The 53,261-nt window shown below is 35.4% G+C and carries 45 protein-coding genes and 4 pseudogenes; 17 read left to right on the forward strand and 32 right to left on the reverse strand.

What is annotated here, in order from left to right:
• Positions 1-173: 173 nt before the first annotated feature.
• Positions 174-644, forward strand: a complete 471-nt coding sequence (locus tag SAGCYANO_RS29820) for an RES family NAD+ phosphorylase (protein WP_202223415.1) — start codon at positions 174-176, stop codon at positions 642-644.
• 173 nt (positions 645-817) lie between these two features.
• Here SAGCYANO_RS29820 and SAGCYANO_RS29825 read toward each other — a convergent pair whose 3' ends face one another.
• The 3 genes from SAGCYANO_RS29825 to SAGCYANO_RS29835 form a co-directional block, all read right to left on the reverse strand.
• Positions 818-1,945 (reverse strand): sensor histidine kinase, encoded by a 1,128-nt coding sequence (locus SAGCYANO_RS29825; protein WP_237396843.1) that lies wholly within the window; start codon positions 1,943-1,945, stop codon positions 818-820.
• Between the two features lie 166 nt (positions 1,946-2,111).
• Complete coding sequence (locus SAGCYANO_RS29830) at positions 2,112-2,693, reverse strand: cache domain-containing protein (RefSeq protein ID WP_202223381.1); 582 nt, start codon at positions 2,691-2,693, stop codon at positions 2,112-2,114.
• A gap of 2,590 nt (positions 2,694-5,283) precedes the next feature.
• Positions 5,284-5,865, reverse strand: coding sequence for a thioredoxin family protein (locus tag SAGCYANO_RS29835; RefSeq protein WP_202223382.1), 582 nt, complete (start codon positions 5,863-5,865; stop codon positions 5,284-5,286).
• 413 nt (positions 5,866-6,278) lie between these two features.
• On the opposite strand from SAGCYANO_RS29835, the gene SAGCYANO_RS45960 reads away from it, so the two are divergent.
• The 4 genes from SAGCYANO_RS45960 (at position 6,279) to SAGCYANO_RS29845 (ending at position 8,069) form a co-directional block, all read left to right on the forward strand.
• Complete coding sequence (locus tag SAGCYANO_RS45960) at positions 6,279-6,578, forward strand: hypothetical protein (protein ID WP_237396844.1); 300 nt, start codon at positions 6,279-6,281, stop codon at positions 6,576-6,578.
• 288 nt (positions 6,579-6,866) lie between these two features.
• The gene (locus SAGCYANO_RS48200; protein WP_255502755.1) at positions 6,867-6,989 is read left to right on the forward strand and encodes a hypothetical protein; all 123 of its coding nucleotides are present in this window, start codon (positions 6,867-6,869) and stop codon (positions 6,987-6,989) included.
• Entirely contained in the window at positions 6,976-7,410 is a 435-nt protein-coding gene (locus SAGCYANO_RS45965) for an IS200/IS605 family accessory protein TnpB-related protein (RefSeq protein ID WP_237396845.1), read from the forward strand. Before SAGCYANO_RS48200 ends, SAGCYANO_RS45965 begins: the two co-directional genes overlap by 14 nt.
• A gap of 254 nt (positions 7,411-7,664) precedes the next feature.
• On the forward strand, positions 7,665-8,069 hold the full coding sequence (locus tag SAGCYANO_RS29845) for an NIL domain-containing protein (protein ID WP_202223383.1): 405 nt from the start codon (positions 7,665-7,667) through the stop codon (positions 8,067-8,069).
• 892 nt (positions 8,070-8,961) lie between these two features.
• On the opposite strand, the gene SAGCYANO_RS29855 is transcribed toward SAGCYANO_RS29845, so the two are convergent.
• From SAGCYANO_RS29855 to SAGCYANO_RS29875, 5 genes are all read right to left on the reverse strand, one after another.
• Positions 8,962-9,465, reverse strand: a complete 504-nt coding sequence (locus SAGCYANO_RS29855) for an IS200/IS605 family accessory protein TnpB-related protein (protein ID WP_202223385.1) — start codon at positions 9,463-9,465, stop codon at positions 8,962-8,964.
• Between the two features lie 378 nt (positions 9,466-9,843).
• A complete protein-coding gene (locus SAGCYANO_RS45970; protein WP_237396846.1) occupies positions 9,844-10,104 on the reverse strand; it encodes a hypothetical protein in 261 nt (86 codons plus the stop codon).
• Between the two features lie 572 nt (positions 10,105-10,676).
• On the reverse strand, positions 10,677-11,237 hold the full coding sequence (locus SAGCYANO_RS29865; protein WP_202223386.1) for a shikimate kinase: 561 nt from the start codon (positions 11,235-11,237) through the stop codon (positions 10,677-10,679).
• Positions 11,238-11,442: 205 nt separating this feature from the next.
• On the reverse strand, positions 11,443-12,165 hold the full coding sequence (locus SAGCYANO_RS29870; RefSeq protein ID WP_202223387.1) for a LapA family protein: 723 nt from the start codon (positions 12,163-12,165) through the stop codon (positions 11,443-11,445).
• Positions 12,158-12,790 (reverse strand): flavin prenyltransferase UbiX, encoded by a 633-nt coding sequence (locus SAGCYANO_RS29875; protein ID WP_202223388.1) that lies wholly within the window; start codon positions 12,788-12,790, stop codon positions 12,158-12,160. Before SAGCYANO_RS29875 ends, SAGCYANO_RS29870 begins: the two co-directional genes overlap by 8 nt.
• A 377-nt stretch (positions 12,791-13,167) precedes the next feature.
• On the opposite strand from SAGCYANO_RS29875, the gene SAGCYANO_RS45975 reads away from it, so the two are divergent.
• The 4 genes from SAGCYANO_RS45975 (at position 13,168) to SAGCYANO_RS29890 (ending at position 15,041) form a co-directional block, all read left to right on the forward strand.
• Positions 13,168-13,311: a hypothetical protein gene (locus SAGCYANO_RS45975; protein ID WP_237396847.1), complete on the forward strand. Its 144-nt coding sequence runs from the start codon at positions 13,168-13,170 to the stop codon at positions 13,309-13,311.
• 239 nt (positions 13,312-13,550) lie between these two features.
• On the forward strand, positions 13,551-14,312 hold the full coding sequence (locus SAGCYANO_RS29885) for an RNA-guided endonuclease InsQ/TnpB family protein (RefSeq protein ID WP_375340018.1): 762 nt from the start codon (positions 13,551-13,553) through the stop codon (positions 14,310-14,312).
• Between the two features lie 94 nt (positions 14,313-14,406).
• Positions 14,407-14,673 (forward strand): RNA-guided endonuclease InsQ/TnpB family protein, encoded by a 267-nt coding sequence (locus tag SAGCYANO_RS50795; protein WP_375340019.1) that lies wholly within the window; start codon positions 14,407-14,409, stop codon positions 14,671-14,673.
• A 116-nt stretch (positions 14,674-14,789) separates the two neighbouring features.
• Positions 14,790-15,041, forward strand: coding sequence for a hypothetical protein (locus SAGCYANO_RS29890; RefSeq protein ID WP_237396848.1), 252 nt, complete (start codon positions 14,790-14,792; stop codon positions 15,039-15,041).
• Between the two features lie 145 nt (positions 15,042-15,186).
• Here the strand turns inward: SAGCYANO_RS29890 and SAGCYANO_RS29895 are convergent.
• Positions 15,187-15,369, reverse strand: a pseudogene (locus SAGCYANO_RS29895) (four helix bundle protein); the annotation flags it as partial.
• Positions 15,370-15,388: 19 nt separating this feature from the next.
• A pseudogene (locus SAGCYANO_RS45980) lies at positions 15,389-15,620 on the reverse strand (formylglycine-generating enzyme family protein); the annotation flags it as partial.
• A gap of 302 nt (positions 15,621-15,922) precedes the next feature.
• Here SAGCYANO_RS45980 and SAGCYANO_RS48205 point away from each other — a divergent pair.
• Entirely contained in the window at positions 15,923-16,054 is a 132-nt protein-coding gene (locus tag SAGCYANO_RS48205; protein ID WP_255502554.1) for a hypothetical protein, read from the forward strand.
• 125 nt (positions 16,055-16,179) lie between these two features.
• Here SAGCYANO_RS48205 and SAGCYANO_RS29905 read toward each other — a convergent pair whose 3' ends face one another.
• Entirely contained in the window at positions 16,180-16,941 is a 762-nt protein-coding gene (locus SAGCYANO_RS29905) for an IS4 family transposase (protein ID WP_202223390.1), read from the reverse strand.
• On the reverse strand, positions 16,889-17,281 hold the full coding sequence (locus SAGCYANO_RS29910; RefSeq protein ID WP_237396849.1) for a hypothetical protein: 393 nt from the start codon (positions 17,279-17,281) through the stop codon (positions 16,889-16,891). Before SAGCYANO_RS29910 ends, SAGCYANO_RS29905 begins: the two co-directional genes overlap by 53 nt.
• A 69-nt stretch (positions 17,282-17,350) precedes the next feature.
• Here SAGCYANO_RS29910 and SAGCYANO_RS29915 point away from each other — a divergent pair, with 69 nt between their 5' ends.
• Positions 17,351-17,491, forward strand: coding sequence for a hypothetical protein (locus SAGCYANO_RS29915; RefSeq protein ID WP_202220409.1), 141 nt, complete (start codon positions 17,351-17,353; stop codon positions 17,489-17,491).
• A gap of 4 nt (positions 17,492-17,495) precedes the next feature.
• Here the strand turns inward: SAGCYANO_RS29915 and SAGCYANO_RS49555 are convergent, their stop codons facing one another.
• The 4 genes and pseudogenes from SAGCYANO_RS49555 to SAGCYANO_RS29930 all read right to left on the reverse strand — a co-directional run bounded on the left by SAGCYANO_RS49555 (position 17,496) and on the right by SAGCYANO_RS29930 (position 23,514).
• Positions 17,496-18,326 carry a reverse transcriptase domain-containing protein gene (locus tag SAGCYANO_RS49555; RefSeq protein WP_307786000.1) on the reverse strand — a complete coding sequence of 277 codons (831 nt, stop codon included), beginning with the start codon at positions 18,324-18,326 and terminating at the stop codon, positions 17,496-17,498.
• A gap of 25 nt (positions 18,327-18,351) precedes the next feature.
• Entirely contained in the window at positions 18,352-18,825 is a 474-nt protein-coding gene (locus SAGCYANO_RS49560) for a reverse transcriptase N-terminal domain-containing protein (protein WP_307785999.1), read from the reverse strand.
• 618 nt (positions 18,826-19,443) lie between these two features.
• Positions 19,444-20,631, reverse strand: a pseudogene (locus SAGCYANO_RS29925) (protein kinase); the annotation flags it as partial.
• 575 nt (positions 20,632-21,206) lie between these two features.
• Positions 21,207-23,514, reverse strand: a pseudogene (locus SAGCYANO_RS29930) (ribonuclease R family protein).
• A 1,062-nt stretch (positions 23,515-24,576) separates the two neighbouring features.
• Between SAGCYANO_RS29930 and SAGCYANO_RS29940 the strand changes: the two are divergent.
• Positions 24,577-25,809, forward strand: a complete 1,233-nt coding sequence (locus SAGCYANO_RS29940; RefSeq protein WP_202223393.1) for a hypothetical protein — start codon at positions 24,577-24,579, stop codon at positions 25,807-25,809.
• A gap of 435 nt (positions 25,810-26,244) precedes the next feature.
• Here SAGCYANO_RS29940 and clpP read toward each other — a convergent pair whose 3' ends face one another.
• The 5 genes from clpP to SAGCYANO_RS29970 all read right to left on the reverse strand — a co-directional run bounded on the left by clpP (position 26,245) and on the right by SAGCYANO_RS29970 (position 33,889).
• On the reverse strand, positions 26,245-26,829 hold the full coding sequence (clpP, locus tag SAGCYANO_RS29945; RefSeq protein WP_202223394.1) for an ATP-dependent Clp endopeptidase proteolytic subunit ClpP: 585 nt from the start codon (positions 26,827-26,829) through the stop codon (positions 26,245-26,247).
• 469 nt (positions 26,830-27,298) lie between these two features.
• A complete protein-coding gene (locus tag SAGCYANO_RS29955) occupies positions 27,299-28,219 on the reverse strand; it encodes an ATP-grasp domain-containing protein (RefSeq protein WP_202223396.1) in 921 nt (306 codons plus the stop codon).
• A gap of 172 nt (positions 28,220-28,391) precedes the next feature.
• Positions 28,392-29,564, reverse strand: coding sequence for an ATP-grasp domain-containing protein (locus SAGCYANO_RS29960; RefSeq protein WP_202223397.1), 1,173 nt, complete (start codon positions 29,562-29,564; stop codon positions 28,392-28,394).
• A 2,679-nt stretch (positions 29,565-32,243) separates the two neighbouring features.
• The gene (locus SAGCYANO_RS29965; protein WP_202223398.1) at positions 32,244-33,344 is read right to left on the reverse strand and encodes an acyltransferase family protein; all 1,101 of its coding nucleotides are present in this window, start codon (positions 33,342-33,344) and stop codon (positions 32,244-32,246) included.
• 206 nt (positions 33,345-33,550) lie between these two features.
• Positions 33,551-33,889, reverse strand: a complete 339-nt coding sequence (locus tag SAGCYANO_RS29970; protein WP_202223399.1) for a hypothetical protein — start codon at positions 33,887-33,889, stop codon at positions 33,551-33,553.
• A 509-nt stretch (positions 33,890-34,398) separates the two neighbouring features.
• Between SAGCYANO_RS29970 and SAGCYANO_RS29975 the strand changes: the two genes are divergently transcribed.
• Positions 34,399-35,190 carry a DUF5131 family protein gene (locus SAGCYANO_RS29975; RefSeq protein ID WP_202223400.1) on the forward strand — a complete coding sequence of 264 codons (792 nt, stop codon included), beginning with the start codon at positions 34,399-34,401 and terminating at the stop codon, positions 35,188-35,190.
• On the opposite strand, the gene SAGCYANO_RS29980 is transcribed toward SAGCYANO_RS29975, so the two are convergent.
• The gene (locus SAGCYANO_RS29980) at positions 35,165-36,289 is read right to left on the reverse strand and encodes a three-Cys-motif partner protein TcmP (protein ID WP_202223401.1); all 1,125 of its coding nucleotides are present in this window, start codon (positions 36,287-36,289) and stop codon (positions 35,165-35,167) included. The two genes, SAGCYANO_RS29975 and SAGCYANO_RS29980, sit on opposite strands and share 26 nt — an antisense overlap.
• Positions 36,290-36,499: 210 nt before the next feature.
• Between SAGCYANO_RS29980 and SAGCYANO_RS29985 the strand changes: the two genes are divergently transcribed.
• Complete coding sequence (locus SAGCYANO_RS29985; RefSeq protein ID WP_202223402.1) at positions 36,500-37,012, forward strand: inorganic diphosphatase; 513 nt, start codon at positions 36,500-36,502, stop codon at positions 37,010-37,012.
• Between the two features lie 856 nt (positions 37,013-37,868).
• Here the strand turns inward: SAGCYANO_RS29985 and SAGCYANO_RS29990 are convergent.
• From SAGCYANO_RS29990 to SAGCYANO_RS30015, 6 genes are all read right to left on the reverse strand, one after another.
• Entirely contained in the window at positions 37,869-38,024 is a 156-nt protein-coding gene (locus SAGCYANO_RS29990) for a hypothetical protein (protein WP_202223403.1), read from the reverse strand.
• 37 nt (positions 38,025-38,061) lie between these two features.
• On the reverse strand, positions 38,062-38,379 hold the full coding sequence (locus SAGCYANO_RS29995; RefSeq protein WP_202223404.1) for a sulfotransferase family 2 domain-containing protein: 318 nt from the start codon (positions 38,377-38,379) through the stop codon (positions 38,062-38,064).
• 117 nt (positions 38,380-38,496) lie between these two features.
• Positions 38,497-39,762, reverse strand: a complete 1,266-nt coding sequence (locus SAGCYANO_RS30000; RefSeq protein WP_202223405.1) for a glycosyltransferase family 4 protein — start codon at positions 39,760-39,762, stop codon at positions 38,497-38,499.
• Between the two features lie 1,291 nt (positions 39,763-41,053).
• Positions 41,054-41,203 (reverse strand): hypothetical protein, encoded by a 150-nt coding sequence (locus tag SAGCYANO_RS30005; protein WP_202223406.1) that lies wholly within the window; start codon positions 41,201-41,203, stop codon positions 41,054-41,056.
• A 92-nt stretch (positions 41,204-41,295) separates the two neighbouring features.
• Positions 41,296-42,300 carry a sugar transferase gene (locus SAGCYANO_RS30010; protein WP_202223407.1) on the reverse strand — a complete coding sequence of 335 codons (1,005 nt, stop codon included), beginning with the start codon at positions 42,298-42,300 and terminating at the stop codon, positions 41,296-41,298.
• A 382-nt stretch (positions 42,301-42,682) separates the two neighbouring features.
• Positions 42,683-43,345, reverse strand: a complete 663-nt coding sequence (locus SAGCYANO_RS30015; RefSeq protein WP_202223408.1) for a DUF3318 domain-containing protein — start codon at positions 43,343-43,345, stop codon at positions 42,683-42,685.
• A gap of 845 nt (positions 43,346-44,190) precedes the next feature.
• Between SAGCYANO_RS30015 and SAGCYANO_RS48210 the strand changes: the two genes are divergently transcribed.
• Together SAGCYANO_RS48210 and SAGCYANO_RS48215 are read left to right on the forward strand one after the other, a co-directional pair.
• Complete coding sequence (locus tag SAGCYANO_RS48210; protein ID WP_202223409.1) at positions 44,191-44,667, forward strand: Cfr10I/Bse634I family restriction endonuclease; 477 nt, start codon at positions 44,191-44,193, stop codon at positions 44,665-44,667.
• Positions 44,667-45,074, forward strand: coding sequence for a Cfr10I/Bse634I family restriction endonuclease (locus SAGCYANO_RS48215; protein ID WP_255502757.1), 408 nt, complete (start codon positions 44,667-44,669; stop codon positions 45,072-45,074). The genes SAGCYANO_RS48210 and SAGCYANO_RS48215 overlap by 1 nt, the downstream gene beginning before the upstream one ends.
• 555 nt (positions 45,075-45,629) lie before the next feature.
• Here the strand turns inward: SAGCYANO_RS48215 and SAGCYANO_RS30030 are convergent.
• Together SAGCYANO_RS30030 and SAGCYANO_RS30035 are read right to left on the reverse strand one after the other, a co-directional pair.
• Positions 45,630-46,838 carry a DNA cytosine methyltransferase gene (locus SAGCYANO_RS30030; RefSeq protein ID WP_202223410.1) on the reverse strand — a complete coding sequence of 403 codons (1,209 nt, stop codon included), beginning with the start codon at positions 46,836-46,838 and terminating at the stop codon, positions 45,630-45,632.
• A gap of 1,049 nt (positions 46,839-47,887) precedes the next feature.
• Positions 47,888-49,285 (reverse strand): ferredoxin:protochlorophyllide reductase (ATP-dependent) subunit N, encoded by a 1,398-nt coding sequence (locus SAGCYANO_RS30035; protein ID WP_202223411.1) that lies wholly within the window; start codon positions 49,283-49,285, stop codon positions 47,888-47,890.
• A 394-nt stretch (positions 49,286-49,679) separates the two neighbouring features.
• Between SAGCYANO_RS30035 and SAGCYANO_RS30040 the strand changes: the two genes are divergently transcribed.
• On the forward strand, positions 49,680-49,838 hold the full coding sequence (locus tag SAGCYANO_RS30040; RefSeq protein WP_202223412.1) for a hypothetical protein: 159 nt from the start codon (positions 49,680-49,682) through the stop codon (positions 49,836-49,838).
• 236 nt (positions 49,839-50,074) lie between these two features.
• On the opposite strand, the gene SAGCYANO_RS30045 is transcribed toward SAGCYANO_RS30040, so the two are convergent.
• Together SAGCYANO_RS30045 and bchL are read right to left on the reverse strand one after the other, a co-directional pair.
• The gene (locus SAGCYANO_RS30045) at positions 50,075-51,466 is read right to left on the reverse strand and encodes a DUF5331 domain-containing protein (protein ID WP_202223413.1); all 1,392 of its coding nucleotides are present in this window, start codon (positions 51,464-51,466) and stop codon (positions 50,075-50,077) included.
• 39 nt (positions 51,467-51,505) lie between these two features.
• Entirely contained in the window at positions 51,506-52,372 is an 867-nt protein-coding gene (bchL, locus tag SAGCYANO_RS30050; RefSeq protein ID WP_202223414.1) for a ferredoxin:protochlorophyllide reductase (ATP-dependent) iron-sulfur ATP-binding protein, read from the reverse strand.
• Positions 52,373-53,261: the final 889 nt, after the last annotated feature.

The following is a 53,261-nucleotide window of genomic DNA, read 5'->3' on the forward strand; positions in this document are numbered from 1 at the left end:
GATAAACCGAGCTTATATTAATATTGAACGATGAGTCAGGAAACAAAATTAATTAGTAGTTAGTCTGAATATTTGGAATCATTTATTCCAAACCCTAAATTTTATTCAATTTTAGTAGTTTACAAGATAATAATTATGAGTTTAATAGTATGGCGAATCTCTCATAAAAACATATTGATAGTGCTTTTAAAGCTGAAGCTTCTAATTGTAGCAGAGGGCGTTGGAATTCTAAGGGTACATCCTTGATTTATACTTCAGCCACATTATCTCTAGCAACATTAGAAACTTTAGTCAGTATGGAAATAGAAAATTTTGGCAATATATTTGTATCTATTGGTGTAAAAATTCCTGATAATTTACCGATTAAACAAGTAGATGAAAATTTATTACCCCATAACTGGCGCGATACTTCTCCACCTAATGTTTTAGCCTCGATTGGAGATAAATGGTTAACGGCTAAAACAACAGCAGTTTTAAAGGTTCCTTCTGCTATTATTCCTCAAGAATATAATTATTTGATTAATCCTTTACATCCTGATTTTGAGAGAATTTCAATTTATCCACCTCAATCTTTTACCTTAGACCGCAATCTAAAAAGTTTTGTCAAAAATCTAGAAAAATTTAGTTTGTTGAGTATTATCTGATACCAATTATCCACAATAGAACTAAAAATTTATGCCGCTCGGGAATGGGAGGAAATTTTTAACTCAAATTTATCGGGATGGTAATGATAAATTCTGTATATTTTCCTTTTGAGAATGACATTCTAGTTTTCCTTTATGTTTTTCAACAATAATTTGATAACTAATCGAAAGTCCTAACCCAGTCCCTTTACCAACTGGTTTTGTTGTAAAAAAGGATCGAATAAACGAGAGAGAACTTCTTCACTAATTCCTCCTCCATTATCAGTAATACAAATTTGTACTAAATTGTCCAATATTCTTTGAGTTTTAATCCGAATCAAGCCAGAATTAAATTCAAATTTTTGAGAATTTTGAGCATCTTGAATCGCATAAATTGCATTGCTAAGAATATTCATAAATACTTGATTAAGTTGTCCAGGATAACAGTCGATCAAAGGTAGTTGACCATATTCTTTGATGATTTGAATATCTGAATATTCAGATTGAGATTTAGCTTTGAAGTGACTCTGTAAAATCATTAAAGTACTCTCAATTCCTTCATGTACATCGACTTTTTTAATTTCGGTTTCATCACAACGAGAAAAGATGCGTAGTGATTTGACAATCTCCTGAATGCGGTCTGTTCCCACTTCCATAGACTTCAGGATTTTTTTGAGGTCTTCTTGAAGAAAATTGAATTCGATCGCTTCAATTTCTGCCTCAATTTCTTGATGAGGATGAGGATAATAATTTTGATAGAGTTGAACTAAATTTAGCAAATCTTGAATATAATCTTTTGCATAAACAATATTTCCATGAATAAAGTTCACCGGATTATTAATTTCATGGGCAACTCCGGCAAGCATTTGACCTAAACTAGACATTTTTTCACTTTGAATCATCTGAGCTTGAGTCTGCTGAAGTTCTTTTAATGTTTCCTGAAGTTCTTGTTTCTGTTCTTTTAATTTAGCTTCTGATTCTCGTAGCAAATTTTCGGCTTGTTTACGTTCTGTAATTTCTAAAAGGAGTTTTTCTTGAGCATTATTTAACTCGTGTAGAGTACGATTTTTTTCCTGAAGTTGTTCTTCAAGTTCGTCGGTTTGAATAATTACTTGACCTGCTAATGGACGCAATAGTAAAACCATGCCACCTGCTCCCAGAAAACTTAAAATAACTATTAGAATTGCAATGGTAGCTAACTGGCGATTAACAGAAGCATACAATTCCTGACGATCGATTTTAATCACAAGTCCCCATTTTACTTTTGAGAGGGGTTCAAAGGCAATTATTTGACCATAAGTCCAGAATTTAGGTTCGATCAACGTCAGTCCTGATTCTTGAAGAACTACTGTTTTTTCCAGTGCTTTAATAATAGGTTCTGATAAAGTTTGAGCTTCATTTCTAGAGGATAAAAATAATTTTACTTGTTGGTTTTGAAAGGTTCCTAAAAAATTTCTCCTGTTTGACCTAGTCCAGTATAATCTGTGATTATTTTTCTAAATCCTCCGTTTTAAATAAAACTAAATCTGTTCCCTGTTGTTCTTGATTAGAGTTAAAAATTGCTTGGCTAACAATTATATAAGATTGATTATTGAGGCGAATTGGATTGCTAATTTGAGAATTTTGAGAGTTCTGAGTGGAAAAATCCCAAAATTTTTGAGGGATAGGTAAACCAAGTTGAACTACCAATTGATTATCTCGATCAAAGCGACTAATACCGACTACATCTTCGCTTCTATTTAGAGCATCGCTCAGATAACGTGTAATGTTAGAAACAGTAGAAGCACGATTATTTAAACTGCGGTTATAAGCTTCTAATTCTAGTCTTGCTTGGGTACGACTAGCAATTTGTGTTGCAATACCTTTGGCTTTTGAGAGAAATTCTTCTACTGCTAAAGTTCGAGTTCTTAAAGCTGACTGTAAATTGCTTTCTTCGTTTCTTTTGAGTTGCTTATAAAGAGGAGCTATACTGACTATTGCGACCAGAACACTAATAGTAAATATTCCTGCTGCAGAATAAAATATTAAAAGTCTTTGTAATTCTTTAGAATTGATAGATGATTTATTCATAAGTGATTTATTTGACAAATTAGGTGAGTTTTATCATATAGTAATTCCCAAGAAGCGTGAGGTAGGCAAATTCGTTGGTTTTAGGGAACACTTAACTAGGAATAGAAGAGAAATAAAGATAGGTGTACCTCATTAGGTTGAGAAACGCTATAATATATAAATTATATTTTAGTTGTGCAAAAATATGTGATAAAACTAGAAAAAATTGGTTATTTTCTAGGGTTATTATTTGTTTTTTCAATAAATTCTTGAGGATGGCTATGACAGATATACAAGTTCACCTATTTTATGAAATTGTATTTTATTTGATATGATATTATCTGCTTTTTTTCCTTTTCTATAGCTATCTAAGTAAGTCGGTGTTGAAAATTATCGTTATGAAAAGGCAGGAGGCAGAGGGCAGAAGGCAGAATGGAAGAGAGTTTTTGGCAAATTTACTTTTCGTTACTAACTTGCTGTTTTTGCAACGTTCTACTTAATTCAGAATTTATTTATCTATATTTTTACAAAAAATTGTGATTTAAAGCCTCCCATTTTAAGGGGATAAAAATATTTTTTTGATTCAATCCTCTTATTTTAAAGGAAAGGTAATTATTAATTATCAATTGTTTAAATTAGGTTGATAGCGGTTTTCACTCATGTTGACTTGCATTGCTTCTGCCTTCTGCCTTTAAGCCGAAATCTCTGTATTCTATATTAATAAAAACTGCTATAAGACCTCCACACTTATTTGAAGAATTAGTTGTAGTGGACTGACACAGCTAAAACTGTACACTCTTATTTTTGTTTATAGATGTCTTTTTCTCCCCACACTCCCCACATTCCCCTCCCAGGAGGGGTTAGGGGTGGGGACCCACACTCCCCATACTCCCCACACTCCTCATCTAACGCACTATTTTAGATGAAACAGTCCAGTAGGTGTTGATAGTGGTTCTGTAGACGTGGAGGGACAACACTCAGAATATCTAATCATCAGGACTTACCCAAATTGACTGTAAAACCACCATCTGTAGGGGCGAATGGTATTCGCCCTCCCCATAAATAGAGTCTCTGTGTAAGTCCCGATCATAAACCTGATCGTTGATACAGCCTATTTCAGGTTTATCTCAACGTTGCTTGAAGACCCGCGCTCTCCCGAAAGGGAGCGTCGGGATGTTTGCGCAGCATGACCTAGGAAAAACCAATCAATTTTGCGGTTTTGGCAATAGTGTGTGATACTTACAGTCTGGCTGCTGGGCTAGCAGTGTCAGTCTGTTGAGCGCGCCTTTAGACCGAAAAGAGGCTCGACCTTGGAGGCTGGTGCATTGTTAGCGCAGCTCCTCTGCAAGAGGCAGCAGAAAGACCTAAGAGCGCGATGGTTAGGAATCCCGCGCTGTCTCGTAGAGCAGCGTCGGGAGGATGTCAACAGATACAGTAACTACAATTTCAGGACTTACGCAAAAGATCAATTTATACGCCACCTGTAGCGGCGGTTTCCTACGGAATACTTCCCTACGGGATGCTACGCAAACGTAAACGCGTTTGCGGAGCATTCCGTGAAGAAACCGCCCCTACTAGATATGGTGGTTCTGCGTAAGTCCTGAATTTATAAAGCAGTTTTAAAAATACTGACAGTTAATCAGATTAAGGAGTTAACTTCATTTACTTGCAATCTGCTGTAACTGATTCAATTTGCATTATTTGCGGTTGATATTAACAGTATTGATGAGTAAATTATCAGATAAAAATTAACATCATACCTCTGTTACTTGTATAAAAAAAGACAGCTTATTAAAAAATTGACTAAATTATATCTCCTAAGAAATAAACTATGGTATTTTTTAGCTGAGTAAGGTACATTTGTTGTAGTGATACCATTTCATTTTAAATATGTCACAAACAGTTTCATACCTTAATATATGAAATAATAGTTTGAAATTATTGTCAGTACAAAGTATTCAGCTTGTACAATCTAACTTTTAAGGGGTCATTTCAGTTATCAGTACCTCCGACTAAAGCCGGAGGCTTAAAAATACTGAATTAAATATTCTCTTGGTCTCATGGATATGGCGAGAAAACCTCGCCATCCCACCCTCCGGGAAACTGCGCTTTTCGGTGCGGAATGCTACGCTTGCCATGTCGGCGACAGCCGTTAACGTAGTTATGCTTCGCATAACTACCGCTTTTCATCCCCTTAAAAGGGGAAGCTTTGGACCTCATTTTTTGGTAAAAAGAAAATTCTGCACTTCTTACCGAATAATTAATAATTAATAATTATTAATTAAATAATTCAGCTAATTCCGCCTCCTGCCCTTTCAAGGGAAAAAAGTGCTAGGATATTTCCTTATATTCAATTCCGTAACAGTTTTAACCAGAGGTAATTATCCATTATCCATTATCCATTATCCATTAATGAACTCCCTATTGTAGGAGGTACTGATAACACAGTTCCTATCTCAAGAGGTTAACTGAATTAACTTCCGTGAAATGGTATTATTTGCTCTTACCTAAACTTTGTACCTCACCAGCATTAGAATAGAATTGCTATATACTTAATTACTAAGTAACTAAAAAGCAAGTAACTCTATATATACACAAGCTTAATCGACAACTATTGCACTTGACTACCGTGAACTCTCGGATCGGCTTGACTTGCTTTAATTGGTGCTACTGATGTTTCAAACTTAGACTCTTGACCAACAGTACCATCGTATGGTAGTAAATTCCCAGCAATTAAAGCTTCTATATTTGCAGTCATCACAGATTTTGGTATTTCTCCAATAGTCTGGCCAACTTCAGACCCCTCTCGATCCAAAAATACAAAGTGGGGAATACCATCTACTCGATATTTTACCAACTCTGGTAACCACTTACTGTTATCCACATTCAACATCACAAAGTTGGCATTTTCAGCATACTGTTGTTTAACTTCCTCCAATTCAGGAGCCATAGCTTGACAAGAAGTACACCAATTAGCATAAAATTCAACTAGACTCGGTTTACCATTTGTTAAGGCCACATTCAGAGGTGTTGCAGCTTCAGCCATTTCACCTAAAGAAATCGAAGCAGTTTCCGTTCGTAATCCGATAAAAATGGTGACTGATAAAGCGATCGCGACCAACGCCACAATGAAATTTCTCAGGCGGGTTGCGAAAGGGAAAGTATTTGTAGACTTAGATGGGTTTACACTCATTGTCAAAAAGTTAAAGAATTTTTACAATTAAAAACTATAGCTATTAGTTTAGCAATTGCCATCTTAAACAAGGGACAGAAAAATTAATTACCTAAATAGGGAGCATGAAAGCCATCGTCTTTTAAGCGATGGATGAAAGGCGAGGAGTCGGATTTTAAGGAGATGTATTTTATTTGACCGAAAAGCAAGGTTAAAGGCCCCCATGTTTTAACCGGGGGATGGAAACAACCGAGTCGTTTAGACTAGATAACTAAAGTGGTCTTGTGCTATTATTAACCACAATAAAGCCATCCAACCCCTGTTTGAAATGTACTGTTGTCAGCAAGTTTTAGTAGGTAAAAATCCCGAATTAATTGCTATTTTAACATTCTTGTGTGAACAGTCTCACAAGCTAACTAACATGGGAATATATTATGGTCGGCAATTATTTTTTAAGTCTCACAAAACTCTCGGCAAGTTTGACCTGGAAAAAGTTTATAAAAACAACTATCATTACAAAGCTTTATATTCGCTCTTCAGCACAACAAATATTGAGAACTGTAGTTGAATCATTTCGCTCTTACTATGGTCTTATTATTGCCTATAGTGAAGAAAAAATCTCAGACAGACCAAGGATTCCTAACTATAGAAAAAAAGGGGGAATGGCTACAGTAAGTTACCCCAAGCAAGCATTAAAACTTAAAGATAATCAAATCAGAGTACCACGCTTGTAATACCTGTAAACGCTGGTTTGGAATAGATAGCTTTTTAATTCCAATGCCTAGTATAAGAGCATTTTCTACCATTAAAGAACTGAGAATATTGCCGAGAAATAGATGCTTTTATTGGTTATGGTGTCTATAAAAAGAAGTAGTATTTAAACCTCAATTAAATCAAGAAAATGTATTAGGAATAGACCATGGTGTAAATAATTGGTTGACCTGTGTATCTAATGTAGGCACTAGCGCGGGTTGTAGATGGTAAACACCCACCCCTTTAGTTCCCCTCCCGGGAGGATAGGGGTGGGTTGGTATAACAAACAAGTATCAACCATTAAAGAAAATCAACCTCAAGGATTTTGGTCAAATAGGCTAGCTGCTATTACTGAAAAACGTAACCGCCAAATGCGATTTGGGTATAAATAAAGCAGCCAGAATAGTAATTAATCATTGCTTAAAAAATTCTATTGGTAAAATTGTTTTTGGTTGGAATAAAGGTCAGAAAAATCAAATAGAATTAGGGAAAAAATTTAATTCAGAATTTGTACCAATTCCCACAGCTAGACTCAAAGAAAGAATAGCTCAGTTGTGTGAAGAATATGGAATAATATTTATAGAAACAGAAGAAAGTTATACTTGTAGGGCCGAATGGCCATTCGCCCCTTCATTTTTAGATGGTGACTATCTACCTAATTATGGTGAAAAACTCGGTGCTGGTGCTCGGAACCTGAGTCCGAGCAAGGAAGCACCGACCCTACGGGCCAATGATTGGAAACCGTCAGGGAAAAGAATAAAGCGTGGTTTGTATAGAACAGGGAATAATTGGTGTGAAGACTGCAGACTGTAATGGGGCTGCAAATATAATCACAAAAGTAAGCCGCAAAACTGTAGGGGCGATTCGCGAATCGCCCCTACTTAAGCCGACTGTGTAGGGGCACTTTGACTTGTCCCCAGAGAGTGTATCTTTGGTCAGCGCTCGAAGAAACGAAGCAACATGGATTTATCCTGTTGCGTAGTATCTGCTTAGAATACCCGTGACTTGAGTCCGGGGAGTAGTCAAAAACAGTCTAATTATTCTAATTAGGGGAGATAGAAATAACTATGAAAAAACGAGTGACTTTAACATTTCCACAACGTTCAATTCAGATGCCAATTACTTATCGGTTGGCAAAAGATTTTAATGTTGCTGCTAATATTATTCGTGCTCAAGTAGCGCCAAATCAAGTTGGTAAATTAGTGCTGGAATTATCGGGAGATATTGATGAATTAGATGCTGCTGTTGAATGGATGAGACTAAGAAATATAGATGTATGTTTGGCTAGTAGGGAAATTTTAATCGATGAAGATAGCTGTATAGACTGTGGTTTATGTACTGGTGTTTGCCCTACAGAAGCTTTGACTTTACAACCTGATACCTTTCGTCTAAATTTTATTAGGTCTCGTTGTATCGTATGTGAACAATGTATTCCTACCTGTCCAGTACAAGCAATCTCTACCAACTTATAAATTTAATGTGAAACTAATACCTTTACTTTCTTTAATCCTACTTTTAATTAGTTACAGCATCTTAGGCTGGAGATTAGCTAATGCCCAAGCTTCTCAGTTATTATATCTAGCTGTTATAGCTGCTATTTTTTATTAGATATTATTTTAACTGTTCCTCTACCTAATTTTAAAGTAATAATTAAACCCTGGTTTCAATCTGATATTACTACCTTTATTTCTGTGATTCTTTGTGCTTTTTTATTTGTAGTTTTCATTAGGTGGGTTACCATTTCTGTCGATGCTTTAGTGTTAATATCTGCAGGAATATTGGTAAGACTTGATGCTCAAGTTTGTGGCTTTAAAAATTGGCAGTCTTTTGTGATTTTACTAATTATTTCTCAAGCAAGTTTAGGGCTAGGAATTTTACTTTATAGACTTAAATTCTAGCATAATTAATTAAACTCGAAAGACCTTAAACCTCACCTATACTAATGCTATGAAGTAGAACACAGGGTGTCGTGAGGCTTATAGCAGTTTTCATGTTTCATAGAATACAGAGATTTTGGCTTAAAGGCAGTGGGAGCTGAGGGCAGCTATGCTGAAGTTTTGTAGTCAACATGAGTGAAAACCGCTATAAAAATCCTGAACTGTAGTATCATGGACAACTTCAGGAGTGTTTCGTTAAGTGCTATTATATGTCGCCTTGGCTTCAAGAGTAAGTTCAGATTTGAATATTAATCTTATGGGTTGTATAGTTCATAAAAATATAGTCAAATATGACATATCCTTCGGAGCGCAGGTGTTATCCTGACGCTCGTGTTAGCGCAGCTCCTCCGGAGGAGGAACTACAACACCCTCTATCCCATAGTCAAATGCATTTGGGACTGCTTTTCTCATAATGTTCAAAGAACCATTAACACACCTCATTGATTAATCTTTTGCTGGCGGTACTATACAAGCCTCTTTTTATTCTTTTTCCTGAAAAGGTGACTTGATTTTTCTCACTTTTGTTGTAAACAGGTATCAAATAATTATCTATAAAGCTTGCTTTTGACATATAAGACTCTTCTGTAAGAATTACATTTATCCCTACCATTTTTGCTTTATAACATAACATTTCTATTAACCTGTTATAGGGAACAGATACAAAGTTTTGATTATTTCTTTTCCCTAAATTTATCTTCTGCTTCCACTCTTGATTGTGCCCTATTATCAATGTTCCTATTTTCTGATTAATCAGGGTATTAATAATCAAACGAGATGCAATACGCAAGATAATCTTTGATTTTAAATTCTCTTTGATTACAAAGTTTTTTAGCCTCTTACTTGATTGATTTTCCCGGAGTTTAGATTGTAGGAAGCTCTTGACTTTATTATAGTATTGATTGATAGATTTTAACGGTCTGCCATTGATCACTCTTGGGTTTTATCCCGGCGCTTATTAAAAGTTTCGGCTGTCGCCGACATGAAAATGTAGCTAAATTGTTTAATCCTATATCAATAGGAGCACAACGATTTTTTTCTAGCTCGTATTGTTTTTCGCATTTCTCATAAATGACCTCAATTATATAATGATTAAGTCTAGGGACGAGACGAACTTGTTTAATTTGTGAAGTAGGTACTAATGTTTTTAGGTAAATCCCTGTTCTACTGGGATTAATAATTCCTTGTTTCAAGTTGCCTCTTGCTGATGGCTTGTGTGGTATAAACTAGAAGATTTCTTCCTGTTACTTTATTTTTATATCCCGGAATACGAGGACGAGATTTAAACTTTGATGGATTCTGTTTATAAACTTCATTCGCTGCTAAAAAGCTTTTCGGTGTTTCTGTCTAGTATCATCAATATTTGTTGAGAGACTTTAGCTGGCATTGCTTGATAGTCTCCTTGAGTAGAGAGTGTTTTTTGTAGGTCGTAATAGGAGAGATTTGTCTTTTCAAAGATGAAAGATTTACGAACTAAATAATTGGCATAGTTATAGAGGTTTTTAGATAAGAAACACAGTCGGTCAATTTCAGTATAAAACCGATGATTTTTCCTATGGGATATGTCTCTCAACTAATCTGATAAATCAAGGGGTTAAAATTATATTAGGATTCGAGGATTTCGGAATTTTTCTGATTATTTAGTCTGGAACTAAGCGTGCCAATTTAATTATACTATTAAACCTTGGGCCTTTGAGTTATTAAATTTTGTCAAATATTTAATAGCTTCTTAATACAAATCAACAAAGATATTTGACATCGCTTGACTATATATGACTATATTTATGTATAACCTTTATTATACACGTTTAATAAATTGTCAAATATGTAACAACTAATAATAGTTTATTTCTGAGATAATAGTAGAATAGCGTTTAACTGTCCTTGCTCCCTACCTGATGTATGGTGGGGTTTTTTTATTATAATCTACAAAATTTTCGGGGCTGCACATTATAGAATGATACTGCAAAAAATAGGTGTTCGACTTTGACTAAAAAAACCTAATATTAATAATTCTAGCAATTCTCAAATCCCAAATCCTGTTCATCAAAAATCTCAAATCATTCGTCACTGTGCAACCCCTAATTATTAATTATTAATTGTTGAACCCCTTGCCGAATTTAGTTGGGATGAACCTTTAAAGAACTAATTTAGTACAGCCGATCTTACAACTTTTTTTACTTCTGCTAAAACTAACATAGTTAACTGTTCCGGAGTAGATGTAGGGTCCACATGAATATGAACATCTGCATTAGCATAAAGTGGCCGTCGCTCCTCTAAAAGAGCCTGAAGTTTACCTAGAGGGTCTCTATCCTGAAGCAGAGGTCTAGTTCGATCGCCCTGTAAGCGACTATGCAATACCTCTATAGGCGCATCTAACCACACGACAATACCATGCTGTAAGTAGCTCCAGTTAAAATGGTTCAATACTATACCACCACCTGTTGCAATAGTCAAATTTTTATAACTAGATACTTCTGCCAATACATTTGTTTCCAACTGGCGAAACGCTGCTTCACCATCATCAGCAAAAATTTCATTGATAGACTTGCCAGCAACTTGAGAAATCAAACTATCCGTATCTAGAAAACGATATCCTAAATCTTGGGATAGCAACTCTCCCACCGTTGTTTTACCCGCCCCCATCATACCAACTAGATAAAGATTTACTCCCTGTAACAACTTCTTATTATTACTAAAATTCATAAGTTACCGAATAATGAATAATGAATAATGAACAATGAATAATTAAGAGTTGATAGTTAATAATTATTCATTCAAAAATTCAGGTTTAAAGCCGACCCTTTTAAGGGGATAAAATCAAAAAAAATCCTTCCACCGCTTAAAAGACGGTGGTTTCGCACTTACCGAATTTTTATGATGAAAAAACACTATTAAACAAAAGCCAAACTTATTTTGGATCTTCTGACTGATTATCTTTGTCAGAAACTTGCTCATCTTTTTCCTCTTGAGTAGGTATAGATGTATCTGCAGGAGGAGGAGGAGTAATTATCCGATAATCTGCATCATAAACAGATTCAGTTTGACCAACACCTGAACTGCTACTATCACGATAACCATAAGAATATACAGAACCAGACCAAGAACCTGTTTTTGGCTGTTGTTCTGCTTCATGATTTTTAGTAGCACTTTGATTAACAGATTCTTCTGTTTCTTCTAAATCTTGTTCCTCTGTGGTGCCATCCCAAGAACGATTAACCCTGGGAGGTCTTGGTTGCCAATCATCATAATTTTCATCTGCCTCAGTTACTTCTGAATTTTTATTCAGGTTAAAAGAGCTTTGAGAATCTGAAGTTACTTGAGGTTGTGAAGCATCCCAAACTTCCTCGGTTCTATCTTGATGATGAGACTTTCTAGAACGAGGTCTAGCAGGTTGTAAATTCTTTTTTAACAGGTAATTTGAAAGTCCAAAAGTACCATAAATCAACAAATAAGTAATCACACCTGCAAGAAAAGCACCTAAAATCCATAGAGACAAAGGTAGAGGTATAGATCGTAACCCCAAAAAAGTTAAAGATAAATTAGGGGACCAATTTTGCCAAGAAAACAAGGCCAACCCAACAATTATCAAGATTAAAACTACTAACAACAGTAAATTCCGAGATCTATTCATGGCCTATCCACCGTTTTATAGGAACACAATCTAAACCAAATTGGTCTAGAGCACGAGCTACCACAAAGTCTACCAAATCTTCTATAGTTTGGGGATTATGATACCAAGCTGGGATTGCCGGGACAATTCTTGCTCCTGCTTCTGCTAGAGTAGTTAAGTTTCGTAAATGAATCAAGCTAAAAGGTGTTTCCCGTGGTACTAGGATTAGTTTCCCACCTTCTTTTAACTGTACGTCTGCTGCACGCTCCAGTAAATCTGAGCTGAACCCAACAGCCAATTTACTCACTGTTCCCATACTGCAAGGAATGATTATCATACCTTTAGTTCTGTAGGAACCACTAGCAATATTAGCTCCTATATCTTGCCAAGGATGACAACGGAGTTTGCCATTGTTTTCTTCTCCTGCTTGCTCTCGCCAGAATTTTTCTTGTTTAGTTGGTTCGGCAGGCATTTTAATATTTTGTTCTGCTTGCCAGACTGAGTAGGAGGCTTTTGATGCTACTAAATCAATAGTATAATTGGATGCTAACAAGAATTTAATAGTTCTGACAGCATAAATTAGTCCTGATGCTCCTGTAACTCCAATCGTTATCGGTAGTTGCGGAGTAGAAACAGAATCATTCATTTTCAATAAATCTTTTTAGAGCTTACAAGGGTAATTTTTTTAGCAAATCACCAATAAAGTAAAACGCTTTCTGCGATTTTTGTAGCTTTCAGGACTCCACTTGACCATAACCTTAGAATTTTTAAATATTATATATAGAGACTATTACTTTTTTAGTTTAAGACAAATTTTTAGATAGCCTCTTTTTTTATGTTATTTTTTTTTACACCTAACTATCTATTGGTCAATAGTGAAGGAGAAAATTATGGGTACTAGAGAAGCGTCTTTTTTATTAGGTATCTCTCATCTAGTGAGTGTTTATACTTATTACTAGATAACTTCTTTTTATGTTATCTTTTTTTTAATCTAACTATTGGTCAATAGTGAAGGAGAAAATTATGGGCACTAGAGAAGCGTCTTTTTTATTAGGTATCTCTCGTCAACGTTTATTAGTTTTACTCGCTCAAGGTAGAGTCAAAGGAGCGGAAAAAAAAGGCAGATTCTGGGAAATTCCTGTTTCTAACAGTGGATGCCTAGAATAATTCCGGCTCGGCGCGGTCCGAAAGGTATCTGGCACTATCGGGAAACCACTGTACCTCATAATGATTCACGTTAATCAAAAGAAGATTATAAGTAATAAGGGCTATCAACAGTATTAAAATAATTGGACAAAGTGAGACACAATTAGACATTTACTGTGGTATACTAGATTTATGTTTAACTTATTAACTATATATGAAACAGCAGAACTGCGCGCTTAGTGCCAACAACTCTAATAATCATGAAATCTTTTAAGACTAAGCTAAAACTTAACAACCAACAAAAAACAATACTTGCCAAACACGCAGGAGTAGCTCGTCATGCTTATAACTGGGGGTTAGCAACTTGCATTACTGAGTACGAAGAAACTAAAAAACGCCCCAGTGCAATTACCCTGCATAAACGCTTAGTAGCGGAAGTCAAATCAATTAATCCATGGTATTATGAGGTATCTAAATGTGCCCCTCAACAAGCATTAAGAGACTTAGAGAGGGCATTTAAAAACTTTCTAACTATTGCGAGCCGTGGATTCCCAAAATTTAAAAAAAAAGGTAGAAAAGACAGCTTTTACTTAGAAGGAAGTATTAAAATTTTCCAAGGAAACTACATACAATTACCCAGAATAGGAGTAGTAAAAACATACGAAATCTTACCATCTGTACCAATAAAAAACGTCACTATATCAAAAAAAGCAGATAGTTGGTACATCAGTTTCAAGTACAATTTTGAATCTTATCCAACAGAAAAAGCTGGAGAAACTATAGGTGTAGACATAGGCATAAATACATTAGCAACCTGTTCTGATGGCAGCAAATTTGCTAATGTCAAAGCCTACAGGCAAGCCAAAAAACGATTAGTTCGTCATCAACGTGCAGTCAGTAAAAAAGTTATTGGTTCCAAAAACAGACGCAAAGCAGTAAAAAAACTAGCAAAGGTTCACAAAAAAGCGGATGCGACCCCGCGACGACGTCAGCTCGCTTGCGGAACGCGCACCAAGCAGTAGCCGATATCAGAGCAGATGCACTACATAAACTCACAACATGGGCGAGCTTTAAACCACAGCCACCTAAGTAATTGAGGATTTAAACGTAAGTGGAATGCTCAAAAATCACGGAGTAGCAAGTGCTATTGCTGATTGTGGATTTTATGAATTTAAACGTCAACTTACATACAAATGTGAATGGTACGGCAGTGAATTAGTCATAGCTGATAGATTTTATCCAAGTTCTCAAATATGTTCAAACTGTGGGCATAAACAGAAAATGCCATTGCACTTGAGAACTTATGAATGTAGTGAATGCGGTTTTGAAACTGACAGAGATTTTAATGCTGCTGTCAACTTGAAAAACTATGTGAATCAGTAGCTTGAGTTCCAAGCGAATTGAAGCCTGTGGAGAGAATAAGTTACAGACTGCGGTCAGTGGTTCTCACAGAAACAGGAAGCTAGCTCCAAAACCTATGCGAACGTGTATGGGTAAGTTTGGGTAAGTTTAGTAGAACGGCTCCAGAGAAATTAGAACCAGTAGTGTCACTCAAGCACAACGAGCGCAACTATTATGGTTATGACTTATATATTTCAGGTCCTTGCCAAATCGTCTATCGACCTTATAATCCAGCAAAATGTGGCGCTCATCTGTGGATTAATACTTATCATCCAGTGCAATTTATAGACAGTCAATTTAATCTCGATCCAGCCACTGCAAGGCAACCCTACAAACACATTAAGAGGTAGTTTAGTTTCAAAGTCAGGCTCCTTCGTCACCAAAAAATATTTATTCGCTCTGAGTAGCTTAACTGACAATAACCTCAGCCTTTTTTCAGTGAAAAGTTATCAGTTATCAGCCTTTTTTCAGTGAGCAGTTATCAGTTATCAGTTATCAGCTTTTCCAGTTATCAGCCTTTTCAGTTTTTGTGATGATGGAAAATAAGATTTTGCTAATCTCATCTGCATCCTGATGGATACTTTCAAAAGCTTTTTCTTCAATATAGTTAGTATTTTTGAGAAGAGATAACCAATACTTTGTTTCTAAGACTTCTTTATAAGCTATTGACATTTTTGCCCTAAAGTCAGCTTAGTTCATCACCATAAGGATACCTACCATCATAGTTAACTAACTCAGTCGTTATAGTTTCCCCAAAATAAAATCGTGTAGTTGTTCCTGCACGGGCGCGCATATTCCCACTGACTCTCACTGGGTAAACTATATTTCTTACCTGTTATTTCTGAGAGTTTCTGACAAAATTCTGTCGCGTCGTTCCAAGTTACCCATTCTACAGGCCGATTTGCACCTTTAAACGAAGAATGATTGTTAGAGTCGATGGAGGGTATTATCCCTCGCACCTCTCCTTCAGAACCGGACGTGCGACTTTCACCTCCAAATCGGCTCCTAGATAATCTTAGGCTTTTGGCCTGCATGCCCATGTGGATGTAGTCGTGACATGACTCATGTACTGCTAAGAGATTCTTAGGTTTCCAATTGTCGTGGTTGCCGTCGATATGGTGCAGATGTACCCTTTCGTTTCCGTCCAAGTAGTGTCCACAATGTCCACATTTATAGCCTTGTCGTTTTAGCGCTTTTGCTGTGTTGCCATCCTCACGGGGTGACAAGCTAGTTGAAAGCTATATGTAGAGAAGAATTAGCTGAAAAAGATGAAGAATACTTCAATCAAAAAAGGGAACGCTGGCTTGAGAATAGATGGGGGTGTGTTGCGATCGCAACACCCCACTCCTATGTTGAACAATAGTTCAAGCAAACTTCTAAATAATATTATTAAACAACTTAAAAATTACTTTTATTAATCGATCATTAAGCAGAAATTACGGCTTTATTAAGTAGTGTATTTATAGCTTTAATTCCTCTTCGATAAAATCAGGTTTTATGAGGATTTAGCATCATTAAATCTCCTACTAATTCCCACATAAAATTATCATTTACTATCCAGTTAATACCAGATAATCCGAGATAAAAGTTACTGTGTCTTCTGTATTTTCTTCTTTTTTCATTAGTTCTTGAGATATATTCTTGAATTCTTTTATTTTTGATTTTTTCTCCTGCCAATGAATTAATTGTGTATGAAATAGCTATCAATAAAATTAAATTATTCAACCTTTTTTCGTTAGCTTTTGATGATTCCAGATTATAACCACCAGTTTTATAGTCTTTAAACATGGCCTCAATTCCCATTCTTTGGCTATATACTTTTTTGACTTTCCCTGCTGTGGATAAATTGCTTAAAATATACCATTTTTCTGAAACAGATTTGTGACGATATCTCTGTTTTTCATATATCAGTAAGTTATACATTCCTACTCTCTTTATTTTAGTAATTTTTTGATTCAAAAATAACTTAGTTTCACCGATATTTACCTTTAATTCTGATATATTACAATATTTTTGACCTCGTTTAATCATGGTTGACTTTTTTCGTCTCAATGCAAAATATACGTTATATTTTTGGTATTTTTTCAGCCAATGTGATCGGAAAATACTGTGGAATTCTCTATCTGCTATGAGGACTATTTTGTATTTTTTCAGGAGTTTAAATACCGGACGCATTACTGCTTGTTGCTCTGTTAAATTACTCGAACCTTGATGAGTTAAAAATTTCCAATATATGGGTAATCCTCTCAATTTCGGTCGCTACACTAATCATTAATATATTAGTATTTTGCCACTCAGTTCTATCTAAAATTAATACTAATTCTGAGTTAAAACCGAAGATTTTTTCTACCATAATTTGTACTAAAGGAAACCAAAAAATAGGTAGACTTAATTCATTGATAGTTAAAAATCTTTGTATATGTTTTCGCTTACTTTCAGCTTTAATTGGCAGGGGAAAATAATTAGTTAGTTTTGATATTTGTATAGTTTTGTACCGGGAAATTAGGCATAACAATATTTGTAATGTTATTACTTGAGATTGATTCAATTTTTGTTCAATATGGTCTTGATAAAAGCCTAATATATTCACTTTTTATTCTTTTTTTGTTTCTAATTATCAAACCTTTTTTATCATATTTTTAACTGTTTTCAAGTTTGTTTGAATAAAGAATCAACTTTAGAGGGAGGTGTGGGCGATCGCACCACATCCCCCATCTATTCTCAAGCCAGCATTCCTTTTTTATTGAAGTATTATTCAAGTTTTTCGGCTAATTCTTCTCTACATATAGCTTTCAACTAGCTTGTCACCCCGTGAGGTTGCCATCATATAAGTTGGAATTTCTTTTGCTCCAGTAGAGTAAGTCACCGTCATACGGAGATTTTTCCCCTTTAACCATGACGAACTTGTTTTCGGAGTACGAGACCACCGGGAATGCTTGATTTACGAGTTTTATAGCTTCATTTTTGCCTTTATTTTTATCGGCTCTAAACCGTATAAAAACATCTTGGTTTAAGTACCATAAACTAAACCTTGAACCGTCCATCTTGCAATATCGGTGGTAATTTCTCCAACCCCTGATAATGGGACTTAGCTTTTTCGCTTTGGTGGCGGTGGCTAATACAGAGTTGTTGACTATGGCTTTAGCTTTCTTGCGGAGTTTTTCGTAGTTTTCCTCTGAGGGAGTACATCGAAATTTCCCGTTTTCTTGCACCTTGAAGTGCCATCCCAGGAAATCAAAGCCTGTCGTTGCCCATGTTATCTTTGTCTTCTCTGTTGATATATTCATCCCGCGTTTTGCTAGGAACTGCTGCACTTTTTCTAAAATCTTCTCAGCGTTATCTTTTGGTTTTAAGAAAAATACCATATCGTCCGCATATCTTACGGATGGATGTATTTCCTCTATCCCGTTTAATGCTATATTGGCTAGTAGTGGTGATACTACACCACCTTGGGGTGTACCTTGTTCTGGGAACTCAGGTGATACCCCTGCCTTTAAGCATCTCCACAGCCCCGTTTTTATCTGTTGGGGAGCAATGACCTTAGTCATAATTGCCTTGTGGTTAATTCTGTCGAAACATTTTTCAATGTCTAGTTCGATTACCCTCTTTTCGTGACCTTTAACCTGACTTTTCAGGTTATCAAAGACGTATTTTTGAGCGTCATGTGTACCTCTCTCTGCCTGGTCTGAAGCCGTAACTTCGGGCGTGGAATGTTACCTCGTGGGCGGGTTCTAAGGCATATTTGATCAGACATTGCCATGCCCTATCTGCGATGGTTGGGATTTTTAATGTTCGGATTTTCCCATTTTTCTTAGGGATTTCAACTTCCCTTAATTCCTCATGTTCCCAATGGTTTGCTTCTTTTAACTTTTGAGCTAAGTTAAGCCTTTGCTTGAAGTTTAAGGATTTTTGTCCATCGACCCCACAAGTTTTCTTCCCAGAATTAAGCTGAGAGACTTGCCTTACAGCCAGCATCCTTGCAGCATGGGATTTCAGCACCAAACGTTGAAGACTTTTTACCTTGCGGGTGTCTCCATTCTGCATGGCTTTGTAGATTCGTTTTTGGAGGCGGAACAGGTTTTTCTGGAATTTCTTCCAGTTTTGGTTGCTCCAGGTTTCACTATGATTGTTCATGTGTCTAAACGTACTCTCTTACTAAATTTCACTACGCTGATTACCCTGCAAGCAATTTGCGCTTGCATCCTACCCGTTGGAGAGGTTTCCGTGCTTTCCCACCTACTCTCTTATTCGACCTTTCCTAGAGACTCTCTCAACGTTTTTCCTCGTTCCGAGTTACAGATTGTTTTGACGGTTTAGGGCTGCCCAATTCGCCTACACGAATCTCAGGGATGGGTCTGACGGAAATATTTTGACGCGAGAATACTCGTGTGCGGTCAGGAGGTTTGAGTGACTCCTTGCCGGTCATTAAGACGCTTTTTCAGGACATTCCGTAATGTACCCATGCCGTCTCCCCATTACCCCCAGTGTGCCTATCACTCTTAGCTCTGGTTGAGGCCTGATGTCAGCTTCACTCTGCTAGTGAAAAGTTCTAGCTCGGTGTGACCAGGTCGGGAGTCCGTTGTCCCCTAACGGGCTGGACTTTCACCAGCATCCGTAACTCAGTTATCCAACAGGCTCTTCTTTGGTGGCCTCATATAGCGATGAACTATACAGGCTCTTCCGCCGTGGCCTCGTTAGACCCTATTCATACCCCTCTAGTTTCTAGAGGCTCCTAATAGGAACGGGTCGCACATTTCCCATAACTGCTTGCCATTGTGCTTGAGTGACTGGATACTTGCCCATGAAAAATTCTGGCACATCTACATAATGTTGCGGACCTTCACTCTTCGATCTTTTTGCTTCCCTCTCTGGAGACCCCATGAGAAATTTACCTCTGGGAATTTTTACCATTTCTAGGGAGACTCCATTACCCAGGTTTTCTGTCATTACTTCTGCTCGACCTTCAGTGCGACTTATTATTTCTCCTCTCCTGTTAACTTTGACAGTAGTAAATGTCTGAAGTCGAGGGAGTATAGGTTTTGTTTTAGGAATAGATGGAATAGTTGGTGCTATTGTCGGAACTGGAGTCGGAACAGGTACTGGTTGTGGAGCAATTAAAATATTTAACGCCTCCAATACCTCCATCGCATTTTTATAACGCTCTCGAAAATACTCCTGCACCATCTTATCCAATATATCCGCCAGATAATTACTTACCCTTGCCTCCTGTCGCCAGATAATATTGTCTGTATCTTGGTCTGTAGGTAAATCTTTTGGTTCCTTCCCAGTTAGTGCTTTTATGCCTACCATTCCCACTGCATAGATATCGCTACTCAGTTTCGGTCTGCCATTACTTTGTTCGCTTGGCATATATCCAGGAGTTCCCACCGTTACAGTTAAAGTTGTTGCACCAGGTTGGTTAGCAGTAGTTAATACACTTATTTCTTTGACCGCCCCAAAATCTATCAAAACTATTTTGTTATCCGACTTCCGGCGCATCAAATTTTGTGGTTTAATGTCTCGGTGAATAATATTTTTTTGATGAGCTACTGTTAATCCTTCTAATATTCCTGTCAGTAAAGTAATAGTGTAAGACTCGCTTAATTTTTTCCCCTCTGTCAGTTCCTTACTTATATCGTGCCCTTCTATATATTCTTGTACTAAGTAAAATTCTGTTCCTTCCTGGAAATGAGCCAATAATTTTGGTATTTGGTCTGAGTCTCTGCCTAATTCGTATAACGCCTCCGCCTCCCTCTCAAACAACTTGAGAGCAATAGGAAAAACAGTTGGGTCTGAGGTTTTAGGTTTGAGATGTTTAACAACACATTTCGGATTTCTTGGTAAATCTAAATCTTCAGCCAAATAGGTATCCCCAAACCCTCCACTGCCAAGAGTTTTAATAATTTTGTAATGGTTTCTCAGGATTGTTCCAGGCCGCATTTTTTCAGTTAACAGTTATCAGTTATCAGCTTTTTCAGCTTTTTCAGTTAACAGTTATCAGAATTTCTGGGGTGCTGCTTAACAAGCAAGTATGGTTTTTTTGCCCTAACTTAAATTGAGTATATATGAGCACAACTTCTCCATTATAAATATAATACCATGTCAAATTTTCTTGTCAACCCGCATTTCAGTTATCAGTTAACAGCTATCAGTGATCAGCTTTTTCAGTTAATTGACAAGATAAATATGGACTGTTTTATCTAAAATAGTGCATTAGGGAGTAGGGGAGAAAGATTGTTGTTGGGTTTATCCTACGGATAAGCTACAAAGATCGTCCCTCAACCCAAGCTACATCTATTGCAACATTTAAGATGAAACAGTCTAAATATTTTGGTGGTAGTGCATCATACAGCGCTTTCCATTCTCCATGAGGTACACCTATCGCGGCCAAGATGCCAGCCAAGTGGGAGCATCTTGCTCCCGTACTAGACTATTTCATCTAACTTTTTCCCCATCACCCCATCACCCCATCACCCCATCACCCCATCACCCCATCACCCCATCACCCTACTTAATTAATATCTATAAGGATGACTAGGGGTAGAAAACTCATCATCATCAAAAGCAATGCTACCACCACCCACTGCAACTAAATCAATTTGCTGGCGGTAATAATCAACACTCTTGACCTGTACTTCTACCATATCACCCAGTCGATACTGGTTACGATTTTTGCGCCCCACAAGAGTTTGTTGCCGGGAACGATATTCATACCAATCATCTTTGAGAGAGGATACATGAACTAAACCTTCTACTCTGAAAGTTTCTACTGACTCAGAGGAAATCTCAATTTCTACAAAAAAACCGTAAGACTGCACTCCTGTAATCAAACCTTGGAAGGTTTGCCCTGTGCGTTCTTTCATCAATCCAGTTTTAATTAATCCCTCCAGGTCTTCTTGAGCATCCTGTGCCACATTTTCTCGTTCTGTTAAATGTACAACTACTGATGTTAGTTGTGCTTCCAACTCTTGCTGTATTTCTGGAGGTAAAACATTCCAGGTGATTTTACCATGACAGGAAGAATGACCTAGTTCTACACCCTCTTTTGAACGACTCGAACGGCGATCGCGCCCTTCATTAAAGATGGTATGTAATACTCGTGAAATCAGCAGGTCAGAATATCTGGAAACTGGTGATGTACAATGAACATAACCATGTTGCAAGGCTAGTCCAAAATGTGGTTGAGCTATGGTACTATAAATAGCTGGTTTCAAAGTATCTTCAAGCAAGTATGCCAGCACTCTTTCTGATTTCTGTGCAGTAAATTCTTCAATAAATGCTTGATAGTCAGCAGGTTGCACGTCTTCTTCATCTTCCAGATATAACTCAGCTCCAAGATTACTAGCTAATTTAATAAATTCTTGAATGTCTCCTGGATCTGGAGTGTTTTGGACTCGATAAATTGCTGGTACTCCCAGTGCAGTTAAGTGACTTGCTATTGCTTGGTTCGCTAGGACAATTAATTCTGCTACCATAGCTCTAGCTGGAAATAGTTCGGGAACTATCATTGCTCCCAATTCTCCCTCATCATTATAATAGCTTTTTTTCATCTGGTAAATTTAGATCGAAACCACCTCTTCGTAATCTGGCATTGCGGACTGCTTGACTGACATTATTGAGTTTATTAATTGTACTCTCTATTTGTTCTGAGGGTAGATTAACTAATTCTTCTGTATTGCCATTGATGATTTGTTTCGTCTGTTCGTAGCTAAGGTGAGCATCTACCTCGATCACACTAGGTTCAATTTCAAACTCAACTATTTGACCATTTTTATTGACCGTAATTAGGATAGATATAGCGAGTCTATCTTTCTCTGGTAGTAAAGAACAGTAATCACTTGATACGATCTTTGGCACGATCGGAATTACTTTATCCCGCAGGTATATGCTGATACTTCGCTTACGAGCTTCCTTGTCTAGTTGTGACTCTGGCTTAATAAAGTATGCTACATCAGCAATATGAATTCCCACTCGCCAATAACCAGAGGAAGTGGTTTCTATACTCAGAGCATGGTTAATGTCTTTCTTATTGGCATTTCCAAAGGAAACCGTGAGCAGTTCGCGCAAGTCTAATCTATTTTTTTGATCGGCCTTGGTCGAGTGCTTAACTAATGACTCAGCTTCTGCGATCGCAGCATCAGAAAAAGACCTGGGCAAGTCATGTTTGCAACATACTATATCCAGATCGTCTGCAGCTTCTGCATCGGAACCGAGAATTTGAACTACTTTTCCTATTGGACGTTTTTCTCCCAGGGGATAGCGCAATACTTCGACATGGACGAGGTGATCGATGGCATTCCCTAGGTCAGAATTTTCTGGTACTAAGTCTATTTCAAATAGTAAGCGATCATCTAGGGGAACTGCCCGATAATAGGGTTCCCCATTATGTCCATTTATCTGTTTGATTCTGGCTAACAAGGAAGGGTTAGCACGTTCTAAGATTAATTTTACTTCTCCTTCTGGACTCCGACGACGACTGCCTTCTTTGATGATTTTGACTAAGACGCGATCGCTATTCCAGGCGTTGCTCAGATGACTTTCCCGGATATAAATATCTTCAGTTCCTTCTGAGTCTTGTATGGCGAAACAAAATCCTTTACTGGAGCAGCGCAGTTTTGCTTCTACAACAGAGTCTTCAAATAGTCGTCGATAACGACCTTTATCTTTGGCTAAAACTCCTATTTTTTCTAGAGCATCCAAAGCAATTTGTAATTTATTGATACTTTGGTTGTCTTGACAGTCTAGTTTTTTCTCCACTGCTTTAGGAGCGACTAACTTGTCTTCACTAAAATTTGCTAGGAGTGTAGCGATGGAAAATTTCATGTAGCGTTTTATCCTTTTTGTTATCGGTTCAGCTATCTTAGTAAATTAGTCTGCCTTGACTGTCTCACCTTGATAGTTGTAAATCAGCTTTCCCTAGTTAAATGCTTATAAGCTAATTTTGGCAAGACATTTACTGAGTAGAGTTATTTCATCGTAGACAAAACCGCCCAGCTATCTAGTATTTACCACTATCTTTGCTACTTTTTGTGAATGTATTAGGATAAATGGCTTGTACTTTTTTGTCTTCACCCTACGTTTGTGACGTTCTCCCTCGTTATAGCGCTAGCTTAACGAGGGCTTCCCTCCCTCACGGAAAAGGGCTTCCTGCTTCCAAGGTTGAGTATCCTCTTCACCTCCACAGGCAGCAACGATGAGACCCACCGCCGTTTTGTACTGTCCAGTTATGTACTCACCTAGCTATCTTCTTTGGTGATTCAGATTTATGGACGTGCGACTAATTTAATCCTTTGTTTATTCTATAAGAAAAGGTATCAACTTTGGACTGTATTGTTTGTCAAGTAGATCGTCCCATAGCTTTCTGGACATCAGATATGCTGATTGGCCGCGCTGTCCTGGTTCATCTGCCAATACTTAAGTTACCCATAAGTTGAGGTACTAATCATAACATTATTTCTTGAATATCGATCGGGATTACGGGATTAGTTGCTTTTTGGGATAATTAGGTATAGGTGGAGCTATTTCTAATGGTGAATTAAAACTCAGACAATGCAAGATTTTTCCTTCTTTCTTCTTCCTTCTGCTATACCTTATTTTTAAGTATTCAACTACACATAATATAATAGCGATACCTTCAAACAAATCTTTTCTTTGAGCGCCACTAAGTCTTTTGAAATTCTCATACAAACTCCGGTTAATATAACAAATTTATAATTTTTCCTTGTTTGTTGTTTCCTAACTTCATCAGTAATTTATCCAAACAGGATTTAGAGCATTATGATCTTTGATTTAACGATGAGAGTGTCAATGAAATGGCTCTGAGTTTTGAGCAAATGTACTAAACTGGACTTTTAACTGGATCTAAGTTTCAATAAGTAGACAATTATGTTAGAACGTTTTCGAGCTTGTTACCCCACAGGTTGCTTAATCTCTGAGTTAATTACTATTCATAATGGTAAATATGTGGTTCGTGTCCTAGTGCAGGTCAATGGTCAAACTTTGGCCTGTGGGTTAGGGGCGGCTGATACTGTGGAGTTGGCAGAAGACCAAGCTAGAAAGCGATCGCTTGCTATTCTTCCACTGGATAAATCTATTTCTACACCTCAAAGTTCTGTTCCAATTTATCCTACTCAATCTGTTAGTCCTCCTCAATCTGTCAGTCTTCCATTACCACAAACTGACACTTATATCAACACTTCTTTAGAAAAAGAAATAGAGGAAGTACCAGCAGCAAGATCGAATTTAGATGCTAAGGAGGTTCCTGATAGTTCAACTATTTCGTCTTTAGATGCTAATGAGGTTCCTGATAGCTCAACTATTTCGTCTGAGTTGGAAAAATCAGAAATTTATACCTCAGCAGAAAAAGAGGAATTACCAGAGGAATTACCAATAGTAGAATCTAGTATTAAGTATGATGATATTCCCGATTCTACTCAAAGTTCTAGTGGATTTGATAATAGTTGGTTAAATACCGACTATGGTACGGAACAGGAGGAGAGAAAGATTGATGAGACGACAGAAGCATTAATAAGCTCTGGAAATGATAATGATATAGATAGTGGTGAAATAACTACACCAAAATATATAGATTCATCAGTAGAAATAGATCAATCAATGGATACTAATGATGAAAATTCTTCACTAAGTTCATCATACGATGTATCTGATGACAATGTTAAGATAGATATTTTAATTGATAGTTTAGGCTGGACGAAAGAAAAAGAGCGAGATTTTCTAGAGCAAAATTATCATCAAAAAACACGCCAATTTTTAACAACAGAAGAATTATTTAATTTCCATCAATATTTAGATATTTTGCTTAAGGTTACAAAGGAAAGTAAGAGTCAAGGATGGAAGCTTAAACAACAAAAAGATTATTTAGAATATAGTCATAACAAAGAATCTTTGGAACAGTTAAGTGTAGATGAGTTACAAAGCTTTTTGGAGTATTTAGAGGTATTTGGTAAAACTACCAATGAAATTAAACGTTTGGGTTGGAATTCAACAAAAGGAAAAACTTATCTCAAAAAAAATTATGGAGAGGAAGGTCGTACCCGTCTTTCCTATGAACAATTGCAAGATTTCTTACAAAATTTAGAGAAATTAGATACGCCTTGAAGAAGGAAGAAGGAAGAAGGAAGAAGGAAGAAGTAAGAAAGAAGAAGGAAAAAGTAAGAAAGAAGAAGGAAAAAATGGATGGGGACTCAAACCCCAACCAGTTATAAATATCCTGTAGACGGCAGGGTATTAAACCCAAAAGAAAAAGACAAAAATTTAGCGGGAATTAAGAAAAAATTGGTTAAGAATTAGAGGGGTTACGGTTATAAAGCTAAAAGTCAGGATAGCTTGTGGTAATGGAGCTTTTTATATTCAGTTTATCTCCTAGTTCATGGCTGTTATTGGCATCAATTTACTGAAATTTTCTGCTGAAATTCAAGAAAATTTCTTCACATAAAATGGCCGAAACCGTTGCCTGTTACCCACAAATCGACCCGTCCCCGCGTCTCCCCGTCCCCGTGTCCTACCCCCACCAACCAATTTTTTCAGCAGACCCTAATTAGAGGGGTTACGGTTATAAACTTGGTCAATTAAGCCGTATTCCACTGCTTCTGTAGCTGACATAAAAAAGTCTCTTTCTGTATCTTCTACTATTTTTTCTATGGGTTGACCTGTGTGGTCTGCTAAACAGTCATTCAGGTATTTTTTGAGGTATAAAATCTCCCTAGCTTGAATTTCAATATCTGTGGCCTGACCTTGTGCTCCACCTAATGGTTGGTGAATCATAATTCGGGCGTGGGGTAGACTCATTCTTTTGCCTTTTGTTCCTCCACTGAGAAGAAATGCTCCCATACTGGCAGCTATTCCCATACAAATAGTACAGACATCGGGGCGAACGTGTCTCATAGTGTCATAAATACCCATCCCTGCACTGACCGATCCACCAGGGGAGTTGATATATAGGTAAATATCTTTTTCTGGATCTTCTGAATCTAAAAATAATAATTGGCCGACAATTAGGTTGGCCAGATCGGAATCTATGGCTTCTCCTAGATATATTATGCGATCGCGTAGAAGTCTAGAATAAATATCGAAGGCTCTTTCTCCACGGCCAGATTGTTCAATAACGGTTGGAATCATAGTCTTTAACTCAAAATTTAAAAGTCAAAATTTTTGACACTAAAATAATAATAAATATATATTAGCGATTAGGGCATAACTTTAGCAAACTTTTTGGGAATTGAGCTAGGTGTTATTAAGGTTTGCTATATAGAAATTATTTGGTATTTTTTCTAATATTCCTCTAAAATATTTTAATTGCATCAAAATTTAACATCAACCCTAAATATATCAACTTATTTATTGACTGTGATAAATTCACTTAGGTCTGAATCTAAGATATTTTTAATTTCCCGAAAATTCTCCTCTCTAGTTTCTATAAACAAGATGCCAAAGATAGGATATTGTTTGTAATCTATCTTTCTTAACTCTAAGGGTTTTTCAAAATTTGCGAGCAATTTATCATAATTAAATGATGTAATTTCGCTGACATTTTTTCCCGTGGAATTATCTAACTCAACTATACTAAATAATTTTCCCTCTTTTCCTTTTAAAATTTGACACCAATCTGGTTTTTTTGATAGTAAAAATATAAGTAGGGGTTAAAACCATAAGCTAAGAAAGATAAATCTGCCGTACCACAACAACCACTAAATCGAATTGGATTTACTTCAATAGGTAATAAAATACCATTACTATTTCTTCTCAGCTCAATATGTACTGGAAAGTTTTTTACTCTAGCAAAGTCACCAATTTTTTCGAGAAAATTTGTAAATTCCTCATGATTACTTTCAAGAATTTCTTTCGATGAAAAATAAACTCTGTCACTGACACTATTATCTGAAGAAAATATATGCTTAAAAATTCCTAGGATAACTGGTTCACCAATGGAGTTATAATAAGCATCAACAGCAAATTCTTCACCATCGATATACTCTTCAATGATAAATGAATTAGTATTTAATACACTTTCAGGATATAAGTTTCTAGTTGGAGCTATTTCCTTTGTGATTAAATCGATAGTTTTCACCCATTCTGAGTAACTGGAAACTTTATAGACTTTCCGGCTATCAATACCAATTGTTGGTTTGATAATAAATGGTAGTGGAATTTGATTAAATTCAATTCTTTTTAGGTCTTTTGTCGGTATCTCTCTGAAGTAGAAGTTGGGAAAGATTGATTTTGTTAGTTTCCGGAATTTCGACTTATTCTTGAATAGCTCTATTTTTTCAGGAAGATCGCTGAAATGTAAATGTCTTGATATCCAATGATAGGAATTTTCAGAGGTAGTGTAAATAGTTGGATTATCTAATTGTTTAACTATCTCAATTGCTTGTTCTTCAGTAATTATTTTTGTGCCAGTATAAAGGCTCATTTTTTGAGCTATATCTGTACCTACTACAGGAATAGCGTTATCTCTGACAGTAGCTTTAAAAAATTCTGAGACGTATGGTTTATCTACAAAGAACATAGTTAATTTTTGAGATATAAAATAGCAAGTATGTTTTATGAAAATCGCAGATACAACTATAATCTGGAATTAAGAAATTTTCTTAATTCCTATTATTTTTTTTATTTTTTAATATTACTCTAAAATATTTCAATTGCATCAAAAACTTAACATCAATCCTGAATATATCCACCTATTTATTGACTGTAATAAATTCACTTAAATCTGAATCTATGATGTTTTTAATTTCCCGAAAATTCTCCTCTCTAGTTTCTATAAACAAGATGCCAAAGATAGGATATTGTTTGTAATCTATCTTTCTTAATTCTAAGGAATTTTCAAAATTTTCTAGCAATTTATCATAATTAAATGATGTAATCTCACTGACATTTTTTCCAGTAGAATTATCTAATATAACCATACTAAATAATTTTCCCTCTTTTCCTTGAAGAGCTTTACACCAATCTGGTTTGTTTTGGTAGTAAAAATATAAATAGGAGTTAAATCCATAAGCTAAGAAAGATAAATATGCGGTACTACACCAACCACCAAATCGAATTGGATTTACTTCAATAGGTAATAAAATACCATTACTATTTCTTCTCAGCTCAATATGTACTGGAAAGTTTTTTATTTTAGCCAAATTACCAATTTTTTCGAGAAAATTTGTAAATTCCTCAAGATTACTTTCAATAATTTCTTTCGATGAACAATAAACTCTTTGACTGACACTATTATCTGAAAATATATGCTTAAAAATTCCCAGGATAACTGGTTCGCCAATGGAGTTATAATAAGCATCAACAGCAAATTCTTCACCATCGATATACTCTTCAATGATAAATGAATTTGTGTTCAATACACATTCAGGATATAAGTTTTTAGTTTGAGCTATTTCCTCTGTGATTAAATCGATGGTTTTTACCCATTCTGAGTAACTGGAAACTTTATAAACTCCCATGCTAAAAAAACCAGTTATTGGTTTGATAATAAATGGTAGTGGAATTTGATCAAATTCTATTCTTTTGAGGTCTTTTGTCGGTATCTCTCTGAAGTAGAAGTTGGGAAAGATTGATTTTGTTAGTTTCCGGAATTTATACTTATTCTTAAATAGCTCTATTTTTTCAGGGATATCACTGAAATGTAAATTTTTTGATATCCAATCATAGGAATTTTCAGAGGTAGTATAAATAGCTGGATTATCTAATTGTTTAACTATCTCAATTGCTCGTTCTTCAGTAATTATGTTTGTGCCACTGTAAAGGCTCATTTTTTGAGCTATATCTGTACCTACTATAGGAATAGCGTTATCTCTGACGGTAGCTTTGAAAAATTCTGAGACGTATGGTTTATCAACAAAAAACATAATTAATTTTTGAGTTCTAAAATAACAAGTATATTTTATTATAGCGGCAGATGCAACTATAATCTTGCATAAAGAAAATTGCTTAACTCCTTGTTAACTTAGACTTTTATGAAAAATTTATTCCACTACTGATATTTGTAGAATTTTACGATAAAAAAAGGGAATTTTCTTGATGAGTAATTTAATGAAGAAAAATTCTATCTGTGGCGACTTATGAGTTTAATATCTGAGTATTTGTCTGAGGTTTGACTCGGAAAAAAGGGAATTTTCTGGATGAGTAATTTCATAGATTTTCATCGGCTAACTATATGATTGACAGAATGAAGAAAAATTCTATCTGTGGCGACTTATGACTTTAATATCTGAGTATTTGTCTGAGGTTTGACTCGGAAAAAAAGGGAATTTTCTGGATGAGTAATTTATAGATTTTCATCGGCTAACTCTATGATTGACAGAATGAAGAAAAATTCTATCTGTGGCGACTTATGAGTTTAATGTCTGAGTATTTGTCTGAGGTTTGACTCGGAAAAAAGGGAATTTTCTGGATGAGTAATTTCATAGATTTTCATCGGCTAACTATATGATTGACAGAATGAATAAAAATTCTATCTGTGGCGACTTATGAGTTTAATGTCTGAGTATTTGTCTGAGGTTTGACTCGGAAAAAAAGGGAATTTTCTGGATGAGTAATTTCATAGATTTTCATCGGCTAACTATATGATTGACAGAATGAAGAAAAATTCTATCTGTGGCGACTTATGACTTTAATATCTGAGTATTTGTCTGAGGTTTGACTCGGAAAAAAAGGGAATTTTCTGGATGAGTAATTTATAGATTTTCATCGGCTAACTCTATGATTGACAGAATGAAGAAAAATTCTATCTGTGGCGACTTATGAGTTTAATGTCTGAGTATTTGTCTGAGGTTTGACTCGGAAAAAAAAGGGAATTTTCTGGATGAGTAATTTATAGATTTTCATCGGCTAACTCTATGATTGACAGAATGAAGAAAAATTCTATCTGTGGCGACTTATGAGTTTAATGTCTGAGTATTTGTCTGAGGTTTGACTCGGAAAAAAAAGGGAATTTTCTGGATGAGTAATTTATAGATTTTCATCGGCTAACTCTATGATTGACAGAATGAAGAAAAATTCTATCTGTGGCGACTTATGAGTTTAATGTCTGAGTATTTGTCTGAGGTTTGACTCGGAAAAAAAGGGAATTTTCTGGATGAGTAATTTCATAGATTTTCATCGGCTAACTATATGATTGACAGAATGAAGAAAAATTCTATCTGTGGCGACTTATGAGTTTAATGTCTGAGTATTTGTCTGAGGTTTGACTCGGAAAAAAAAGGGAATTTTCTGGATGAGTAATTTATAGATTTTCATCGGCTAACTCTATGATTGACAGAATGAAGAAAAATTCTATCTGTGGCGACTTATGAGTTTAATGTCTGAGTATTTGTCTGAGGTTTGACTCGGAAAAAAGGGAATTTTCTTGATGAGTAATTTAATAAAGAAAAATTCTATCTGTGGCGACTTATGAGTTTAATATCTGAGTATTTGTCTGAGGTTTGACTCGGAAAAAAAGGGAATTTTCTGGATGAGTAATTTAATAAAGAAAAATTCTATCTGTGGCGACTTATGAGTTTAATGTCTGAGTATTTGTCTGAGGTTTGACTCGGAAAAAAAAGGGAATTTTCTGGATGAGTAATTTATAGATTTTCATCGGCGTATTTGTCTGAGGTTTGACTCGGAAAAAAGGGAATTTTCTGGATGAGTAATTTATAGATTTTCATCGGCTAACTCTATGATTGACAGAATGAAGAAAAATTCTATCTGTGGCGACTTATGAGTTTAATGTCTGAGTATTTGTCTGAGGTTTGACTCGGAAAAAAAAGGGAATTTTCTGGATGAGTAATTTATAGATTTTCATCGGCTAACTCTATGATTGACAGAATGAAGAAAAATTCTATCTGTGGCGACTTATGAGTTTAATGTCTGAGTATTTGTCTGAGGTTTGACTCGGAAAAAAAAGGGAATTTTCTTGATGAGTAATTTATAGATTTTCATCGGCTAACTATATGATTGACAGAATGAATAAAAATTCTATCTGTGGCGACTTATGACTTTAATGTCTGAGTATTTGTCTGAGGTTTGACTCGGAAAAAAAGGGAATTTTCTTGATGAGTAATTTAATAAAGAAAAATTCTATCTGTGGCGACTTATGAGTTTAATATCTGAGTATTTGTCTGAGGTTTGACTCGGAAAAAAAGGGAATTTTCTTGATGAGTAATTTAATAAAGAAAATTCTATCTGTGGCGACTTATGACTTTAATATCTGAGTATTTGTCTGAGGTTTGACTCGGAAAAAAGGGAATTTTCTGGATGAGTAATTTCATAGATTTTCATCGGCTAACTATATGATTAACAGAATGAAGAAAAATTCTATCTGTGGCGACTTATGACTTTAATGTCTGAGTATTTGTCTGAGGTTTGACTCGGAAAAAAAGGGAATTTTCTGGATGAGTAATTTCATAGATTTTCATCGGCTAACTATATGATTAACAGAATGAAGAAAAATTATATCTGTGGCGACTTATGACTTTAATGTCTGAGTATTTGCCGAAAGTTTTGCGCTGAATTCTGAAACCTAATAGCTAAATGCTTAATGTTGATTAAACTTTCACAAACCAAGCGCGACGATACATTAAATCAGAAACTCCCCACCAAAATAACACATTAACAATAGCAAAAATCAAAGAACCATTAAATGAACCAGCCCAAGATTGGAAAAACTGTTCATATATCCATGTCTTAATAGTAGGAGAATTCTCAACCATACTAATTTTGTTATAAATTATAAGTCTGGCTAAAAATCCAGAGGCGACAAATATCAATATGGCATTTAATCCCATTACTTCAAATGGATGTCCCCATTTTTGCCAACCTCGAACTTCGATCGCCTCATAACAAACAGCTAATAACAGTAAGGCCCATCCGCAGGTAAATATTACATAGGAACTTGTCCATAAAGCTTTATTGATGGGAAAAAATAGTCCCCACAGAGACCCGACTACTAAACAACTTAGACCGGAAATTACTAGATTTAGGCTGGTGCGACTTTTGGTTGGTTGATGTTTGAGCCATTCTCCAACAAAGTAACCAATGAGAATTGTGACTATAGCGGGTAAGGTGCTAAATAGTCCTTCTGGATCGTATGGTTTGCCTGCCCACAAATGTTGTTGAGTAAGAATGAGGCGATCGATATAAGCAGCAAGATTTCCTTCTGGGGAAAGGTCGCCAGGGCCATAATTAGGAACGGGTATTAACTGCATGGCTATCCAGTATCCAATTAGTAATACAGTGGCAAGTCCATAAAGTTGTTTTCTCGAAAGGTTAAGGATGGCGATCGCTGCGAGGAGGTAGGCTAAACTAATACGTTGTAATACTCCCATGATACGAATAGTAGCTAAGTTGTAATTAGGAAAGCCATTTAGTAGTAAACCTAAGAGAAAAAGTATTAGGCATCTTTGTAAAATTCGCCGATAAACTTTTGGAGTTGCTTGTTTTTTTTCGGTGTATTTTGACAGGGAAAAAGTCATTGCTACACCTGCGATAAATAGGAAGAAGGGAAATACTAAATCTGTGGGTGTACAGCCATACCATTTTGCGTGAAGTAAGGGTGGATAAACATGATTCCAACTGCCTGGGTTATTAACAAGAATCATACTAGCAATAGTAATGCCACGGAATACATCTAGAGATTTTAAGCGCATTTGAATAATGGATAATTAATAATTGATAATTTAAAGATATAGCAATCCTATTTTATTCGTGTCACAAATCTTACTACTTTTTGAGAATAGCTCTGAAGGCAATAGTTAATAGGTAAAAGTTTCGGAGTTTATTTCTAGTTTTTTAATTTTGACAACATAAGCGCAGATTACTATAGTTTTCATTATCAATTATTAATTATTAATTATTAATTAATTTGAGGTACTTCTTTGTCATATAAATCAAACTCTTGTGGGGTTCCATTTAATTCAGAGATAAATTTTTTATATAACTCTTGATTACCATTTTCTACATCCCATACTTCATCGACCCAGGTGAGCAAAAAAGCTTCGGTTTGATTAACTTTACCATCATCTTTTGTAAAAGATCCCTTACGCAATCTTTCTCTCACTCCATCACTATTAGAGAGAAGATGCTCTAAAATATCTTTAGATACAAAATCCAACTTATTTTCCACGTGTGGGTAAGCTTCAAGAACTTCTTTGATTAGGAGGTCGAATACTTCTTTGTGAGTGATTTTTGCCATGATTAGGACAGTTTTTAATTAGTTTTGTTTAAAATAAGTTTTTTGAGGGGCTTTCCCTATATCTTTGTCTTTTTTTAATATTCAATAGATTGGGTTATTTTGCTTTTCTCTCGTTGTTAATGCTATTTAAAAAATCAAAATATTTCATTAATTGATAATTGATAATGGATAATTGATAATTACCTCTGGTTAAAACCGCTACGGAATTGAATATAAGGAAATATTATTTCTTTATTTCCCCGATCAAGGGGAGGCTTCAAGGCGCGAATTATTTAATTATTAATTATTAATTATTCGGTAATTAACTTTGCATAATTACTTAACTATTTTATTATTTATATTTAGTAACTATGATATTTTTTGTTGAGATAATTTTAAGTTTTCATATTGCCAGATAAATATGTTGATTTATGACTTAAAAAAAGCTATAGTTAAGTAACTAATAAAAAAAAATTTAAGTCAATAATTAGAACTTAATAATTATTCTTTTTGAGAAGGTAAATTTAACTATGGCTAGCAATAAAACTGGTATACAATGGACGGACAAGAGCTGGAATCCTACTACAGGTTGTGACAAAGTTAGTCCTGGTTGTACTCATTGTTATGCGGAAGCAATTACAAAACGTTTTACTAATAATTTTCCTGATGGGTTTGCTTTGAAAATTCATCCTGAGCGTTTGAAACAACCTTTAAGTTGGCGTACTCCTAGCAGAATTTTTGTTAATTCAATGAGCGATATTTTCCATGAAGATGTTGATGTTGATTTTATCAAACAAGTATTTGAAATAATTGGCAAAACCCCTTGGCATATTTATCAAATTTTGACGAAAAGACATGAACGTTTAGTCGATCTAGCACCTCAATTAGAATGGCATGAAAATATTTGGATGGGTGTGTCAGTGGAAAGTCAAGATTATGTTCATCGCGTCGATTATTTACGACAAGTACCTGCTAATGTGAAGTTCCTTTCTTGTGAACCACTTTTAGGCAATCTACAACTTAATTTAACGGATATTGATTGGGTAATTGTAGGTGGTGAATCTGGCAATAAATATCGTCCGATGAAAGAGGAATGGGTAAAAAGTATTTATGAACAATGTCAAGCTGCTAATGTAGCTTTTTTCTTTAAACAATGGGGTGGTAGAACTCCTAAAGCTTTAGGCAGAATTTTTGATGGAAAAGTTTGGGATGAAATGCCAGAAGTCTGGAAAAAACACTGTCAGCGTTGGAAAAAAATTCCTGTTCAATCAAGAAAAATTGTGAAAAAAAATACCTTTACTTCCGTGGGAAAGTCACTTTAACGTGATTAGCAAATGTAAGCTTGCCTTTCCTTTTTTGTCGTTTACTACCTGGGGGGTCTACAAAAATTTTACCTTTTTCTTCTAATAGCAAAAGAGCATCTTTGTAATTCCGCTCAATGTATGGTTTACCAACATTATGTTGCTCATAAACTTGAAGCATTGTCATAGTCTGACCTGCAAATTCATTTAAAAGCATATTTTCTAACTCATCAAGTGGTCGGGATAGTTCAAAAAGTAAAGGTTGATATTTTGTCGCAGGGTTATACTCAAAAATTGGTACACCTTGTTCAAAAGATGAACTTTCCTTTGCCATAATATCTTTCATAATTGAGTATCCTCGAATATGCTTTGATATGAAAATAAGATGGTGGCTAGTTCTAGTTCCTTTAGCATTTTTAAAGCAAAAAGGTAAGACATATCCCCTAGCAATATTTTTCAGTTCTTGAGATATATTTTCAACGATAGTTAACTCTCTTTCGTATGGCTGCATTCCTTGAAGTTCTTCTTTTAGCTGATTAAATCTCTGTTCACTAAACAGGGCTTTCATGTGTTTTTCTACTACCTGATTTCCTAATCCCATATTTATTCTGTTGTAATTAAAGAAAAATATACAATCACAACCCCAATCTTTAATTACTGAACCTATTAGTTCACAAGATATACCTTTATAACCCCACGGATCGATAAAAAATAGTGTTGGCACGAAATTAATCTTTTGAAAAACTTGAACAATTTCTTCCCCTACTTCCCTATTTAAAATTTGTGGTTGGTATTTTAATGTTTCTATATTTTCGAGAGAGTTTATTGCTTGCTGAAGTGAATCTGTATTATCAGAGTTTTTATCGTTAAAAATAGTAATTAATCTCTCTCGCATCTCTTCATCAAGAATAGCACGTTCTAAAATTAGTAATGGTGTAGATTTTGAACCATCTTGATAACGACCAGGCCCAGAAAACAAATCGATATATGCAATATTTGTTTCCCTTTTTTTCGCTTGTGGTATTATGACCTTTGCCCAAGCCCAAAAATATTTAGCTACAATTTGAGCTTTTACTGAAGATGTTTCTCTAGATTCATCAAAAAAAGAATTATTTGTCATACTCCTACACTTTAAAAATATCTAGTAATTATCGATCCATTTTAATCTTAATTTAGACATTGTTCTTGAAGTACCTTTTGCCTTAGAATCAGAACCTCTGGACTCTATCTAAATTAAAACTTTGATCAGCTCAGGCGATCGCTTGACTTTGCTACTTCCTTTTATTTCAGCCTCTTGATATACTTTTTTTAGTTAAGATGGAGAAATTTTGTGGATTTATCGCTAATTCCAGCCCAACCAAAACCAGGACTCATAAATGTCCTGATAGAAATTCCCGCAGGAAGTAAAAATAAATACGAGTTTGATAAAGATTTACAAGCCTTTGCCCTTGACCGAGTACTTTATTCTTCCGTACAATATCCTTACGATTATGGTTTTATCCCTAACACCCTAGCAGATGATGGAGACCCCCTTGACGGAATGGTAATTATGGATGAACCAACATTTCCTGGGTGTGTTATTGCAGCAAGACCCATCGGAATGTTAGAGATGATTGATGGAGGGGACAGAGATGAAAAAATTCTCTGTGTACCAGACAAAGACCCGCGCTACACTGAGGTTAAATCTCTCCAGGATATAGCACCTCATCGATTAGAAGAAATAGCAGAATTTTTTAGAACCTACAAAAACTTACAGAAAAAGGTGACAGAAATACTTGGTTGGAAAGATGTTGACTATGTAATGCCATTAGTAGAAAAATTCGTTAAAGCAGCAAGCGAATAATATTACTTCCAGTATTTTTTTGAATTACAGAAAGCTTAGAGGGTGGGTTTTAAAGAGATTTTTCTCAAACTAAAACCCACCCCGATTTTTTAAAAAGAGTTGTTAACTTTTTAAAAATCCTGAATTTATGGCAAAGGAGGAAGGAAGAAGGAAGAAGGAAGAAGGAAGAAGTAAGAAGGAAGAAGTAGGAAGGAAGAAGTAGGAAAAAAAGAAGGCTTTAGTTATCTAGGAGAGAAGGCTTAAATTTCCTATAGAAATTAATGCTCTTGCTTACACGCTCTGCAAGGACACGATATGAGTGAGTTTTTTCTAGGTCAATGCTCCACAAACAGGATTTACCAATACCCTAACTAATTAGGACTTGCTGATTAAATCTAAAAGCATTGACATATAAAGACAAGTGCCTTTTTTGGAACGAAAAAACTGCGCCTGTTTCAGCTCTTCACGCTCAAAAAGTTAGTATTTTAGGCTCATAGTTGAGCAGAACAATCTTGAGAAAATTCTTACTCCTGCTTCCTCCCTCATTCCCATTTCTCCTGTTTCCTGTCTCCTGTCTCCTGTCTCCTACCCCTACTAAAAGATTTTTTCAGCAAACCCTAATTAACATAGTGCTATAAAAATAGAAAAACCTTCTGTACTCAGCAGAAGTGCGTTCTGCGACAAGGTATTAAAATCAGAAATTTGAGTTTACTAAAAATTAGTTAGTTCTATTTCAATTTTTCTAAATTTTGTAGAGTAGTCAAATAAATTTATTTGTTGGTTTACAAAAAGAATACCCAGCATACTCAATCTCTGCTGCATACTTATGTGCCACCATATCAACTAATTCAGAATCGTAATATTTCCAATAATCTTCTCAATTTGATTTATTACGAACAGGTAGCTGAAAGTTTTCTAATCCTAATATTTGAGATACTCTTCTAAAGTCGTTCTCAAGAGATTCAAAATACATAACAAAATTAACTTCGGGTTTGCTTGACAGTAAACCACGAGTATTTAGATAGTAAGACATTGTTGGGACTTTTCACAATAAATCAATAAACTCATATCTATATCCACTTTTGAGTTTGACGATGTGGCGAAAAAAAGTAAGAAATCATTCTTTCCCAAGGGTTTCTAAGAACGGCAAATTTATACAGAGAATGAAAAACATCAGGTGACAAAACTTGATAGTAGTCAAGTAAAGACGAGTGTTTATGTATGTTAGGAAAATTTTTATTTCTTACCTCAAATCTCTCTAAACCATCTTGCAAAGGATTAAGGCATACAATTTCGTCTTCAGAGTAATGCTTTAGAACATTCTGAATTGAATTACCTGCTGTTTTAAGAATGTGAATAAACAAAAACTTTTTTTGTATAGAAAGCATCTTTAAAACTGACTGGGTAAATATTCTTTCCTTGTTCCCTATCCTCCCACCCATTTTCCCAACTTCCTATCCTATTAGCTAATAACTAAAACAAAAAAGTATGATAAACATTAATAATCAACCTTCTTCCTTCTTCCTCCTTCCTTCTTCCTTCAAATTTAAAATTTCAGTAAATAAAGCTTCATAACTATTCAAAGCATTTTTAGACCCAAAATTTTCTTCAGCATATTTTCTCCCTTGCTGACCCAGTAGCTCAAGTTTTTCTGGATTTTCATATAACTCTACAATTGCTTGTGCCAAAGCTTGAGAATCTTCTGGAGTAACTACTATTCCACCACCACTTTCAGTAACAACTCTTACTGCCGTACCTGTATCTGGAACAGAAGCTACTATTGGACGACCACTAGCAAGAATAACAGGAATTTTTGAAGGTAAATTAAAAGCAGTAACAGTCTTTTTCTGTATTACTAACCCAATATCAGCAGCAGATAACATTTCTGGTAATTTTTCTCGTGGCACCAAAGGGAGCAAAAGTACATTATCTGCTTGATATTTATCACAACACTCTTGTAATTGTTGACGTGCTTTTTCTTCCCCCAAAATTACGAAACAAATTTCCGATTTTTCCTTAAGACTAGCAGCAGCTTTAACTACCGTTTCTAACCCTTGAGTTAGAGCAATATTCCCAGAATAAACAACCACAAATTTATCTTGAAGATTATGTTCCTCTCTAAATTGATTATTTTTATCCAGAGGTCTAATAAAATTCAGGTCTACCCAATTAGGAATACAAACAAGTCGGTCTCGAGATACCCCTTGTTCAACTAAATTAGTGACAAAATCTTCAGCAATAACACTAATTTTAGCAGCTGTTCGATAAGCTAATTTTTCTACAGCTTGAGCTATACGTACTATCCAACTATCTTTTTTAACTAACCCAACTCTTACAGCAGCTTCAGAAACAATATCTTGAATATTTAAGACCACAGAAGAATTAGAAAATAATCCATAAAAACTAACAGGTAAAGAAATTAATATAGGAGGAGTCGTTGCAAAAATAACATCAGGTTTCCAACCATTAAAAGCTTGCCAAAGACTAGAAACAATAAAACTACCATCTAGCAATAATCGATCTAAAACCCCTGGTTTAGAACCTTTAATATAGATATAACTACGTTGGACTGTTACACCATTTAGTTCCTCAGTTAGAAAAAACTTTCCTTTGTATTCATCATAAATTTTACGCTCAGGATAATTTGGCATACCAGTCACTACACGAACTTGATGACCACGTTTCACAAAGCCTTCTGCTAGTTCCGTCATTAAGGGAGCAATGCCAATTGGTTCTGGGTAATAGTTATAGGAATAAATAAGAATACGCATAGTTTAACTAATTAGGGTTTGCTGAAAAAGTCTTTTGGTTAGGGGGAGGAGTCAGGAGTCAGTAGGGGTGAGGAATGATAGAGGAGAAAGGAGAGAGAATTGTAAGAGTAATTTTTCTGCTCCTGCCAGAATACTGAGTTTTTGAGCTTTTTGGACTGAAAAGCTGGTACTTTTTTCGACCTAAAAAGGCGAACACCTTTATCTGTCAGTGCTTTTAGATTTAATCAGCAAGCCATAATTCAGTTAATATTTCGAGCATAAGTAATAGATGTCTCCAGGGAGTAGGTCCTAGGGACGTTATATGCAAGGTCCCTAGGAAGTAGGCGGAAATAATTAATGAATAAGAGTACGATAATTAATTTGATTTTTTACTATTGTAGATGTCTAATATGAAGATAAAAGCCTTATGAATTGCTATTTTAGAATTAACTATAGAAGCCATTTGGAATATTAGCCAATGTTGGGTTTTTAGGCCAAGAATTTAGGATATTGATATTTAATGACATAGTTATAGATATCTCCAACAATCAAAAATAAAATCAATTATTGCACTGTTATTCATCAATTCTTCCCCTCCTGGGAGGGGGAGGGGCGAGGGGTGGGTTCCCTACTCTGTACGGAGTTGCATAAGGGCGTCCCTACGACCTACTCCACAAGCGTGGAGGAGATGCTTATATAGAACCTATTTGGGTTCTATATAATCAAGAGGTTGACTATATATGTTTCAATCAAAAAACTTGATTTTTAGTTTCTTGATTTTCTCGTCTTTAGATATTTTCCAAAACTTCTTTAGGGTAAGTAGGTGTTAAGCTCCTGTTGTCCATCGCCAAGATATCTAATTTAACTAATAGTTAAATCTTCTCAGTTTATTGATCGTAAATTTACTTGAGGCTAGTTAAGTTTATAATTAAAGTTAGAATGATTCAGATTTACCCAGAAAAAACTAAATACTAGAAATATTCTGAGAATATTTAAGCCTAATAGTTCATAAAAATATAGTCAAATATGACATATCCTTATTTTGCAGGTGTTATCCTGACGCTCGTGTTAGCGCAGCTCCTCCGGAGGAGGAACTACAACACCCTCGCTTCCCATAGTCAAAGACAAAAGGGATCTGCTTTTCTCATTATGTTTAGAGAACCGTTGACGTAACTCATTGATTAATTCTTTGCTGGCGGTGCGATATAAACCTATGCATGATTCTTTGCTTGACTATATATGACTATATTTATGTATAACTTTTATTATACAAATAAAACAATCAAAGAAAAGGTTAGGACAGATCGACAGCTTAAAACTCAGGCAACGTAATATTTTTCCTTCTTCCTTCTTCCTTCTTCCTTCTTCCTTCTTCCTTCTTCCTTCTTCCTTCTTCCTTCTTCCTTCTTCTTTCTTCCTTCTTCCTTCTTCCTTCTTCTATAAAACTTAAATCTATAATCATTTAAACATATTGAGATTTAAAGCTAATATCTTGGTGGAAAAAAGTTATAGACCGAGAATAAAAAAGAAAAAAGTGATAGTATTCTAATTACCCTAATAAGCTCCCCCACTTTTCTGAAATAAAATTCCCACAGTCTTAATAATTAACTTTATATCGTACATTAGACTCCAATTTTGTTGATACTTTAAGTCCAACCTAATAATATCTTCAAAATTTTTCACCTGAGAACGACCATTAACTTGCCATTCTCCTGTCATACCAGGTTTAACATCTAAACGTTGCCATTGAGGTACTTCATAACGTTCCACCTCATCAGGAGTTGGGGGTCTAGTTCCCACTAAACTCATATCTCCCTTCAATACATTCCAAAACTGAGGTAACTCATCCAAACTCTTTCGCCTCAAAAAATTACCAACTTTAGTAACTCGTGGATCGTTTTCATTCTTAAATATTGCACCTTGAGCTTGATTTTTGATTTTACTCTTAAGTTGTTCTGCATTTACACACATAGAGCGAAATTTCCACATTCGGAAATTTTTTCCCATCCAACCACATCGTATTTGACCAAAAAATATCGGACCAGGACTATCAAACTTAATAAAAATAGCGATGGGAATAAACAAAATACCTGTAATAAATAATCCTACTAAAGCACCAACAATATCAATCAGACGTTTTACCCAAGATTTGATAGAAGGATGAGTAACAGGAAGTTGATTTTCTTCTGGTTTACTATTGCCTTTGCTTTTAACTTCTAAATGTGGAGATTGTTCGATGATTAAAATTTTGTCTAGTCCAGTTAAATAAAATACTCCCATAACTAGAGAATTAACATCAGATAGTATAAATTCTATATTTTTTTCTCTTGCTATTTTGAAATTTGTGACTAGAGAACCAATTCCACAACTATCTATAAAATTAGTGTTACTAAAATCAATAATAATTTGGCCTGTAGTATTTTCTGATTGGAAAAGTTTTTGGCAGGTTAATTTAAATAATTCTGCCTTTGATACAGTAAAACGAAGAGGTAAATGAATAATAGGAGTTTTATCCCTAAAAGTTACTTGAATATCTGTTTCTGAGGTTTGGCTGACCATGGAATCTTGGTTCCTATTTTTGATGATTATAGTTTTGTTTCTACAAAAGTTATGTCTGAAATTTTCTGGGCATAATCATTTTAATAATTATGCTCAAACGATCGTATAGAAATTATCTTAATGGTTAGACCCACCCTCTAGACTAATGATTAGCAATGGTTAGATACTAATGTATGAACTTAAGTATACTAATCTCTGCCAACTACATTCGAGAATAGAACATATTCAGATGGTATCAGCAGAAACCAAACTGCCTTTTCTGTTAATCTAGTTATATCGTCATCATAGCACCAAAATAAGCAAAATCAATTTGAGTGGGTTATTACTCACTACCGAGGCTAGTTTTGATGAATTTATGATTAACCCACTCAAGATTTCCTGTCTAGTTATAGATATTTTCAGAGCGTGAAGTTTCACGACTTCCTTTAACTCTTGCCTTAGCTTTAGTAGCGCTGCGCTTGAGAGCTTGAAGTCGTGCTTCATATTTGGCCCTCTGTCGTTTTTTGGGTGTTTGTTCGATTAAAGTTTTCAGAGCGCTGCCCAGACTTTTATATGCATTGGGAAGTGAGTAACCGAAACGAGTTGCTAAGGCGATCGCCTTATCGTCTGCTTCTATTGCTTCTTTGAGATTACGTTCTCCATTATTCTTCTGATAGAGTCTATACCCAGATACACCACACAAAGCTAAAGCTAGAACTAAAAGTAGACCATCCTGTACCCATAGTTCGCCCACAGCACCCCCTAAACCAATAGCAAGGGCAGCCATTTCCCAACCATCCCTGGGAATTGTATCGTTTTGAATTCTGGCCACTTCATGCCAAAATAATAGATTACGTTGGTCTAATGCTAATTGTTCCCAGAGTGTGAGGTCGATGGATATTTCTATTTGGTCTTTGCCTATTTCTTCGCTGCGAATGAGTGGAGGATTAACTTCAATGGACTTTTCTACCATGACCCAACTTTGTAATTCTGGTGGTAGTAAGCCTTTTAGGCGTCTAATTTCACTCATTTCGGCTCTGGCAGTGGCAGTAGCATAAGATGTCATAGTTTGTTTGAGTCCTATAGATTTTTCAACACATAGTTGTTCTTTATTTGAATAGTTTACCTTAAGATTTCAAACAGTATGTTTTCTTCTCTTGCTTAGGGATATAGGAGTTATGCCAAAATTCAAATTTATTAGGTTACTTATATTGTGAGTTTTATAGATAGGAACTTGAATTCATATAAATTATGGTTCCCTTGAAAAAGAAGCTTTGTACTTAGGCAGAATATCTACATATTTGATAGATTTGATGATTTTTAGGAGCAATAAAGTTAAATAATTTGAGATGAGATACCTGTCTTACAAAGCTATCCGGCAACAAGATTTTGAAGATTTATCAGTCTAGTATGATTGAGTAATTACGCTCTAGAGTTTGATGAATAATTCCTGGTTTTCAACAGTTATAATACAAGGCGAGGGTAAAATAAAAAGAGTGCAATAGTTGATTAAAATTTTGACAAAGAAGCGTTAAGCATAGTCTTCAAAAGTAAAATTTTGATGCCTACTAATAATCTACAGTATTTGATCGTGGTTGAGAGGAAAAAATCAAATAATTTATAGCAATCATATTTCAGTTGTAAGATTAATCTACAGTATTTGATTATGCTGAGTTGGAAAAAATTCAAGAATCCAAAATAAGGATATATCTGTCTGAAAAAGCTATCAGACAACTAAGAACTTGGAAAAGTTATATATCTCATCTTTTGAGTAATTATGATCTAGTGGTCTGCCAAGATAGTTGTGAGTACTAGCAAATCAAAAAAAAGTATTACCCAAAATCTAAAATTACAAAAATATAGTAATCTGTACAAATTTGTACAGATTACTATAGTAAATTAACTTGTGTAATGAATGATTCTTGGTTTTTGACAGTTAACAGAAAAGGTAAAAATAAAATCCAAATTAATAGTACAGAGATTTATCAAAGTTTGTATTTAGAAATTAAACAAAGACTCGAAATAGATATTTCAGTAGTTCAAGTATTAGAGTGGATGGTTAATATGGTAGTAGTTGCTTATGAAAATTATCAAAGACAACATAATACTAAAATAGCCCAATTAACTACTGGAGCGCTGAATAACTCAAAAGGCAGATGGCATGAGTTTATAGTTACTGGATTGTTAGCTAAAGTAGCCATAAATTTTTATTTAGAGTACAAGATACCTCTGATAACTTTTAGACTTCCTAGTTCAAGAGATGAAAGTCAACCTGAATTTTTCAAGATTTTTCAAACCAAAGAATTTCAAACAAGTTATCCTCTGGAAAATATTGAAACAATTAAAAGAAGAATTTTTTCTCAAGTCCTGATTATATTATTTCTGTAATTGAAGATGAGCAGCTTTTTCAGTCAGTCCAGCCATACATAGAGCTACAAGCACAGCAACCAGAATATTTAGGAGTAGAAATTTATGATTTATTAAAAGGTAGACTTAAGGCCAGAGAAGTAAAAGCTTTTATCTCTGTTAAAGTATCGAATCGCCCAGACCGTCGTTATCAAGCATTGTATGAAACAGCTATGATTAAAGCCATAAGTTACACATCAGGACAAATGTGGAAATATTACATGATGACTGCTGAAAATTTCTCTAATTCAGATAAGAGAATATTTAGTCAAGGTATTGCTCCTCATGGTATTGCTTTAAATCAAGACTTGAAAAGTGTAGATAATATGTATTCAGCTTACAATCAGCAAGATTTAATTAATTTAGTTGAAGATGCCATATTTTTGTAATTAAAAGGTAAGCAATAATGAGCATGATAAAAAGAAGAAGGTAATCAGAGCTTAGATAAATTATTTAATCCCTGTTAGTTTTTTCCAGACTTGGTTTTCTCCCTCACAAGCTTTTTCTATATAGCAATCATAAATCTGATATAAAAATCATAAATAAATATAGATAAACAGTATGAAATTTTTACCTATATTGCCAGATTAGTTGCTGCCTTTTTCCAGGAATTTTTACACAACTAAAATTAGGATTGCTAGATTGATTTTATTTGCTCTATTTGTTCAAGTAGGAGTTAATATAGAATCCGCTTGAATAGTTATTGTATAGTTGGGAGTAGGGGAGTGGGGGAGTGGGGGAGATTAAATATTGAAGTAATTATAAAATTATCAAGATATACTATATAACTGGATTCTATATCACATACATATACATACACTATATAACCGGATTCTATATAAGAGGCAAAACTCCGACAATCTCAAAAACATCTTCCCTTTTCCTTCTGTATTATTCCTTCTTACTTTTTGAGCGGAAAGCTGCTCTACACAAGTTTAATGAAGTCAAATTCTATACTTACCTTTTGGAGAATAAACTAAAGGTAATTCTAATTGATGATTCATTTCTTCTCGATCATAAATTTGATTCATATCGAGAAAATCAAGAATAGTTTTAGCAACTCTTTGAGCAGCTAAATATGGTACTCCATTACCGATAGTTTTAAATTGATGAGTGAGAGTCATACTACTTGGTAAAGCAAATTTTTTAGGTAAAGATTGGATAGCTAATGCTTCTGCTGCCGAAAGACGACGAACTTTATATGGATGTAAATGAACTTCATTATTTCCATAACAAGCTGTGGGAGAATAACGCCATCGATGAAGGCGTTTATAAGATTTTTTTCCATCATCTCCTTCTGCTACTTTCTCGAATTTTACTAGACCAGCTCTTGGTTGAAAATAATGTTCTGAATTAGGATGAGAAACAACATTATTTTGTCTAAACCAATATTCAACTGTTAGTTCTTTAGGTATTCCGTCCGGGCAATCTATTTCAGAATTTTCTACAAAGGTATTTGTCTGAGGCCAAGGATAAGAAAAAACTTGATTTTGAGGATGCAATACATACTTTTCCCAGGGAAAAATATTTTCAGGAATTACCTGAGTATAGTTAATATCAAAACCTTTATCTCTCAGTAAGTTGCATCGGAAACCGATTAAAATAATTCTATGTCTATCTTGAGGAACTCCATATTCAATTGCATTAATTAAACGTTCGGTAATTATATATCCGTATCTGTACACCTTGCGTTTTATTTCCTCATAAAATGCCCGATGTTTCCTAGTTGACCATAACCCTTTAACATTTTCAAAGACAAAAAAATCTGGTTGTTGCTGACAAATTAATTCAATATAAGTATCTGATAATTTACCATTTTCTCCATTTTTTCCCCTGTTTTTTCCCCCCACTGAAAAGTCAGGACAAGGAGGACCGCCAATAAATCCAATAAAATCAGAATTTATTGCAGCATCTTTGATGAGTTCTTGTAAATTTATTTTTCTGTTTTCTCCACTTAAACTAACTAAATCATCTTCTAAATATCCATACTCTGGTTCTGGTATTTCTAATAATTGTCGAGCATAACGATAAGCTGTCATAAAAGGAGGAAATTTTTCATTGACAAATACAACTTCAAAGCCAGTATTTTCAAATCCTAAATCTAGAAAGCCACAGCCTGAAAAAAAGGAAAATATTTTGATTTTTGGCATCATTTACTATAAATAATTTAGGGATATTCTTGTGGATTCCTTAATCTTGCCTAGTAGAGGTAATATAGCAATCCTATTTTATTTGTGTATAAAAATCTTACCGCTTTTAGGCAGAAGAGATAGTCAGAAAAATCGCCCCTTGATTTTCTTCCCAACACTTGCCCAAAATGCTAAGTTTTTGAACCATTACCACCTAAAAGCTGGTACTTTATTAGTACCGAAAAAGGCTAAGACCTTTATCTGTAAAGACTTTAATATTTAATCAGTCAGTCCTAATTATATTTTTAGTAGAAAAAATAACTAAACTATTTATAGTTTTTTGTCAATGTCTATAATTACTCAGGTATTTTTACTTATAGAAAATTTGTTTTTTTGAGCTTGTAGTTGGCTCGGTGCAAATCCCAATATTTAGAATAGTATTAACGTGAATACTAGATTGTAGGCTTATTTAAAAGAAGTGATTTTGATTTTAGATACAACATTGGCATCATACCTTAATGTACAGAGTATGATACAAATCCCTGAAACAACGCAAGCTCGTGAAATATTTTGTAATAATTCAGAAAAAATGAGATTTTTGTTATTAATACAAACAATGTTAAAGCTGATTTAGATTAGTAAAAATTATATATAAAATTTATCTTAAGTATCGTTTGAAGTTAATAGATATTAGAGCGATCGCTTGGTTATAAATTTATTAATAAATGTCGATTTGATGAAGTAAATAGTTATTCGGTTTTAGGAACGATATATTTTGTCAAACTATTCAAATATTCCCTATCTTGGCAAAATTACAGTGCTTTTCAAATTGATGAACCACATCTTCACAAGCAAAACCTTGTAGGGACTTTCCATGGAACGTCCCTACTGTGGTCTATCCAAATGAAAACCGCTGTATAATAATTTCTCTAGTGGGAAATTTGTCTATGAAAGGGGAGTTATCTTCTACTTCCCGACTCAAAGAAAATTAGTAGAGCAAGTAAAACCCACCCTACTATTTTGACAACTAAACTCTACAATTTAGGAAATATTTCTACCCAAAAATCTTTCAATTAAACCTGAGCCTCTTCCTTTACCAACTTATCCCAACCTAAATCTTTTAAAGCATGATTTCGACGCAACGGACGAGTTACTAATTCCAAAATATCACGAGCATTTGTAAACCCATGAATTTGAGCAAAAGTAAACTCAACAGACCACTTAGTATTAATCCCTCTCGCTTCCAAAGGATTAGCATGAGCCATACCAGTAATTACCAAATCTGGCTTCAATTCATAAATTCTTTGAATCTGATTATAATTATCAGGTTTCTCAATAATCTTAGGCAAAGGTGCACCCATTTCGTTACAAGTTTTTTCTAACATTTCCAACTCAGCTTTTTGATATCTTTTATCCATATAAGGAATACCAATTTCTGAGCAAGTCATGCCACAACGAATCAAAAAACGAGCCAAAGAAATCTCCAGCAAATTATCGCCCATAAAGAAAACAGACTTACCACGAATTAACTGAATATAGTCCTCCAAATTATCCCAAATTTGCTTTTCTCGTTCTGCTAACCCTTTGGGTTCAATACCAAAAACAGAACAAATCTTCTCAATCCAAGCCCTACTTCCATCTGGTCCTATAGGGAATGGCGCACCAATTAATTTACACTTACGACGACGCATTAAAGTAGTAGCAGTCCGACTCAAGAAAGGATTAACACCTGCCACATAATATCCCTCTTCAATAACTGGTAATTCTGTGTAATGTTTAGCGGGCAACCAACCAGAAACTTTAATCCCTTGCTTCTTCAATTCTAAAGTTAATTGAGTTACAACTGGGTCTGGTAAAGAGCCAAATAAAACCAAAGGTGGATGCTCAACATACTCAGATTCTTCCGCAACAACTTCCTCTTTTTTCTTGCCAAAACTTAATAGTTTTTGTATCCCACTTCTTTCTTCTTTTTCCACTTCAGGAGCTTGATTAGGACAACGAGCTGCCATTGCTGCTAAGACAGTATCTTCCCCTTGAGTAAAAGCATAATCCAAACCATTAGCACGAGCAACCACAATCGGAATACCAATTTCTGACTCTAATTTAGGAGCCAAACCTTCCAAATCCATTTTGATAATTTCAGTAGTACAAGTGCCAATCCAAACTATCACACTGGGGTTCCGGTCGCGCTTAATTTGTAAACATAAACGTTTCAATTCATCATAATCATTTAACTTAGCTGAAATATCACCTTCTTCCAACTCAGCCATAGCGTAACGAGGTTCAGCAAAAATCATTACTCCCATAGCATTTTGTAAGAAATAACCACAAGTCTTAGTACCAATTACCAAGAAGAAACTATCTTCAATTTTTTGATAAAGCCAAGCTACACAACTAATCGGACAAAAAGTATGATAATTACCAGTTTCACATTCAAAAGTTAAAGCTTCAGGTGTAACAGTATTAGTCATAAAAAAATACTCCTATTTATCAATAATTTTTGTGGGAAAAATCAATATTCATGCTAGTAAAAAGTCAACTTTATATAGCACTAAAAAAAAGTGTGAGGATAGCTAGAAAAGTCTATAAATTGACAGGTAATAGGTAATAGTTTTGAGTTAAGTAGATAACTGATTTCTAATCGCTATGTATTGAAATATAGCAAGGAACGAGTTGGTATTTGACTTATGTTAATGATGAACCTTAGACAGAGAAATACTTTTCCCACTGTTGACAGATGAGCTGTTGCCTATTCCCTGCTATAGCATTGATAAATTACATTTTTTTGAACTGTGTTTTTTTGAGTAAAAGAAATCATGCTTGATACTAATACCATTTCAAGTAGCACAGGCATAGAAATCAATAGTGAATGTAATTTTTATATCTGCTAAAAATCAAAACATAGCAATTGAAAAAGGCAGAAGGCAGGTGGCAGAGGGTAGAAGGGGCAAGTCATTTCAGTTATCAGTTATCAGTTATCAGTTATCAGTACCTCTGCCAAAAGTCAGAGGCTTGAAATATTGAACTTTATTTTTTTTCACCCCCTTTAAAGGGGAGGCTTGAGACCTTATTTTTTGGTCAGAAAGGGATTCAGACCCATCCAGACTTGGAGCCACTGAACGAAAGTTCAGTGGGAGTCTTAAACCCTTACTCCCTTTGGTCGTAGCAGAGGGCAGATAATAGAAGCCTTCTGCCTTCTGCCTTCTGCCCTCTGCGTTCCCCCGATAAAACAAACCAGTCAATGTCAATTTTCCTATTGTTTAACCCAACAAACCTTCAAGATCGTCATCATTAGAAGACTTTTTATCTCCTGCTAAAGAATCTAGATCGGCCTCATCCAAATCTAGGTCATCTCCATCCAGATCGAGGTCCAAATCTCCTAAATCATCAGAAGACAAATCACCAAATTGATTATCATCTCCCAAGTCACTAAGATCCATATCACCTAGATCGTCCAGTCCAGACTCATCCAACTTCGCCGATGTATCCTCAAAGGGATCGGGAATATCTTCTGCGATAAAGTCAGAGCTATCTTCTCCAAGATCGAGATTGTCAGAACTATCTCCATCTATATCGCTGAAGTCCATACTACCCAAGTCATCTGCTGATTCTGCTGCTGACTCCATTCCCAAGTCCAAATCATCATCTGCTTCTGAATCAGAATCCAGTCCCATATCCAACTCATCCGCTTCTGACTCCATTCCCAAGTCCAAATCATCATCCGCTTCTGGGTCAGAATCCAGTCCCATATCCAACTCATCCCCTGCTGAGTCCATTTCCAAGTCCAAATCATCATCCGCTTCTGGGTCAGAATCCAGTCCCATATCCAACTCATCCGCTTCTGACTCCATTCCCAAGTCCAAATCATCATCTGCTTCTGGGTCAGAATCCAGTCCCATATCCAACTCATCCGCTTCTGACTCCATTCCCAAGTCCAAATCATCATCCGCTTCTGAATCAGAATCCAGTCCCATTCCCAAGTCCAAATCATTATCCGCTTCTGAGTCAGAATCCAGTCCAATATTCAACTCATCCGCTTCTGACTCCATTTTCAAGTCCAAATCATCATCCGCTTCTGGGTCAGAATCCAGTCCCATATCCAACTCATCCGCTTCTGACTCCAGATTTAACTCGCTCTGGTCATCATCAAGTACATCATTAGACTCCAGATCCAATCCTGAAGCTAGTGCAGCAGCGTCACCGACAGCAGCAGCTCCACCTATCACTGCTGCTCCACCTATCACTGCTGCAGTACCCAAATTATTAGAATCTTCATTCTGGTCTGGCATAATTGGGGAATAAGATGCTGGTGACTCCTGAGCATCATCAGTCAATATTGATGTTGATTTGTCTATGGAAGAATCTGGTTTTTTACCTATGGCAATATCTGGGTCAAAATTTAACCCTAAAACTTCTATTAAACTATCTGCATCTGCCTTGAGTTTGGAGAAAGGCAACATTAATGCCTCTAACTCTGGTTCCAGGGCATTGAGAATTCCCAAGATAAGGTATGACACAGGTCTCCTTCCTCCATCCGGAGTCTGGACTGTATTTTCATCTGTCATGTGCAGTACCAACCATGGGCGATTTTTTTGGTAGTAGTGCAGCCATTTTTGTTTGAGGGACGTTGATAATTGTTCAAAGAAAACCATGACTTCTATATTTCCTTATCCTGAGAAGAGCTAAATCTATTAAACCATCATCAGGTCAAGCTTCTCATCCTCTGACATAACTTCAGGCTTACTAGGATTTAAGTAGAAATCAGACAGTAAGGAGAATAAATCGCGATCAAGAGATTCATTGGGCACTACTCCTTCTGGCAATGCCAAAATTTGGTCGGCAATGTTCAGGTAATAGTTACAAACGTATTGGAGTGAAGGATCGTTTTCGGCCATTTCAAACAATGTTTTGCCCTTGACGCGAGAAACTCTAATATCTTCAATTAGTGGTAGGACTTCTAGTACTGGCATTGGTACGGCTTCTATATATTTATTGATTAGGTCGCGCTTGGATGTACGATTTCCTATTAGGCCAGCTAAACGAAGAGGGTGGGTGCGAGCTTTTTCACGGACAGAGGCGGCAATGCGATTAGCTGCAAAGAGGGCATCGAAGCCATTATCTGTGACGATCATGCAGTAGTCTGAATAGTTGAGTGGAGCTGCAAAACCACCACAGACTACGTCACCGAGGACGTCAAATAGAATGACGTCGTATTCGTCAAAGGCATTTAATTCTTTGAGTAGTTTGACTGTTTCGCCGACAACGTAGCCACCACAACCTGCTCCAGCGGGTGGTCCACCTGCTTCTACACAGTCTACCCCACCGTAACCTTTATAAATGACGTCTTCTGGCCATATGTCTTCGTAATGGTAGTCCTTTTCTTGGAGAGTGTCGATAATTGTGGGGATGAGAAATCCTGTGAGGGTAAATGTACTGTCGTGTTTTGGGTCGCAACCGATTTGTAGAACTTTTTTACCTCGTTTGGCTAAGGCAACTGAGATATTGCAGCTTGTTGTAGATTTGCCGATGCCGCCTTTTCCATATACTGAGAGTTTCACTTTTTTCTCCTAGATAATTTTTAATTTAGATGAGGCTTAAGAACTTTTATACTAAGCTCAAGTTTTGCTTATGGAGCTGCGCGCAGGCAACAGCTACCGCAAGTCAAAAGTCAAAAGTCAAAAGTTTAGAAGTAATCCGTGACTGAGTTTGAGTGTTTATTATTGCCTTAACCGATTTCCGTATTGCTATAACTTATGCGCAAACTGTTAAGTTTTAGACGGCATTTTCCTCAACATTTATCGACAACTGTGGACAAAATGGAGTTATAGATATAACCGTCTTTTTTATGTACAACTTTTAATTTGCTCATATTCACACTTTTGGCTTTTTGTCCTGGGACTGTGAAGTTAAAACTATTTGACTTTGAGCGAGGATTAACTCTGCCAACTTCCCCTGTTTCAATATTCAATGCACGGAAAGCGTCTAAATACTGAAGTTGATTTTTTTTCATCCTCTTATCAAGGGGGAGCTTTAGACCTTACTTTATTGGTCAACCTATTTTTTTTGGCTTCTCAAAAGAATTATTGTCTAACTTCACTACAAAAAAAAGAGGGGCAATATTTATCAGATGCTGTAAACGTAAGCATTTAGATTGAATATTTTTTAAATTTAATTTTTACTGTCATTAATTGCTTTTAAGGGAAATTTATTAGCTTATAAATTATTTTTGTAGTTTATTTTTTATAAAAGGTAACAATATTAAAAAATTAGGTATTGAAGAATTTCAAGACAAATTTTATGGTTCAAATTAAGGTGTTCGGAGACTTTGAGATGAAAAGGGTTCTCTGATTTGCTCCGATCATTAGGCGATCGCCCAATAGTAAATTCAATTATTTAGGAACAAAATTGCCCAAGGTTAATTTTTATAACAAAAAATTTGATTAGTCC

Origin of the sequence: Okeania sp. KiyG1 (genome assembly GCF_014132355.1) — a bacterium.
Lineage (GTDB): Bacteria > Cyanobacteriota > Cyanobacteriia > Cyanobacteriales > Microcoleaceae > Okeania.

Excerpts from the sequence above, each read along its gene's own strand:
- SAGCYANO_RS29830 (WP_202223381.1), bottom strand. The coding sequence starts at position 2,693 with ATGAATAAATCATCTATCAATTCTAAAGAATTACAAAGACTTTTAATA.
- SAGCYANO_RS29835 (WP_202223382.1), bottom strand. The coding sequence starts at position 5,865 with ATGAGTGTAAACCCATCTAAGTCTACAAATACTTTCCCTTTCGCAACC.
- SAGCYANO_RS45960 (WP_237396844.1), top strand. The coding sequence starts at position 6,279 with ATGGTCGGCAATTATTTTTTAAGTCTCACAAAACTCTCGGCAAGTTTG.
- SAGCYANO_RS29845 (WP_202223383.1), top strand. The coding sequence starts at position 7,665 with ATGAAAAAACGAGTGACTTTAACATTTCCACAACGTTCAATTCAGATG.
- SAGCYANO_RS29865 (WP_202223386.1), bottom strand. The coding sequence starts at position 11,237 with ATGAATTTTAGTAATAATAAGAAGTTGTTACAGGGAGTAAATCTTTAT.
- SAGCYANO_RS29870 (WP_202223387.1), bottom strand. The coding sequence starts at position 12,165 with ATGAATAGATCTCGGAATTTACTGTTGTTAGTAGTTTTAATCTTGATA.
- SAGCYANO_RS29875 (WP_202223388.1), bottom strand. The coding sequence starts at position 12,790 with ATGAATGATTCTGTTTCTACTCCGCAACTACCGATAACGATTGGAGTT.
- SAGCYANO_RS45975 (WP_237396847.1), top strand. The coding sequence starts at position 13,168 with ATGGGCACTAGAGAAGCGTCTTTTTTATTAGGTATCTCTCGTCAACGT.
- SAGCYANO_RS29885 (WP_375340018.1), top strand. The coding sequence starts at position 13,551 with ATGAAATCTTTTAAGACTAAGCTAAAACTTAACAACCAACAAAAAACA.
- SAGCYANO_RS50795 (WP_375340019.1), top strand. The coding sequence starts at position 14,407 with ATGCTCAAAAATCACGGAGTAGCAAGTGCTATTGCTGATTGTGGATTT.
- SAGCYANO_RS49560 (WP_307785999.1), bottom strand. The coding sequence starts at position 18,825 with ATGAACAATCATAGTGAAACCTGGAGCAACCAAAACTGGAAGAAATTC.
- SAGCYANO_RS29940 (WP_202223393.1), top strand. The coding sequence starts at position 24,577 with ATGTTAGAACGTTTTCGAGCTTGTTACCCCACAGGTTGCTTAATCTCT.
- clpP (WP_202223394.1), bottom strand. The coding sequence starts at position 26,829 with ATGATTCCAACCGTTATTGAACAATCTGGCCGTGGAGAAAGAGCCTTC.
- SAGCYANO_RS29955 (WP_202223396.1), bottom strand. The coding sequence starts at position 28,219 with ATGTTCTTTGTAGATAAACCATACGTCTCAGAATTTTTTAAAGCTACT.
- SAGCYANO_RS29960 (WP_202223397.1), bottom strand. The coding sequence starts at position 29,564 with ATGTTTTTTGTTGATAAACCATACGTCTCAGAATTTTTCAAAGCTACC.
- SAGCYANO_RS29965 (WP_202223398.1), bottom strand. The coding sequence starts at position 33,344 with ATGCGCTTAAAATCTCTAGATGTATTCCGTGGCATTACTATTGCTAGT.
- SAGCYANO_RS29970 (WP_202223399.1), bottom strand. The coding sequence starts at position 33,889 with ATGGCAAAAATCACTCACAAAGAAGTATTCGACCTCCTAATCAAAGAA.
- SAGCYANO_RS29975 (WP_202223400.1), top strand. The coding sequence starts at position 34,399 with ATGGCTAGCAATAAAACTGGTATACAATGGACGGACAAGAGCTGGAAT.
- SAGCYANO_RS29980 (WP_202223401.1), bottom strand. The coding sequence starts at position 36,289 with ATGACAAATAATTCTTTTTTTGATGAATCTAGAGAAACATCTTCAGTA.
- SAGCYANO_RS29990 (WP_202223403.1), bottom strand. The coding sequence starts at position 38,024 with ATGTCTTACTATCTAAATACTCGTGGTTTACTGTCAAGCAAACCCGAA.
- SAGCYANO_RS29995 (WP_202223404.1), bottom strand. The coding sequence starts at position 38,379 with ATGCTTTCTATACAAAAAAAGTTTTTGTTTATTCACATTCTTAAAACA.
- SAGCYANO_RS30000 (WP_202223405.1), bottom strand. The coding sequence starts at position 39,762 with ATGCGTATTCTTATTTATTCCTATAACTATTACCCAGAACCAATTGGC.
- SAGCYANO_RS30005 (WP_202223406.1), bottom strand. The coding sequence starts at position 41,203 with ATGATTATAGATTTAAGTTTTATAGAAGAAGGAAGAAGGAAGAAGGAA.
- SAGCYANO_RS30010 (WP_202223407.1), bottom strand. The coding sequence starts at position 42,300 with ATGGTCAGCCAAACCTCAGAAACAGATATTCAAGTAACTTTTAGGGAT.
- SAGCYANO_RS30015 (WP_202223408.1), bottom strand. The coding sequence starts at position 43,345 with ATGACATCTTATGCTACTGCCACTGCCAGAGCCGAAATGAGTGAAATT.
- SAGCYANO_RS48210 (WP_202223409.1), top strand. The coding sequence starts at position 44,191 with ATGAATGATTCTTGGTTTTTGACAGTTAACAGAAAAGGTAAAAATAAA.
- SAGCYANO_RS30030 (WP_202223410.1), bottom strand. The coding sequence starts at position 46,838 with ATGATGCCAAAAATCAAAATATTTTCCTTTTTTTCAGGCTGTGGCTTT.
- SAGCYANO_RS30035 (WP_202223411.1), bottom strand. The coding sequence starts at position 49,285 with ATGACTAATACTGTTACACCTGAAGCTTTAACTTTTGAATGTGAAACT.
- SAGCYANO_RS30045 (WP_202223413.1), bottom strand. The coding sequence starts at position 51,466 with ATGGTTTTCTTTGAACAATTATCAACGTCCCTCAAACAAAAATGGCTG.